Raw genomic sequence first — 56,689 nt, 5'->3', positions numbered from 1 at the left:
TGGCACGTACCCGCGGCACAATCAGCGAAGCCGCCACCGTAATGACCAGCACGGCCATAATCACCACCAGGGAGAGTCCGGTGGGCACCTCAGCCACGGGAACATCCTGACCGTCATTGATGAACGGCAGGTTGTTCTCATGCAGTCCGTGCAGGATCAGCTTCACACCGATGAACCCCAGGATCACCGCCAGGCCGTAGGAGAGATAGATCAACTTATCCAGCAGGCCATCGATCAGGAAGTACAGCTGACGCAGCCCCATCAGGGAGAAGGCAGTTGCGGTGAAGACGATGAACGGCTCCTGGGTCAGCCCATAGATGGCCGGAATGGAATCCACCGCGAAGAGCAGATCAGTCCCAGCGATGGCGACCATGACCAGAACCATGGGAGTGAGCATTCGCTTACCGTTGACCTGGGTGGTCAGCCTGTCGCCGTCGTAGTCCTCCGAGGTGCGCAGCCAACGGCGGGCCGCTCGGACAATGAAGTTCTCGGCCTCATGCTCGGCACCTCCGGCGGCCTCCTTCTTCAGCAGCTGCCCGGAGGTGATCAGCAGGATCAGCCCGAAGAGATAGAAGACATCGGACCAGGCATTGATCAGCCCAGCTCCGGCGAAGATGAACCCGGTGCGGGCGATCAGGGCGAAGATGATCCCGAAGAGCAGGACCTTCTGCTGATGCTCCCGGGGCACCTGGAAGCTTGAGATGATCACCAGGAAGACGAAGAGATTGTCCACGCTCAGGGCCTTCTCGGTGATGTAGCCGGCGTAGTACTCGGTGGCATGGGCAGTATCGCCGAAGATGAGGAACACCAGCCCGAAGGCCAACGCGATCCCCACATAGACCGCCGACCACACTGTGGCCTCACGCAGGGTCGGCTCATGGGCCTTGCGGACATGGAAGAAGAAGTCGAAGACCAGCAGGGCTGTGATCGCGGTCAGGGTAAGTATCCAGGCCAGCAGCGGGATCTCCATAGTTGGGAAGTGTACGCAGGGCCCCTGTGGAGGGGAAGACACAATGGGCATACTGGTGCCATGAGCCAGTCAGAGTACGTTGCCGTCCAGACCACTGTCGCCAGCCAGCAGGAGGCCGAAACACTGGCCTCCGCGATCCTCGAGGCGCGCCTGGCAGCCTGCATCCAGGTCTCCGAGGTGCGTAGCTACTACCGCTGGGACGGTGTCCAGAACGACGCCGAACAGTTGCTGACCTGTAAGACCACCTCAGCCTGTGTGCCCGGGCTCAAGGAACTTATCGATGATCAGCATCCCTATGAGGAGCCGGAGCTGATCGTCCTGCCCATCCTGGACGGCAGCTCCGGCTACCTCAACTGGGTCTCGACTGAGACCAGCTGAGCCTCAACTAGAGATGATCCCGGGGGAGGGAGGTCTCCCAGGTTTTGGCTGCGAAGCGCCGTTGACCCTCATAGGCATCCAGCTCCGCGTAGATATGAAAATCAGTGGGGGTGGAGGTCAGCACCGTCCGGGTGCGGATCTCGACCTCCCAATCCCCCCGGGAGAAACCCATCGTCCAATCGGTCTCCCCGCGGACTGAGTCATAGTCCCGGCCTACGAAGCTGTAGGTCTCGGTGGCACGACGAGTGACATTAAGGTCGATATCCGGCAGGTGGACCACACCGAGGTCCTTGACCACCTCCAATTGGCCGGAGAGGTCCACCAGACTCCGGGAGACCTTCCAGTCCAGATCCCCGGGGACCACCTGGTCCACGGTCAGGGCTTCGGTCCCCTCCGGCTCACCGAACTCCGGGGTCAGTGAGGGGGCCTCCTCAGTGGTCGGTCGCTCCGGCAGCAGCAGGGCCGACTCCTGGGGATGGATGGTCAACCGCACCGGTTCAGGGGAGGGCCAGGTCACCGGCCAGTAGGAGGTGGAGACCGAAAGCCGCAGCCGATGTCCTGCCGGGAAGGACTGGGCCATCCCATTGAGCTGGACCCGCACGGTGTACTTCTTGCCCGGTTCCAGCAGTTCCGGAGAGTCATGGCCCTGAAGATGATTCAGATTGGCCACCCCGTAGCTGACCCGAGTTGCGGCGTCGTCAGGGGCGACATCGGAGAGCCGGACCGCAACCTGGGCCACTGGTCTATCCACTTGAAAGGTCAGCTCCGCCACCGGGGCACCGAGCAGCTCCAGTGGTTCCTCCAGAGGGTCGGTGGTGAAGATCATGGCACCACCGTCCTCTTCGCGCTGGTCATAGGGCAGATCCGGCGGAGCGTTATAGGAGCACCACTTCCCACCGTAGAGGCCCACCGACAGCGGGGAAGAGATGCTCACCGGTGGACTGTTCTCCTGGCTTCCGGCCGGCAGGATCGAATGCCGCCCCAGCTGGTGGCGGACCTCCTTGATCCGTGGACTGGGCCAGGAGGGTTCACCCACCCAGCGGCCCGGGCGTTCGGAATAGGCAGTTGCCGGTTCGATGCTGTCCTGCATCCAGATCGAAAGCTCGGGTCCGTCCATGGCGCCGTTACCGGTCTTATCCTTCAGCCAGTAGTCCCACCAGGCGACAACCTCCTGCAGCCACCCAATGGCCGGACCCGGCTCACCCTGATGTGGGTATTTATGGCTCCAGGGGCCGATCAGTCCTCGGGTGGGAGTATTGAGGCCCTCAAGGAGGCGGAAGACCGAATTGGAGTATCCATCGGCCCAACCGCTGACCGCAAAGACCGGAACCTCGACGTCGTCGAAGTTCTCATTGATCGAACCGTGTTTCCAGTAGTCATCACGGCGCTGATGCTGCAGCCATTTCTCCAACCACAGCCCGGACCCTTCGATCCGCTCTCGCCACATATCCTGCCAGGCGTCCCCGACCACCTCAGGATCGGGTGGGCAAGAGGTATAGGCGAACATGGTTGAGGCCCAGGAGAGGTTATCGGTCAGCAGCAGCCCGCCCATGTAGTGGACGTCATCGGCGTAGCGGTCATCTGTGGAGGCCACGGTGACCACAGCACCCAGGGACTTCGGGCGGCGGGCAGCGACCTGCAGGCCGTTGAACCCGCCCCAGGAGATCCCCATGATTCCGGTACGGCCGCTGCACCAGGGCTGATCGGCCAACCACTGCAGAACCTCCTCGATATCCTGCAGCTCGCGTTCGAGGTACTCATCCTCCAGCACACCTTCGGAATCCCCGGAACCACGCAGATCCAGGCGTAGGCAGGCATAACCGTGGCCAGCCATATAGGGGTGGTGAACCGAATCCCGCTGCGCGGTGAGATCACGTTTCCGGTAAGGGATCGCCTCGACGATCCCCGGCACAGGCTGCTGCTCTGACCCGACAGGTTTCCACAGCCGGGCGGCGAGCCTGGTCCCATCCGAGACGGTGATCCAGAGGTTCTCGGTCTCTTCGACCTCGTAGGGCAGTGAGGTGACTGTCTGCAATGCGCCTCCTGAAGCGTTTCAGACGACGTCGGGGACTTTAGAGATCTTCGATCTCGAAGTTCAGCTCCTCGATGACCTTCTCATAGGTCTCGATCATCTCCTCCTCGCTCTGACCGGCGGTGAAGATCTCGGCCAGGGCGAAACTATAGGCATCCTCGGCCGGATCTCCGGAGAGTGGCCGGTCGGCTTCCTTATCGATTTGGATCGTGGTGCCGGGGTACTTCTGCTCGATGGCCCGGACCTCCTCGGCGGTGGGGACGCGCTTGATATAACCGTCCTCGAACCGGCGCAGGAACCAGGTGGCCGCAGTCCGGAACTCACCGTTCTGGGCTGGCATCTGTGGTTCGCGACCCAGGCCTAGGTCCACCATACAAGCGTGGTTGGAGGTCCCCTCATAGGTATGGGAGTCGATGACCCCGTAGACCTCCACCTCCCCCTGGTAGCTGAAGCCCTCCACGGTCAGCATGGACCCGGAGGCCTCCTCCTCCATCATGGCTGCACTGCCGCCGATCTCGGCGATCTCATCGGGAAGCTCGAGACGTTCGAGGACCTCATTGAAACCGCCGCCCATCCGGTCGACCACCTCGCGTTCCTCAGCGACGGCCTCCTGCAGTTCGGCGTCGTCGGTGACTCGGTAAGCACCCTCGGAGGAGGTGGATTTGATCGGTTTGATCCAGGCCGGGTAGTTCACCCCCTCGGGCAGGCGGGCCTCCTCATCATTGAGGTCGATCAGTCCGAAGCCTGGCACCTCCTCATCGGCCACCCGCTGCTGCTCCACCCGGCTCCAATACTTATGCTCCACGGTGACAATGCCTTTGAGATTGGCCGAGGGCAGACCATAGCGGTCGGCGAGGATAGGGACCATGGCGGTGACCGGGAAATCCCAATAGCCGACGATGGCGTCGATGGAACCGTCGAAGTCCTCCAGCCGGCGTTCTGCCTCCTCGAGCAGCTCATTGACCGCGATGGACCCACCCTGGAGCTCATCGAAGGTCAGCAGCTGGTGGAAGGTGTAGTTCTCTGCCCCGGGCAGCTTCTTCAGGGCCTGGTGGTTCAGTTCGTCGAGACCGAGGACAAAGATATTGGTACCCAATGCGACTCCTTGTGGCTAGGAACTTCAGTTGCGACTTCTGCCCCTCACCTAACACGGCCACTCTTGACGCAACCATCCTCTGACCTGGGGTTTTACTGACTTCAGGCTTATGAGAACCTTGGCCGAGACTTGTGTCTGACTGCATATTGGTATGGTTGTGAGTGACCTCACGGGCGCTCTGAGCACAGAGCTGAGATCGGACTGACGCTGTCCGGGCACCGTCTGAACCTGTCCGGGTCATGCCGGCGAAGGAAGAAGGAGCTCTTTCATGACGCATATCTCACCCCTGAACTACTCCACCCACAGCGCTGACTACCTCACCGATGAGGCGCACAGGATCAAAGTCCCGGTCACGCGGATCGCTCAGGATGACTCCCCCAATGGTGAGCCCAATGAACCGTTCACCGTCTACCGCACCACCGGGCCCGGCTCAGATCCGGTCCGCGGCCTGCCGGCACTGCGGGAAGAGTGGATCACCGCCCGCGAGGACGTGGAGACCTACCAGGCCAGGGGCCGGAAACTTGAGGATGACGGCCCCAAGGCACTGCGCCGCGGCTCCGCCAGTCAGGAGTGGCAGGGTGCACAGCGCTCACCACTGCGGGCCAAGTCCGGCCGACGGGTCACCCAGATGCACTACGCCCGCAAGGGAGAGACCACCCCGGAGATGCGATTCGTCGCCCTCCGCGAGGGCGTTGACGTCGAATTGGTTCGCTCCGAGGTGGCAGCGGGACGGGCGATCATCCCCAATAACATCAACCACCCGGAGTCCGAGCCGATGATCATCGGCAGGGCCTTCAGTGTGAAGGTCAATGCCAATATCGGAAACTCCGCGGTCACCTCCTCCATCGCAGAGGAGGTCTCCAAAATGCAGTGGGCCACCCAATGGGGAGCCGATACCGTGATGGACCTCTCCACCGGGGATGACATCCACACCACCCGCGAATGGATCATCCGGAACTCCCCGGTGCCGATCGGCACTGTCCCGATCTATCAGGCACTGGAGAAGGTCGGCGGTGACCACCAGGCCCTGACCTGGGAGATCTTCCGGGACACTGTGATCGAGCAGTGCGAGCAGGGGGTGGACTATATGACCATCCACGCCGGTGTGCTGCTGCGCTATGTCCCCCTGACCGCCGAACGGGTCACCGGGATCGTCTCCCGCGGCGGCTCCATTATGGCCGGCTGGTGCCTGGGTCATCACCGGGAGAGCTTCCTCTATGAGCACTTCGATGAGCTTTGCGAGATCTTCGCTCAGTACGATGTCGCCTTCTCCCTCGGCGACGGGCTGCGGCCGGGTTCACTGGCCGATGCCAATGATGAGGCACAGTTCGCCGAACTCGAGACCCTGGCAGAACTGACTCAACGAGCCTGGGAGTACGACGTCCAAGTCATGGTCGAAGGGCCCGGGCATATCCCGCTGCACCTGGTGCGGGAGAACGTGGAGAAGCAGCAGGAGCTCTGCCACGGTGCCCCCTTCTACACCCTGGGGCCCCTGGTCACGGATATCGCCCCCGGGTATGACCACATCACCAGTGCTATCGGCGCTACCGAAATCGCCCGCTACGGCACCGCCATGCTCTGCTATGTCACCCCCAAGGAGCATCTGGGGCTGCCCAACCGCGATGACGTCAAAACCGGGGTGATCACCTATAAGATCGCCGCCCATGCCGCCGATGTCGCCAAGGGCCACCCCGGGGCACGAGATCGCGATGACGCCCTGTCGAAGGCGCGGTTCGAATTCCGCTGGCGGGATCAGTTCGGTCTCTCCCTGGATCCGCAGACCGCCGAGGCGTTCCACGACGAGACCCTGCCGGCTGAGCCCGCCAAGACCGCTCATTTCTGCTCGATGTGTGGGCCCAAGTTCTGCTCCATGCGGATCTCCCAGGACATCCGCAATGAATTCGGCGATGTCGATGAGCAGGCGCGGATCGCCCAGGAGGGTATGGCTGCCAAATCCCGAGAGTTCCGGGAGGCCGGGGCCACGGTTTACCTGCCCGATCCGGCATTGCCTGCCCGCCGGTAGAAGATTCTTCAGACCAAAGCGCCCTGTCGGTTCAGCAATGAATCGACAGGGCGCTTTCTGGTGTTCACCAAGAATTCACAGAAATCATCCCGTAATAATTCCGCAGAAGTCTTTCATGTCCGAAAAACTCGTGATAGATTTCTTGTGTCAGCAACCGGATCGAGCCTTTGAGAGGAGGGGCAGTGAAAAATCTCAACACAATGAACGCGGTAGGAATGTTCGCCACTGGCGGCATTCATCCAATCGGCACCGCTATGCCCCGGACCCTCGGCGGATCCGCGCTCGCAATGCGACGAGCTTGACGGCTAAGCGGACCTGAAGTTCCGCAATTCATCACCAATTTCTGTAGCCATTCCGGCACGCGTCTGTAGATGGCGGAGTATTGCATCTACAGCGCGAATGCGTGTGTCATTAGCTTAAGTCTCTGGTTTTCCATCCATTGGTGTGTCATTCGCTGTGGATTTTATGCCCCTAAGAAGCCTTAATTATTCATGCCTTCAGACGAGTATTTCAAGGAACAGTCATGTCATCAATACCCCAGTTTTCGCGTTCCCAACGCATTGTTCTCTGGATAGGAGAGTCCCTGGTCAGCTGGGCTCAGTGGCAGGCAGCCCGCAGCGAAGCCCGCCGTGCAGCCGCACCTGAAAACCGCAAGCACCAGGATGAGCTCTGTCGCCGCGCAGAGAAACAGCGTGAGGAAGCCATCCTCAACTTCCTGTCCAGGCGATGAGCTCATCACCGCTGAGCAGACTGTCCGGATGCGGCCCGGCTGCCCAGATCATGTTCTGCTGCCCCTGGCTGAACCCCCGGGCGGCAGCAGCCAGGACCAGGTTGCCCTCGGAACCGCCGCCGAGCACGTCATCGGGTGCGGCCAACAGGGCGCCTGGTCCCAAGACGGAGACCATTGTGGAGGTCAATCTGCGGGCAAACCGCATGCCCGCGTCATCGCCGAAATTCACCACCAGCAGGCCCCGGGGGCTGACCCTGGCCAGACAGTTCTCGAAGAACTCTGCCGTGGTCAGATGCCCCGGGGCCTGGTCGGAGTTGAACAGATCCACCACCACGAGGTCATACGCCCGACCAGCCAACTGTTCAATCAGGGCTGCGGCGGCGTCGTCGACCACTGACTCCGGTTTAGGGTGCATCGGCAGATGCTGCAGAACAAACTGCACCAACTCCGGCTCATAGTCGACCACGGTCTGAGCCAGGCCGGGCTGCCAATGCTGAAGCCACCGGGGTAGGGTCAGGGCACCGGCACCCAGGTGCAGGGCATTGGAAGGGCATTCATCTCCAAAACCAGCTGTGATGATCGAACGCATTCTGCGGATGTAGTCATGCAGCAGGAAACTGGGGTCATCAACTTCAACATGAGACTGCTCGGCCCCACCGATGCTCAGCACCACCCCATTGCGAGTCAGGGCATCCGGAAACAGCTCAGCCAGCTGCCCAGACCGGGAAAGGCGCACCGATGCCTGCATCAGCTCACCCCAGAGGCGCTGCGGGGGCGGGACCTGCGGCGGGGTCCCGCCGCGGCGGCCATAAACTCCTCAGCTCGCCGCGTCGGTGCGGGGGTGAGCAGACTGACGCTGAGGAAGAGGACCACTGCTGTGGCAAGGCCCCAAACACCGGAACCCTGGCCGAGGAAGAGCGTTTCGGTGGCCTCCAGGACAAGCACCAAAGAACCAGCGGTGACCACTGAGCTGATCACTGCCCAGGATGTTCCGCGGCGCCAGAAGAACGCACCGATGATCGGCGGGACCATCACCAGAAGGCCCGCCGAGGCGGAGACCGAGAGAACGGCGATCAGGTCCAACTGCAGCTGGGCGAACCAAAAGGCCAATCCGGCCACCACCGGGATCACCGCCTTGCCTGCAGCAAGCTGGATGCGCTCACTGCGGCGGGTGCTGACCACATCGCGGGTGATCATCGAAGACAGGGTCAGCATGATCGAATCGATAGTCGAAACACAGGCCGCCAGGATCCCGATCATCACAATGATCGCCAGGGGAGTGGGCACCAGTCCCGAACCCAACAGTGTGGGAGTAGCGTTATCGGCTGCCTCGAGCTCCGGGAAATGGATCCGGGCCGCGAAGCCCCAGAACACCGAGACGAAGGTGTAGATGAACCCGAAGATCAGGAAACCGATCAGCATCCGCCGCAGATCCTTCATGGACCCCGGGGTGAACAGCCGCTGGGAGACCTGCGGATTCGAGATCGAGAAGAAGATCCACGGCAGGGACAGGGCGATGAAGGTCGAGAGCGTGAAGTAACCCTCCCCGGGAACACTGAGCGCACCGGGCTGATCCTCCAGGCTTGAGAAGAATCCGCTGAGACCGCCGAGCTGATGGATGACGATGACGACAACCAGGGTCGCCGAGAGCACCATCACCACCGATTGGAGGGCGTCGGTCCAGACCACCGAGCGCAGACCGGCCACCATGGCGAAGACAATCGCGGCGAAGCAGACCACGGCGGTGCCGGTGGTGAAACTGATCGCCCCATTGGTCATCCCCGAGACCAGATAGCCGGCACCTGCCAGCTGAACGGCCGCATAGGGCAGCAGGAAGACGAAACTGGCAATGGCGGTCACAGTGGCCGCGGCCCGGCTGGCATACCGATGCCCGATCATCTCCGAAGGGGTCACATAGCCGAACTTCCGGCCCACCCGCCAGAATCGGGGCCCGAAAATCAGCACCAGGGTGACCCCACAGAGATAGAGCAGCTCGAAGCCCAGGGCTCCGACACCACCGGCATAGGTCAGCCCCGCCAATCCGATCATCATGAACGCCGAATAGGTGGTGGCCGAATAGCTCATCGCCGAGAGGAACCCGCCCATCCTGCGGCCGCCGAGGAAGTAGTCCGACATATCCTCAGCTGCCCCGGAGCGGGAGAGCAGGGCCGCCGAGATGGCCACCAGGAAATACAGCCCGATGCCGATCCATACCCAGGTCGATTCCATCAGCGCAGATCCCCTTCGGCGGCATTCTCCTCGTCCTCATCACTCCAGGCGGAGGAGACCAGGACATTGACCGCGATGACGGCCACAGTCGCCACCGTCCAGAACAGGGCACTGCCGTACCAGGCGTCAACCTCGGCCAGCAGGGTATAGGGGACGAGGAACATCGCCAGCATGATCACCGGCACACTGGCCAGCAGCCAGCTGCGGGACGAGGTTCGCTGATGGGTTGGCGGCACCCATTAAGGCTACAGGTGCAGGCGGTTGGGGAGAGTCAGCGATGACGCCCCCGGGAATCTCTGTCCCGGGGGCGTCATCGTTAGTTGTATTCACTTGTGGTGCTGGGGTTACTCCTTGCCGGCAGCCTCCAGCTGTTGCTTGGCGGGGTACCGGATGGACTCCACCATCTCCTGGACCTCCTCGCTCGGAGGTCGGGTGAGATTCGAGATCACAATGGTGATGACGAAGTTCAACAGTGCACCGATCGGGCCGATACCCTCCGGGGAGATGCCCAGAATGTGGTCGTTGGCCGGTGTGCCGAAGAGCTCCAGGGTGTAGATCATGTAACCACCGCTGAAGATCAGACCGGTGAGCATGCCCGCGGCTGCACCGGTGGCATTGGCCTTCTTCCAGAATATTCCCAACATCAAAATCGGGAAGAAGGTCGAAGCCGCCAGGCCGAAGGCGAATGCCACCACCTGGGCCACGAATGCCGGCGGATTCAGCCCGGCCAGGATCGCGATCACCACGGCCACTGCCATGGCAATACGTCCCACATTCATCTGGCGTGCCTCGGAAGCCTTCTCCTTGGCGATCATCCGGAAGTAGATGTCGTGGGAGGCAGCCGAGGAGATCACCAGCAGCAGACCAGCGGCAGTGGAGAGGGCCGCGGCCATACCGCCGGCAGCCATCAGTCCCACAATCGGGGCCGGCAGACCACTGATCTCCGGGGAGGCCAGCACCAGGATGTCATTGGAGACCACGAGGTCAGCCTCGCCGGGAACATTCGAGACCGAGGTGATCTCACCGGTGGTGTTCAACTCCACGGAACCGGCTTCCTGCCAGGGGGCGATCCAGGCCGGGAGATCGTCCTCGGTGGAGCCCTGGGCGCCCTGCAGCAGGTTCAGCTTGGTGAAGGCCCCCACCGCCGGGGCGGTCAGGTACAGCAGGGAGATGAAGAACAGTGCCCAGAAGGCCGAGAAGCGGGCTCCGCGGACCGTCTTGGTGGTGTAGAACCGGATGATCACATGCGGCAGACCGGCTGTACCCAGCATCAGGGACAGGGTCACCAGGAAGACATCCAACTGACCACCGGCACGTCCGGCGAAGGCATCAGTGAACTCATGCAGACCGAAGTCGGTACGCAGTCCGTCGAGCTCCTCCAGAATGCGGCCGTAGGTCACCTGCGGGATCGGGAAATTGCCCAGGTGCTGAGAAACCGCCACGGCGGGAATGAGGTAGGCGGTGATCAGCACTACGTACTGGGCGACCTGGGTGTAGGTGATGCCCTTCATGCCGCCCAGGACCGCGTAGAAGAAGATCACCGCGGCGCAGGCGACCACGGCCCACTGCGGATCCAGTCCCAGGAAGCGGGCGAAGACCACACCACCACCGGTCATCTGACCGACAACATAGGTGAAGGAGATGACGATCGCACAGATGGCAGCGACCACACGAACAGTGTCGTTATACCGGTCGCCGACGAACTCCGGCACGGTGAACTTGCCCCATTTACGCAGATAGGGAGCAAGCAGCAGGGCCAGCAGCACATAGCCGCCGGTCCAACCCATGAGGTAGACCGAGCCGTCCGAGCCGAGGAAGGCGATCATGCCCGCCATACCGATGAAGGAGGCTGCGGACATCCAGTCGGCGGCCACCGCAGCGCCATTGGCGATAGTCGGCACGCCCTGGGAGGCGACGTAGAACTCCTTGGTCTCCTTCACCCGGGAGCGCCAGGCGATGAAGATATAGATCCCGAAGGTCAGGATCAGGAAGAAGTAGGTCCAGAACTCCAAGCCTGTCATTACTGGCGGCCTCCGTTCTTATCGCGTTCGGAGACCCCGAACTCATCGTCGATCCGGTCCATCCACAGGGCGTAGACCAGGATCAGGATCACGAAGGTGTAGATCGAACCCTGCTGGGCGAACCACAGCCCCAGCGGGAAGCCGAGGATGACGATGTTGTTCAGCGGCTCGATCAGCAGGATCCCGAACCCGAAGGAGACGGTGAACCAGATCGCCAGCAGCACAATCATCAGCCGCAGGTTCTTCTTCCAATAACGCTGCCGCCAGCCGTTGTCCTCTGGCGGGGCGTCCGAAGAAGAGTTCTCGTGTGCCACATCGGACATGCGAGACTCCTTTGCTCGTTGACGTGGGCAATGCACATTTGCGCCGGGAGGCACAAACGCCTGAGACAAGACAACCGCTCTGTGACCTGACTCACAAGCAGAACCTGATCAATGGGGTATACGGGTTGCCGAGCGGGGGGTATGCACCGATAAGTGGCATGGGTCACATTAATGGGCCACAGGTGGCCCGTAATCGACCGCTCGGGGTCCGATAACTGCCGTCCGGCAGTGCTCTCCCCGGCAGCCTGGACCCTGTGATGCGGCTCACTCTAGACTGCAGGGCATGAGCATCACCGAACGCGAGCGCACCCAGTCGGCTGGGGTCAACGACAAGGGCCTGCCCGGAGTCTTCGCGCGGCTGAAAGCCGGTAAGGCCCAAGGCTGGGGAATCTTCCACATGGGCAGCTGGCCGATGATGATCGGCGGCATGATGTTCATTGTCTCCGCCTTCTTGCCCTGGGTGACCCTGCCCTGGGTCGAGGAGCTCACCGGAGAGGCCTTCCACCTACGCGGTACTGACGGACCCGGCGTCCTCACCCTGGCAGTGGGCTGTTTGGCCTTCGCCGGTGCCTTCGTGCCCCGGCGCAAACTGGCCATCGGTCACGCAGCGGTCCCAGGCGTCGTCGTCGGTGTCATTGTGCTCATCCAGTGTTGGAACATCATTGCCCAGTCCGTTCAGCTCGATGCCTGGGGCGCCTTCCTGCCCGGTATGGGGCTTGTCCTGGCCGGCGGTGGCGCGGTTCTGCTGATCAAGGCCGGATGGAATATGTACCGGCGCTGGCCCGTGCAGCCGTAGTCTAGACGGCGTGAGCCTGCCCACACCTGCACCCGACGACGGCGAAGTACGGGACACCCCGGCCGAGGTCGACGCCGCCTTCCGGACCCTGCGCCGCATTTCGGTGACCTATTTCCTGGTCTTTCTGGCAGTGGTGGCAGCCTTCCCCGTGCTGTCGCTGACCCTGAACTGGTGGCTGGACTCCCGGCTGCTGGGAAATCTCAGCCCCGGGTTCCTGACCGTGGGTGTGGGGCTCTACGCGATCTTCGCGATCATCGGTATCGCCGCAGCCACTCTGAGCTCCTCGGTGGAACAGCGGATGCTCGGCACCCAGGATGAGCGGCAGCCATGACCTCAACTGCCATCGTCACCCTTGCCGCGGTGCTGGTAATCGTGCTCGGAGTCTCGGTGATCACCCGCCCCCGGCACTCCTCCACGGTGGACTTCTACCTCGCCGGCCAGCGGGTCGGGGTGGCCACCAACTCCTGGGCCATCTGCGGGGACTACCTCTCGGCGGCCTCCTTCCTGGGGGTAGCCGCAGCGGTCTATGTCTCCGGGCTCGACGGCGCCTGGTATGCAGTGGGCTTCGCCGCCGGATTCGTGCCGGTGCTGCTGCTGGTGGCAGCCCCGCTGCGCCGCTACGGCGAATTCTCCCTGGCCGATTTCCTGGGCCGACGGCTGCGCTCAGATTCAGTGCGACTGCACTCAGTGGGCGTGGTCCAACTGGTCATCCTCTGCTACCTCATCCCGCAGTCAGTCGGCGGCGGCATCACCTGGGACCTGCTGGTTGGTCACGGAATCCTGGGCTTGAGCCCCTACTCCACCGGAGTGCTGCTCTCCACGGCGGTGATCGCCGTCGTCGTCGCCTCCGGGGGTATGCGCGGGACCACCTGGAACCAGGCGGTGCAGTTCCTGCTGCTCTTCGGCGCCCTGCTGTGGCTGGCAGTGACAGTCAGCGCCGATGGGTTCCGCTATGGCGATGCGGTGGAGAACCTCAGCCAGGAGCCGCTGGCTAACCCCGAGTTCACCGATGGCGACTGGGAGCTGACCGAGGAGACCAACTCCATCCACCCCGATGAGCCGGCCACCTTCGGGGAACCCGGTGCCCGCTACGGCTGGTTGGGCCAGGTGGCGCTGGTGGTCACCCTGGGGCTGGGCACCGCTGGTCTGCCCCATGTGATGAACCGCTACTTCACCGCCCCCACCGGCCGGGCCGCCCGCACCACCACCGTCTGGGTTCTGGGGATGATCGGAATCTTCTACGGGCTGGCAGTCATGATGGGCACTGCCGCCCGCGAGATCATCCCCGGAGCGGTGGAGGAGCACCCCTGGCTGGAAGAGCTGACCGTTGACGGGGTGCTGCGGGTCCCCGAACACGCCCTGCCGGTACTGGGCCGGATCTACGGGGATGAGGCTGGTCTGGGGCTGATTGCCGCAGCGGCTCTGATCGCCGCGATGTCCACGGTGGCCGGACTCCTGCTGGCCTCCGCTGCGACCTGGGGCCATGACGTCTACGAACGTCACATCAACCCCCGGGCGACCCAGCGCCAGGCCGTATGGGTGGGCCGGGCATCCACCCTGGTGGCAGCCGGTATCGCCGCCGGGCTGGCCATCGCCCTGCGCCCCGATGCCTTCACCCCAGCGATGCCCTCACTGGTGGCCACAATGGTCACCTGGGCCTTCGCCATCGCAGGTTCGGCACTGACTCCAGTGGTGGTACTGGCCATCTGGTGGCGCCGGACCACCGCTGCCGGAGCCCTGGCCGGGCTGATCAGCGGTTCGGTTATCGCCATTGCGATGTTCCTGACCGCCAGTTTCATGGAGCCTGGAGCGCTGCGGGAACTCTTCGCCGCCCCCACCCTGGTGGCAGCCCCTATCGCCTTCGCCCTGACCATCCTGGTCTCCCTGCGGACAACCCCGCCCAAGGAGGCCGATTCCGACTGGGTCATCATGCATGGCACTGCCGCTGACCGGCACGCCGAACGGATGGCCGCACTGACCCTGCGGGAACGACGACGCCGAAAGGACGGGCCCAATGCGCGGTAGCCTCATCCTCGCCGCAGCAGTGCTGGGGATCTGGACCCTGGTCTACGTGATCACCCAGCTGCTGGTCACCCCCGCCCTGCCGGTGCTGCCGACCCTGGGCATCGGGGTGCTGCTGACCATCGGTGTGGTGCTGGGCTACCCCTCCGCACTGCGCGGCCCCCGCGGTGCCCGGGCCCCCAAACTCTTCCGCTCCCGGGAGGGGGAGAAGGAGGGCGCGGCCCGCCAAGACCTGCCTGATCAGGGGGTGCGGAACCTGGCGGTGCGGACCATCCCGCTGCGCTCGGGCCTGACCCAGGATGCAGCCCGCCGCACCTGCGAACTGCTGCGGCCCATGCTCTCCGGAGACGCAGTCTCCATCACCGATACTGAGGAGATCCTGGCCTATATCGGCCCCGGGGAGGACCACCATGTGGCCGGCGGGGCGATGCAGACGTCCGCAGCTCCACGGGCGGTGCGCAAGGGTAAGACCCAGGTGGTCCGCGACCGATCCGGAGTCGGCTGCCGCGAACCCGGCTGCGAGGTCACCTCTGCGGTAGTCTCCCCGCTGCGGATCGGCCAACGCGTCGTCGGCACCCTGGGTGTCTACCAGCAGCGCACTGCCATCCCACCGAAGGAACTGGTGGAGGATATGGCCAATATGCTCAGCCTCCACCTGGAGCTGGCCGAACTGGACCGGGAGAAGCAACTGGCCGCCAGCGCCCGGCTGGATGCCCTGCGCGCCCAGATCAACCCGCATTTCCTGTTCAATATCCTCAACACCATCGCCTCCAAGGCGCGCACCCGGCCCGAGGAGGCCCGAGAGCTGCTGCTGAGGCTCTCCGAATTCTTCCGCTATGCCGTCCGGCAGGAGGGGCATATGGCGGAGTTCGCCCAGGAGTACTACTTTGTGCGGACCTATCTCTCCCTGGAGCAGGCCCGATTCGGCGACCGGCTGCAGGTCCGCTATGACATCGACCCCCAGGTGCTGACCTCCCGGGTGCCGGTGCTGACTATCCAGCCGCTGGTGGAGAACGCGGTCAAACACGGGATCGCCCCGAAGATGGAGGGCGGCACCGTCCGGCTGCGGGCCCGGGTGGATCCGCTGACCCGCACCACCAGCATCCGAGTCTCTGATGACGGGGTCGGAATGGCCCCCGAGGTGCTGGACAACTCGGAGCTGAAGACCCCCGAGGCAGTCAGCGGGCCCGGCGGGCATGCCGGAGTGGGACTGAAGAACATCTCCGAACGCCTCGACTCCCTCTTCGGCGACCGCTACGACCTCTCCATCTCCACCCCGAAATCCGGCGGCACGGTCGTGGAGCTCAAAATCCCGCTGCGCTAATGGTGGAGTAAACGCCGCTACACTGTGATCTGTGTCGCCCCGTGCCCTGATTGTTGATGACGAAGCCCCCGCCCGCGAGGAGCTGCGCTATCTGCTCGAAGAGGCTACCGGGGGGACGGATGTCCAGGTGGTCGGCGAGGCCACCAATGGTGAGGAAGCCCTAGTGCTGCTGCGCTCGCTGGACTATGACCTCGTCTTCCTCGATATCCGGATGCCCGGGCTTACCGGGCTGCAGGTGGCCGAGCAGCTCCGCGAGCTCCCGAACCGGCCGAAGGTCATCTTCACTACCGCCTATCCAGATCATGCGGTGGAGGCCTTCGATCTCGCCGCTGCCGACTATCTCGTCAAACCCTTCGACGCCGAGCGGCTGGCCCGAGCGGTGGAACGAGCCCTGGGTGCCCAGGAGAACACAACCGCCGACGACGCCGAACCCGCGGGGGCCGCACGCAATGGTGAGCACAGGGCCCAGCCAGCAGCAGAACCGGACCCCTTAGTGCGCATCCCCGTCCAACGCGATGGCCGCACTGTGCTGATCGACGGGGATGCCATCGTCTACGCCGCGGCAGCACGGGGCTACTCCTCACTGAAACTGGCCGAGGACAAAGTCCTGGTCTCCTTCTCGCTCAATGAGCTCGAGCGGCGTCTCCAGGGACATTTCTTCCGCGTTCACCGCTCCTATCTGGTGAACCTGCGCTATGTGCGTGAACTGGTGCCCGATTTCCGGGGGCATCTGGTTCTGGTGATGAATGACCGTCAGCGCTCGCGGGTGGAAGTCTCCCGGCGCCATGCCAGTGGTCTGCGCAAGCGTCTCGGTGTATGAGGAAGGACCCGGAATGAACTTCAGGTCCTATGAGTTCAACACCAGTGGAAGCCGCAAAATTGGCCAAAGGAGAAACCGCAGATGACTGCAGTACCCACCATCACCCTCAACGACGGCACCAGCATTCCGCAGCTGGGCTTCGGAGTCTGGCAGGTTCCGGCAGAGCAGGCAGAGGAGGTGGTGACTCACGCACTGCAGGCCGGCTACCGGCATATCGACACTGCAGCTATCTACGGCAATGAGGACGGCGTGGGTGCAGCCATCGCCAAATCCGGCATTCCCCGCGACGAACTGTATGTGACCACCAAGCTCTGGGTCTCCGACTTCAAAGCAGGCAGTACCCACCAGGCTCTGGAGACCTCCCTGCAGAAGCTGGGTCTGGACGCCGTCGACCTCTACCTCATCCACTGGCCGTCCCCAGCCGATGAGAAGTACCTCGAAGCATGGAAGGCCCTTGAGGAGCTGCAGGCCAAGGGCCTGACCCGCTCCATCGGTGTCTCCAACTTCCTGCCCGAGCACCTGGACCGGGTTGCCGAGACCGGATCGGTGACCCCGGCGATCAACCAGGTGGAGATCCACCCCGCCCTGCAGCAGCGCGAGATCCAGGAAGCCAATAAGAAGTACGGCATCGCCACTCAGGCATGGAGCCCCCTGGCTCAGGGTGCGGTCTTCGGTGATGAGCCGATCGTTGCCGCAGCCGAGGCCCACGGGGTCACCCCGGCTCAGGTCATCATCCGTTGGCACCTGCAGCGCGGGCGCATCCTCTTCCCGAAGTCGGTGACCCCGGCCCGCATCGAGCAGAACTTCGACGTCTTCGGCTTCGAGCTCACCGACGCCGAGCTGGATGCCATCGACGCTTTGGACCGTGATGAGCGCACCGGCTTCCACCCTGCTGAGTTTAACCCGGCCTGATCGGAAGGGGCCTAGTTCCCCGCCGCTGAAACTGTTCGCTGGCCCGGTCGCGCTCCGGTCCCTTCTGAGACGCCGGAGGGCGACCGGGCCAGTGTGTTCTTACAGGCTCTAAATAATTCCGGAATATGCGTTCAGGGCGGGCTGGCCACCCAGATGCGCGTAGAGGACATTGGAGTTCTTATCGATGCGCCCACTGTTGACGAGATCGATCAGCCCGGCCATGGACTTGCCCTCGTAGACCGGGTCGATGATCATCCCTTCGGTCTGGGCGCTGAGCCGCATCGCATCCACTGTGGACTCCACCGGGATGCCATAGAGGTCCCCGGCCCAGCCCTCGAGGACATTGATCTCCTCGTCACGAAGTTCACGGCCGAGGTCGATCAGCTCAGCGGTGTTCCTTGCGATCCGGGCAACCTGCTCCCGGGTCTTCTCCAGGGTCGCGGAGGCATCAATCCCCAGGACCTGGCGGGGCTGGTCCTGGCCGGCGAATCCGGCGATCATGCCGGCATGGGTGGAACCGGTGACCGTGCAGACGATGATGGTGTCGAAGAAGACCCCGAGTTCCTGTTCCTGCTGCTGGACCTCATAGGCCCAGTTCGCGAAGCCCAGACCACCGAATTTATGCTCCGAGGCTCCGGCGGGGATCGGATAGGGCACACCGCCCTCTGCCTCCACCTCAGCCAGTGCTTCCTTCCAGCTGGATCGGATGCCGATATCGAAACCCTCGGGACTGAGGCTGACATCTGCGCCCATGAGTCGGGAGAGCAGAATATTGCCGACTTTATCGTTGACGGCATCGGGCCAATCCACCCACTTCTCCTGCACCAGCCGTGCCTTCAGCCCCAGTTTGGCGGCCACTGCCGCGACCTGGCGGGTGTGGTTGGACTGGTACCCGCCGATGCTGACCAGGGTGTCGGCCCCGGAGGCCAGGATGTCCGGGACGATGTACTCCAGCTTGCGGGTCTTATTGCCGCCGAAGGCCAGCCCCGAGTTCACATCCTCACGCTTGGCCCAGATCTGCGCCCCGCCCAGATGCTCGGTCAGCCGGTCCAGTCGGTGAATGGGGCTCGGGCCGAAGGTCAGGGGATAACGCTCGAAGTCGGATAGGGCCATGGGAACTCCTCTGTAGACAGCGGGGAGACTGGCGATCAGTCTGCTATATATTGCATATTGCTCCATGGGGTGATGTCAAAGGGTGACATAGGATGCATGGCATGCCAGTACCGAATACCGCCCCGCTGACCCGGCGATCACTGCTGCGCGATGACGTCTACCGTGCGGTGCGCGATGCCATCGTCCGCGGAGAATTGGCGCCGGGGGAGAAGCTGGTGGATTCCCAGCTGCAGGAATGGCTGGGTGTCTCTCGAACCCCGATCCGCGAGGCCCTGCTCCGACTGGAGCGAAGCGGTCTGGTCAGCGCTGTTCCCGGGCGCTCCACTATGGTCACCCCCTATGACACCGTGGCCGTAGGAGACTCCCGCGTGGTCGCAGCCGAACTGCACAGTCTCGCCGCTCGTCTGGCCGTACCGCAGCTGGAGGCAGCCGATTTCAACCGATTGACTGAAGCCAATGAGGCTCTGCGCAAGGGGGTCGAGGCCGGAGATGCCGAAGCATGTGTAACCGCCGACGACGCCTTCCACGGGATATTCATCCACCGCGGCGGAAACGCTGTCCTCACCGAACAGATCGACCAGGTCATGCCAGTGCTGCGCAGGGCGGAGTACCTGCATTTCGACTCGGCCAGGGCGCTGACCTCCATCAGCCACCATGAACAGATCATCGCAGCGGCCCAGGCCGGTGATGCAACCGGCTGCGCTGAGCTGACCCAGCAGAACTGGCTGGCCCTGAGCGAGGGTTAAACAGAAGCGGGGGCCGGCTCCCCTTCAGAGAACTCAAACGATTCTCTGGGGCCGACCCCCGCTGATTAGCCTCAGCGGCTAGTTCTGTATTCGGTTACTTCTTCTCCTCGTCCTCATCGGGATCCACAACAGGGATGGTCCCGGTGGCGACGGTCTCGTGGAAGTACTCCTCTGCCTCGTGCTCCCAACCGGTGTAGGAGGCAGAGTATTCAGGCGTCTCGAAGGAGGCATCGCCGTCGATCGGATCGCGGTAGGCGGCCTTCTTGTCCCAGCCGAGTACACCGGTCTCAGCGTTGACCTTGGTGGCATGAGCCGGGATGTCCTGAATAGCCAGCACCAGATCATCGTTGCCGTTGTCCTTACCAGAGGCAGAGCCCTTACCGGCAGTGATCGGCAGTCCGGCCAGAGTGGCCGAGGTGTTGCCGAACATACCGCGCAGCACCTTGGTCTGCTCGTTGAGCATCTGCAGCAACGTTCGCTGCACGGCCGGGCCCTCATCGGAGCCGGCCTCGGCGCGGGCGGTGTCCACCAGGGCTGCCTTGGAGGCATGGCGGCGGACCCGCACATAGCGTGGGGTGTTCTTGCCGTCATAGGCCAGCAGGCGCACCATGGCCACAACAGCCAGAGCGAAGACGATCGACAGCGGTGCCGCTGCGGAGATGGAGGCCACCTGCAGCACGCGTAGTGAGGCATCCGGTTCCGGAGCCGCTGCCAGCAGCACGATGGCGGTCACAGCGATCAGCAGAGTCCAGAACACACGGGTCAGACGCGGGGTCTCGGTGCGACCGCCATAGGCCAGCACGTCGGTGACCAGGGAGCCGGAGTCACCGGAGGTGATGAAGAAGATGGTGATCACCAGGATGCCGAACACGGCAGCCAGGGAGACCGCAATCTCAGCCACCGGCAGGTTCTGGAACAGCAGGTAGAGACCCTCGGCTTCGTCAAGGGTGCCCTCATCGTTCTGCATATTCGCTTCGTCCCGGAGGTAGTAGAAGATACCGGAGGAACCGAAGATGGAGAACCAGATCACCGAGATCATAGTCGGGGCCAGCAGCACGCCGAAGACGAACTCACGCACGGTGCGGCCGCGGGAGATCCGGGCGATGAACATGCCCACGAAGGGTGCCCAGCTCATCCACCAGCCCCAGTAGTAGATAGTCCAGTCACCGGAGAAGGTGGACTCGGCCTCAGGGTCGTGGTAGGCGGCGTTGGTCTCAAAGATCATCTGCGGGAAGGTCTGCAGGTACTCACCGAGGTTGCCCACCATGGACTGCAGCAGGAACAGGGTCGGTCCGGCCAGCAGCACGAACAGGGCCAGTCCGGCGGCCATGACCATATTGATGTTGGACAGCCACTTCAGGCCCTTATGAACACCGGTGATCACCGAGAAGGTGGCGATGGCCATAATGCCCACGATCAGCCAGGTCAGCAGGAATTCGTTATCCGCATTGGCCCAGCCCATGAAGTCCAGGCCGGTGGCGATCTGCTGGACACCGATGCCCAGTGAGGTCACCACACCGAAGACGGTACCGACGATGGCGACGATATCGATGACGTGGCCCACCCAGGACTGGATGAGCTTACGGCCGAAGATCGGCTCCAGCAGCCAACGGATGGACAGCGGCCGGCCGCGGCGGAAAGTCATATAGGCAAGGCCCAGGCCGACGATCACGTAGATCGCCCAGGCATGCAGACCCCAGTGGACCAGTGCCTGGCCGACGGCCTCGCCGGCATCACCGTCGGGATCAGCGAACTCCGGGGGGCCCATGAGGTTGAACAGCGGCTCGGAGACGCCCCAGAAGACCAGGCCGATACCCATACCTGCAGCAAAGAGCATGCAGAACCAGGAGCCCAGACCAAATTCCGGTGCCTCGTCGTCGCGGCCCAGGCGGATGTTTCCAGCCCGGGAGAAGCCTGCCCACAGGGCGAAGGCGATGAAGACTGCAGTCAGCAGTACGTACCACCAGCCGACACCTTCAACAATATTGGCGTTCAGCGTTTCAAATGCTTCCTCGCCCTCAGTAGCACCCCACCAGGTGGCGAAGATCAGGGCGCCGACGATCAGCAGCACCGCGGGAATGAAGACCGGTAGACTCAGCCCCTTCCACGCATCGGAGAGGGACCAGTCCCTCAATTTGCTCTCTGGCTGCGAAGCCATTGAGTACCCTCCTAATAGTCACAGTAATAACGTAAAAGTAGTCGTTTACTGTGCTCCACTGTAACCGTTGGGGCGATTACACCTTTATAACTCTTGTTGAAGATGACGAATCCGGGCTTGGCGTATCCAGGTTGAGTCGCTACCGTGGAACGCATGCCCACAGGCTTTCCTGAGCCTGCGCGCCGGATGAGGATGATGAGGGGCACTGCAGCACGAACCTGCGTTGCAGTAACGATGGCAGCTGGTCTGACCGTGACCACTGCGGCCGCCGCTTCCTCCTCTGTCGCGCAGCCCGCTCCCGCAGCTGAAGGGGTCACCGGAGTGGTGACCCCCGGCGTCTCCTACCCAGCGCCAGGTCAGCCTTCTGGTTCGGATGACGACGACGCCTCCGCCTCTGTGGTGGAGAAGGATGAGGGTGACCTCCGGGTCGCGACCCTGCACGCAGGTATCACCGCCGACCCCGACGCCGATGACCCCGTAGACCAGCTGATCTCCTCACTGAGCACCGGGAACCATATCCCGGCTCGTGCAGTGGCGCAGACCGCTCAGATCAACGATCCCGATGTGCTGGTTCTCACCGGGGTGAGTTATGACGAGGACGGTGCCGTAGCCGAACTGCTGCGCACCCGGTACCTCGCCAGCGGCCAGCACGGGGAGGCCAGCCTCGACTACCCCTATGTATATGCCGCAAGCACCAACTCCGGGCGTGACTCCGGGGCAGACCTCGACGGCGATGGTGTCATCGGAGGACCCGGTGACGCCGTGGGCTACGGGGAGTTCCCCGGCCAGTACGGCAATCTGATCTTCTCGAAGCACCCCATCGTTGAGGACGAGGTGCGCAGCTTCCAGAACTTCCTGTGGAGCGATCTGCCGGATAACTCCATGCCGGAGGACGAGCACTCCGAGCTCGAGGAGTCAGTGCTGCGCCTGCCGGAGACCAACCTCCTCGACGTTCCTGTTGAGGTCGACGGCGAAACCGTCCACGTTGTTACCACCTCCACTGCAGTGCAGCAGACCGATGACCTTGCCGTTGCCCGCAGCAATGATCTGCGCCGGGTCATCGGTGACTATGTCTCCGGCAATGCCTGGTACCTCTACGACGATGAGGGTGAGACCGGCCCGCTGGATGCAGGCACCCCCTTCGTCGTCGCCGGCTCTCCTGTGATTACCGGAGAGTCCCCCGAGGATCTCAGCCCGCTGCTGGAGGCTCCCGGAGTTCAGGACCCCGAGCCCGAGGCCATCACCGAGGTCAGCCTCGAGGAGCGCCCCGGCCCCTTGGAGGACACTGACGAGACTGCCACGCACTTCGTGGAGCAAGGCGGAGATCTGCGGACCTCCTATGTCCTGCCCTCCACAGGACTGGATGTCAGCGGCTCCGGCGTGTTTTGGCCAGGATCGGGTGAACTGGGCTATGAAGTGGTGGATCCCACCTCCTCCTACGCCCTCCTCGATCGGCTGGTCTGGGTCGATCTGACTCTGGACGACTGAGCTCATAGACTCAGCTATATGGCTTCAACGCAGATAGTGCCCTACCAGGGCTCTGGCTCGGACTACTTCCCCCAGCCGCGCCGAATCGGTTCCGCCCAGCGTGCCCAGCAGAAACAGCAGCGCCGGGCCGCGAAGAAAGCGGCCAAACCAGTCTTCCGCAGTGCTGCCACCGGTTATCTCACCGCGAAGTCGGTCAGTTTCATCTCGCGTCAGGCTTTCAACGAGGACGGCACTCTGACCCCATCGGCCGAGACCTGGCTGACCCGTGCTGTGACCGTTCAGCGCCCTGTTGTCCTGGCGAACCTGCGGCGGATGCGCAAATCCCATCCCACCTTCACAAACCGCCAGCTGGCCGCCCAGTTGGACAAGGAGTTCAAACGCTCCATGACCGGGGGAGGGGCACTGATCGGCGCAACCTCGGCTGTGCCTGGTGTCGGCACCGTCACCTCACTGGGGCTGTCCACCTTGGCCACCGGTAGCTTCCTGGAGCTGTGTGCCATCTACGCTCAGTCCATGGCGGAGCTTTCCGGAGTCAGCACAGAGGACCCCCAGAAGGCCAAACTGTTGGTCATGGGCGTGATGCTCGGCGATGAGGGCCGCCGGCTGCTCGCAGAGCTCTCGGCTCAGGCCGATGGGCGTGGGGCGGGCCCAGTGGGTTCCATCGTTCCGCTGAGCAACCTGGCCTCCTCTGCCGGAACAGCCACCACTATGGCCGGCATCGTCTCCACTCAGCTGAAGAAGCAGTTCGTCCGGCGTTTCTTCGTTCGACAGGGCACCTCCATGTTCGGCCGGGCTATTCCCTATGGCATCGGTGCGGTGATCGGCGGGATCGGCAACCGGGCGTTGGCCAATCAGATCGTCCGCAGCGCGCATAAGACCTTTGGTGAGCTGCCGGAGGAGACTCCAGAAGCCGTCGTCGAGGATTTCAAACGAGGTCTGCAGCGGGAGAAGCTGCGAGCCGACCGCAAGGAGCGTCGGGCGAAGAAGAAGGAACTGAAGGCCTCGGTGAAGGCCAAACGCGCCGCCAGAAAGCAGCTGCAGAGTTAGGTTTACGAAATGTTCACAGAGAGTTCCACCCATATTTCGCCCCGCTGTCGCCTGAAGTTGGCCTCCTGGCCCTAGCGTGAAACTGTGACGATCACACCAGCAGTGAATCAGCACCCCGGCGGCATCCGGTCACCCCGTCCTTTCGGACAGACCCCTACAGCCGCCCTCCACCGAATCCCCGAGGATCTCGAGTTCAACGTTCCAGAGACTGACCCCAATCAGAGGCGGGCAGCAGTCTTCGCCCACCGCGGAGCATCAGGACTCTTCCCGGAGCACACCCGGGCGGCCTATATGCGAGCCATCGAAGAGGGCTCCAATGGCCTGGAGATCGATATTCACCTCTCCAGCGACGGGGAACCGGTCTGTTTCCACGACCCGACGCTGGAACGTACCACTGATGGTGCTGGTGCCCTGGCCGATCTCAGCCTCGCCCAGCTGCGCCGGCTTGATGTCTCCAGTTGGAAGACTCCCAAGCTGCCCAGCCGATATGGCGGTCGCAGTCAACAGCTGATGACCCTGCAGGACACCTTAGAGCTGGTCACCAACGCCGGGCGGGACTTCCGGCTGGCTGTGGAGCTGAAACACCCCTCACCCTTTGGGCATAAGCTGGAGGATCGGGTGCTGAAGGTGCTGCTGGAGTTTGGCTGGGACCCGGAGACCTCTAGGATCCCCGCTGGCGAGCACAGCGTCGAAGTCAGCTTCATGAGCTTCTACCCGGGCTCTCTGATGCACCTGTCCGAACTGGTCTCCAGCGATAAGCTCTGCGCTCTCTTCAGCACGGTCACCGAGGAGGAGGTCCGGTCGAGGCTCTCCCACCTTCGGTTCTCCGCAGCGGTTAAGCCGGTTGTGGCAGCGATTATGCGCGGTACCGTCCGGGATTCGGAGTCGCTGGTCTGGAACAGCAAAGTGGGGCTGGCCGGACCCGGTGTGGAGTACGTCCTGCAGCATAAGGCTGAGGCCAAGGCTTGGATCGCCCGTGGGGCGATCATGCGGGTCTGGACCGTCGACAAGATCGCCCACGCTGATCAGCTGCTCGACCTCGGGGTCCAGGAACTGACCACAAATTGGCCGGCCCGAATCATCCGCCAGGTCACCCCGGAACCTGCTGGTTCCGAGCGGCAGATGGCCGCTTCGCTCTCCATCTGAGTTCTCCGCCACGGCCGAAGTTCCGCGCCTCTCGCCCCGATGGGCTTTGGCTGGGTACTATGTGGACTACTCTGAACCCCCTCCAGGAGGTCTGCGATGCCCCAGCAGGACACGGAAACCCCCGGCCCGGCCACCCCTTCGAAATACGGTGTGATCGTCGGCGTCGACGGCTCGGAGCAGTCACTGAGGGCTGCCCACTGGGCTGCCGCTGAAGCCTATCGACGCGAACTGCCGCTGAGTGTGGTCACCGCCTATTCGATTCCGGCCTTTGCTGCATCTTCCATGGACGGCGGCTACGCCATGATGGATGACTCATCCCTGCGTGCCGGTGCCGACCGGGTGATTGATGAGGCTAAGGAGTTCTTGCGTGACTACCCGGGTGAAGTCTCCTACTACGTGGAATCGGGTGATCCCACAGCAGTGCTCCTGGAGTACTCCGAGGCCGCCGAGATGCTGGTGGTCGGCTCCCGCGGCCGCGGCGGCTTCTTCGGGCGGCTGCTGGGATCGGTCTCCTCGGCTCTTCCTGCCCACGCGAAGTGCCCCACTGTCCTGGTTCCGCTGAAGTTCTCCACTAAGGAGGAGAACGCGGTCACCACCGCCACGGGCGCAATACCGATTGTGGCTGCCACGGATCAGCCCGGGGCACCCGCCCCGGGGTCGCTGATCGAAGAGGGCGCCCATCCGATCCGGACCAAGGACAAGCGGCCCGTGGTCGCCGGTGTCGATGGATCCGACTACGGCCGGGTGGCTGCCCTGGTTGCCGCTCAGGAGGCCTCTGAGCGGGAGACGACCCTTCGACTGGTCTGCGCCCTGCCACCCCTTGGATCGACGCTGGTGTGGATTCCTACACATATTGATGACACCGATGCGGTCAAGGAACTGCAGGAGAAGCTTGAGGCCGGGAAGCTGTGGCTCAATGACCATTACCCGGAGCTGAACATCGATGCAGAGGTCATTGATGGCACCGCAGTGGATGTCCTGGTCGAGGAGACCCGCGGTGCGCAGCTGACAGTGCTCGGCACGCGTGGCCGCGGTGGCTTCGCCGGCATGCTCCTGGGCTCGACCTCTCAGGGGGTGCTCCAGCATGCTGAGGGCCCCTTGATGGTTGTCCCCGAGGAGGACGACGAGCGAATCGAGAACCGCGCAGACTTCGGTCCGGTTCTCTGAGCGTCGCTGCGAACATTCCCATGTGTTCGCCAGTCGGACGCTTCGAGCGGACTCCCAGAAATCTGTACGGGGATTTGCCGTTCATGGTCATGACCTAAGAGTTCTCAGTGAATCCTTCTGAACAGGTCCAAATCGCTTGATAGCGAGTGAACCGCCTTCGTAGCGTGAGCCTTGTGCTACTGCTCACAGCAGCAGAAGCACAGGAAATGAAGGAATGCATAACGAAGGAGGAGAGGCAGGTGACCTCTCGGAGGACACGTACACTCTCAGGACTCGCTGGCTTGGCTCTGCTTGGCGGCATCACACTCGGCGGAGTCCCTGCCGCGAATGCATCGCACCATCCGGGACCGGAGGGTGGGGGACCTGCTCTGACTTTGTGCCACAACATGAAGTGGCAGTACCAAGTGGCGAACTGCCCTTGGCACAGTATGAATTGGGTTCCGAAGTACGCTGATATGTACTACCCAGACGACTGGCGCGATCCCCCTGCAGCGAGGGAGAAGTACTGAGCCCCTTTTGTGAAACAGCCTCTGTCGTTAGGGCCCAACGACAGAGGCGTTTTGTTGTCCTCAGGGCGGCGACCAATCCCTTGTCTCGGGCCCATCAAATCATCCAAGTGAGGGGATCGGCTCTGTTGCCGGATTGCCTGGCGTTGACGGGATGCAGCTGAGTCCTGTAATCCGTGCCCTGACCTGTGAAATTTTACCGACTTGATGTGATGGGTTCACCGCGTCTCAACCTGCAATTCACGTCTCCGGGGGAGACTCAGGCTGGGCCAAGTACATACCAAAATGCCTGATCAGCCCAGAATCAAACTCGTGCAAACCCCTCTTGGAGACGTCTGTGGAATACGGAAATGATGAGCACCCAGCAACCAGCCGCAAATGGCGTGCAGTATGCGGCGCCACACTAGGAGGGCCCTTGCCCTCACAGCCTGCGGCGGTGGAGCTGGATCTGAAGCAGTAGATGAGGACGGAGAAGTGGCCGAGGGTCTCTCCGGTGAGCTCAACTTCGTAGCAACCTTCCCAGAGGAAGCGGTTACACCAGCCATCGAGGCGTGGAACGAAGTAAACCCAGATGTGACCGTCAATTATGAAGAGCTGCCCTTGAACGACCTCAATGAGGTCATCCGTACTCGCATCGGCTCGGGAGACGCTACGCCGGATGTCTACGCGGCGGATCAACCTCGCATAGCCGCGCTGGTCGAAGATGAGCTGCTGCTGGACATCAGTGAAGACTTCGACGACGCAGAAGAACTCTTCGACCCCTCCACAGTCGAAGTCTCTACTGTGGAAGACAATCTCTACGCCGCCCGGTCAATACCTCCATGGTCGTCCTGTACTACAACGAGGAGCTCCTAGAGGCCGCAGGCGTGGAGCCGCCCTCCAAGAGCCCCGACGATCGCTGGACTTGGGAAGAACTGCGCGAGGCCGCGGAGGCGACACAGGACGCCGGTGCCACCTATGGTTTCCAGATCTTCCGAGTCAGTCAGATTTTCCAGATGCAGCCCCTGGCGGAATCACTGGGCGGTGGCAGCGGTATGAACACTGAGACTGACCCCCATGAGCCTGATCTGACAAATGATGGCTGGGTGGAGTCCATGGAGTTCTTCCAAGAGTTGCACGAGGACGGGATCTCGCCCCGTGGTGTCGCCGTCGTCGTCATCAGTTTTCTGGTGCCATTCGACGCGGTGGCGGTTCCGCTGGCCACTCAGTTCCGTGAGTTCGGCCTGGCCAACAGTTATACGGGGCTGGTGCTGCCCGGCGTGGGGCATGGCTTGGTGACTACTGTCTACGGAGATACGACTACCCGGGCGAAGGTGGCTGCCCGTGTCCTGGAAATGCTAGGGGAAGCCGATGTCCCGGTGGCGGCAGGGGAGGCATCGCCGCTCTCGGGCAGCGAGGTGTTCTGGGCTGGGCACGAGGGTCAGGGCTACGGGGATCTCAGTGAAATTGGGCTTCCGGGGAGTCGAGACAGCGCACTCGAGCTGATTGGCCACAGTCTGGACCGTTTCGGCAGTGATTTGGTGATTGCCGCGATCGGTCCATTGACCAACGTCCGCCTGGCGTAGGAACCGCGAGCCCAGGGCGGGGGTTCGGTTCCACGGTGCGTGCTGGCAATGGCCGGCCAGTTCGGCAACGGACTGCCGGACACCAATGTTCGCGCTGATGCGGAGGCGGCACGGCGCCTCGCCGCATGCGGGATTCCGGTGGTCTATGTGGGTATAGAACTCTGCCGGGAGGTTCCCTTCACAACTGAGGATCTCGCAGTTGCGGCGCCGCCGGCGTCTGGGGATGTGGCCGCAATGATCCGTGACCGCACACAGGGCTGGTGGGATCATTTGGGGCGTCCTGGATCGAATCCCTGTGACCCCCTGACCCTCCTTGCCCTCATGGCACCACAGCACTTCAGGTTTCAGCCGGTGGAAGTGAGGTTCGACGACGACGTCGACGCCCCTGGAACGACCCATTGGCGTCCAATGGGATCTTCGGAGCCCCCGGTGAGAGCCTGGAGAGCATCTCATGTTGATGTGTCTGCAGCTCGGGAGGGTATACGAGAGCGCCTTCGCAGAGCCGTGCTCGGCCGGCCGCAATAATTTGGAATGAAACGCGAAAACCCCCGGGGATTCCGGGGGCTTTCTGCTTCAAGCGTTCGGTTCGTGGCTCCGACCGGCGTCGATCCGGTGACCTTTCGATTTTCAGTCGAACGCTCTACCAACTGAGCTACAGAGCCTGGTTCAACCAAACGCTCAAGCGACCCTGACGAGACTTGAACTCGCGACCTCCGCCGTGACAGGGCGGCGCGCTAACCAACTGCGCCACAGGGCCAGTATTCTTTTGTTGTGCCTATCGGCACGAGGAAAAACTTTAGCAGATCCTCTCTGCTCTTCGCCAATCGGCTCAGAGCCGCACCCCCAACGGGATTCGAACCCGTGCCGCCGCCGTGAAAGGGCGGTGTCCTAGGCCGCTAGACGATGGGGGCCAGTTGCCCCGTAGGGAACCTATAAGAGTGTAGTGGATAGACTGCGTTCTATGCCAGTCGAGATGAGTGATGAGGATTTCGACGCCGCCGTCGAAGGTGCCCTGCAGCGGATCCCGCCCGCCCTGGCAGCCAAGATCGATAATGTGGCGGTCTTCGTAGAGGACCGCTATGAACCTGAGCCCTGGGAGGATCCCGACACAGTTCTGCTGGGTCTCTATGAAGGCATACCTCTGACCGAGCGCGGTGGGGAGCCCTGGGCAATGCCGGACCGCATCACTCTCTATAAGCGGGCGATCCTCGATATCTGTGAATCGCCGGATGAGGTCATCGATCAGGTGACCATCACCGTGGTGCATGAAGTTGCCCATTTTTTCGGGATCGACGACGCCACACTGCACCGGCTCGGCTGGGCCTGAACCTGCGCATATCACAAACCTGTGACAGGCCAGCGGATATCCAACCTTCAACCTACTTGAAGGTTTAAAGATGCCATTTTGTGACCTTGCTTCCGCATGATTCCGGGGTTTTTGGTTTCACAGGTTCATCACAGAAACGACACGGACTATTGCCTCCGTGACCTTTCCGCAATTATCGTGAACGCCAGCAGCACCACGAAGGGTTCAATCAGGACGCGTTTCCCATCTCTGCCGCTTATCTGGAGCACAGCTCCGACACAGGTAAGCGACCGTGTCCGATCCGAACCCCGAGGGGTTGGCCTCACCGCAAGGGCCGAGCCATGAGCGTTGCACCAATGAGGAAAAGTGAGGAACTACCGTGAAAAACCGTCGCAATTTCGCGGTGGCAGCGATTACCGCCGCCGTCGTGACCACAGCGTTAGTCGGGACCACTCTGCCCGACCTGGTCGCCGACCGCGCCGCGGACTCTTCGGCGGCCGAGCAGAGCGAGGACCAGAACCTCTCCGAGTCCCTTGTGACCACTGAGCTGCCCGAAGCACCTAGCGCGGACCAGGTTTCCGAGGCCAAGAAGTCCAAGGAAGCCACCGACCAGCTGATCATCGACATCGTCGGTCGGATCGACCAGGCTGTGGACCGCGCAGACGAGCTCGAATCTGAGCTGCTGCGCCAGCAGGCTCTGGCCACCGCACAGCTTGAGGAAGCCGCTGAGGCAGCTGAGGAGGCCGAACAGGCCGCAATCGAGGCCGAGGCCGCTCTGGCTATGGAAGCCGGCGAGGAATACCAGGACGGCGATACCGATGCAGCTGACGTGTTGCTCGGCGATGAAGACGCCCTGGCCGATGATGCCACCGACCAGCAGCTGTCCGATCAGGCCGAGCAGGAAGCCGTGGACGCCCAGCAGGCCCAGCGCGAGGCCGAGGCCGCCGCAGCTGCTGCCGAGGAGAACAGCCAGGAGGCTGCAGAGACCTTGGCGCTGACCGGAACCGCCGAAGGCGAGACCAATATCAGCGTTGAGGAGCTCGACGCCGTCCTGCGCGACCTCCTTGAGGACCTTCAGGAGCTGGAGGAATTCGACGGCAGCCTCGATGACTTCCTGATCTTCATGCTCGGTGAGAACGACCGCGTCGACGGCGGCAGCGGCTACTTCACCGAGGACGGCGAACTCGACGGCGACGCAGTGCGTGAGCGTATCCGCCAGCTGCGTGCCACCGGTCCCGACTCTGCGGTATCCGTGGCCAGCACTGAGACCACCGAGGATTCTTCGGGCGATGAGGAAGGGGAAGCCGAATCGTCCGAAGAGTCCGAGGTTAGCGAAGAAACCCCCAGCTACGACTCCCTGAGCGAAGAGCAGAAAGCACTGCTCCGCGATGGTGCTGAACTGGAGGGCTTCAACGGCCTGCGCGACTACTACAACGTCGTGCTCGCCAATGACGGCCTGACCAGCGGCAACGCAGTCGACTGGGATGCCCTGGCCGGCCACATCACTTACCTGGAGACCCAGGGCGAAGAGGAAGAAGCCGAAGAGGAAGAGGCTGAGGAAGAGTCAACCCCGGCTCGGTCCCCGAGCCTGACTGCGACCTCCGAGGCTTCCGAGACTGAGGAAGAGGAAGAGGAGACCAGCGAGGAGTCCTCCTCCGCATCGGCTGCCAGCTATGACTCCCTGAACTCGGGGCAGCGCTCCCTGCTGGGCGAGGCCGCTGAGCTGGATGAGAACTTCGACGGCGGCGCCCGGGACTACTACCAGCTGCTGCTGGACAACAGCACCTTCACCACCAGCGGCGGTTCGGTCAACTGGACCATCGTCGAGGGTCACGTCAGCTACCTGGAGAACCTCGCCGCAGAGGCGGAGGCCGAGGCAGAAGCTGAGGCTGAGGCTGAGTCCACTCCCAGCCCCACCCAGACCTCCACTCCGACGCCGACAGCGACTCCCACGGAGTCCTCGACGCCGACCCAGACCTCGACACCGACTCCGACCTCCACCCCCAGCCCGACTCAGACTCAGAGCGTCCCGCACTGGGATGACCTCAGCAGTGAGCTGCAGAGTCTGCTGGTGGAGGGCTCGAACCTGGACTCCCGCTTCGGCGGTGGATCCGGTGGTGACTACTGGCGGTGGATCCCCTCCAACCGGCCGAACCTGCTGAACAATGACGGCAGCGTCTCCACCTCCAAGCTGGCCACCCACGTCAGCTCCCTGCGCAGCAGTTCCGGCGGCGGAGGCGGCGGCTCCACAGCCTCCTCCACCCCGAGCCAGACATCGACTCCGAGCCCCACCCAGAGCCAGACTCAGGGCAGCGGCAGCCAGCCCGCGGGTAACTCCGGCAGCGGCTCCGGCGCGGCACAGATCGCCATCAACTGGGCGACCAACACTGCCAGCCGCTCGGATGTCTACTATCAGCTGGGCGGCAACGGCCCCAACGCCTGGGACTGCTCCAGCTTCGTGCAGGCCGCATACCGCCAGGCCGGCGTGAACCTGGGCCGGACCACCTACGACCAGATCACTCAGGGTCGTCAGGTCTCCTGGGGTGAGCGTCGCCCCGGTGACCTCATCTTCTGGGGTGACTACCACCTGGCGATCTACCTCGGGAACGGCCAGATCGTCGACGCCGGATCGCCCAGCTCAGGCGTGAGCGTGCGCAGCGTCTTCGGCAACCCGACCAGCGTCCGCCGAGTGGTGGGCTAAAGACTACAACTCCATCATCATCACAAAAGACGACCCCCGGCTGGAGATCAGCCGGGGGTCGTCGCTTGTTAATAGTTGGGGTCAGTCCAGTTCAATAACCACCGGCGCGTGGTCGCTGGCGCCCTTCCCACGGCGCTCGTCCTTATCCACATACCCGGTGCTGACCCGCTGAGCCAGGGCCGGGGAGGCCAACAGGAAATCGATCCGCATACCCTGACGCTTCTGGAACCGCAGGCTGGTGTAGTCCCAGTAGGTGTAGATACCGGGGCCCGGGGCGTGCGGACGAACCACGTCGGTGTAGCCGGCGTCGATGAACTCGTTGAAGGCAGCCCGCTCGGGTTCGGTCACATGAGTCATCTCGTTCTTCTCGAAGAACTCGATATCCCAGACGTCGTCGTCCTGCGGGGCAATATTCCAGTCCCCGGCCAGCACAATCTGGGCCTGCGGATCCTCGCTGAGCCAGGTCTCGGCATGCTCGCGCAGCTGCCGGAGCCAGGCGAGCTTATAGGTCATATGCTCGTCCTCGCGGGAGCGACCATTGGGCACATAGAGGCTCCAGATCCGGACATCGCCGCAGGTCGCAGCGATGGCGCGGGCCTCCTGAACTGGATCTTTACCGTTCTTGCCGAATGGTGGCTGGTTGGTGAAGGTGCGCTCAACATCCTTCAGCCCCACGCGGGAGGCGATAGCCACACCATTCCACTGGTTGAACCCGAAATGCGCCACATCATAGCCATTGTGCTCAAAGACCTCCCAGGGGAAGTTCTCGTCCTTGCACTTGGTCTCCTGGATGGCCAGGACATCGGCCTCGGTCTTCTCCAGCCAGGCCTCGACCCGGTCTGCCCGGGCACGCATCGAATTGACGTTCCACGTTGCGATCTTCACGCAGGCCACATTACCAACGCGGCCCGGCCCGGTCCGGTCTAGCCCAGCCCAGTTTGGCTGATCCGAACGCGGTGAACCCAAGTGGAGTTGGCCAAGTGGAGTTTCAGCCCTGGCGCCACCAGTCATCGAGCAGGGTGACCGGGATAGTGCGCTTATGCCGGGTGCTCAGGTAGCGCTGCTCAAGCTGGGCCGCGGCGTCGTCGTCGACTTCACGACCCTCCAGATAGTCATCGATCTGGTCATAGGTGATGCCCAGCTCCACCTCGTCGAGCTGACCCGGGTTCTCATCGAGGAGGTCTGCGGTGGGTGCCTTGGACCAGATGTGCTCAGAGGCTCCTAGGTGCTTCAGAATCTGGCGGATCTGCCGTTTGTTCAGGGTGAAGTTCGGCAGAATATCGGCCCCGCCGTCGCCGTATTTGGTGAAGAACCCGGTGATGGATTCGGCGCCGTGGTCCGTGCCGACCACCAGTGCATTCTTCTCCCCGGCAACGGCGTACTGCGCGGTCATCCGCAGGCGGGCCTTCACATTTCCGCGGTGGTAGTCAGCCAGCCGCCCGCCGAAGCCTTCCTGATAGGCGACATCCACACCGGTGACAGCCTTCTCAATATTGAATGTGAAGGTGTGATCAGGCTCGATGAAAGTCAGCGCGGTCTGCGCATCATCCTCATCGTGCTGGATCCCATGGGGCAGCCGCATGGCGTAGAACCGGGCATCGACCCCCTCTTCGCGCAGCTTTTCGGTCGCCTTCTGACTGAGGTAGCCGGCCAATGTGGAGTCGACACCGCCGGAGATGCCCAGCACGAAACCTTTTGCACCGGCCGCTTTGGCGTAGTCGACCAGGAAATCTACCCGTCGGGAGACCTCCTCATCGGGATTGATCTGGGGCTTTACGCCCATCTCTTCCACAATTGCCTTCTGAAGCTCACGCATAGGCACAGTCTAATCAGGCCTGTGTAACGGTCGGGTGAAAGGTTGCTGGGGATAGGCTGACTACTATGACTTCCTACGCCGCCGAGCTGCTGAAAAACAACGACGACGCCGCCACCCGCCTCCGCGATCTCATCGATCAGCATGCGGTGGTCCGGCGCAAAGTGACTCTCTCCTCCGGGAAAGAGGCCGACTACTACGTGGACCTGCGCCGGGTGACCCTGCACCATGAGGCCGGCCCCCTGGTCGGTGAAGTGATGCTGAAGATGCTCGACGCCGCCGGCATCAGCTTTGATGCCGCCGGTGGGCTGACCATGGGGGCTGATCCCGTGGGCACTGCGATCATGCATGCCGCGGCCGGCCAGAACCGGGCCATCGACTCCTTCGTGGTGCGTAAGGCCGCCAAGTCTTATGGCATGGGCCGGCAGGTCGAAGGCCCCGATATCAAGGGCCGCAAAGTTGTGGTCCTGGAGGACACCTCCACCACCGGCGGTTCAGCCCTGCAGGCAGTGGAGGGCGTGCGTGCGGCCGGGGGCGAAGTCCAGGCCGTGGCCGTCATCGTCGACCGGGACACCGGGGCCAAGGAACGGATCGAAGAGGAAGCAGGAGTGCCCTGCTTCTACGCCTACTCCAAGGACGACCTCGGGCTGAGCTGAGGTTGTGAAGCGGCGGGGTTCCCCTCCGGTGCGAACCCTCCTCCTTCACTCGCCGATCCGCCTTCGGCGGAGTCGGCTCCTCACAAGGGATCCCCCGGGTTCGCACCTCCGACCCACCGCTTCTCAGATGGGCGCGCAGGCCTCAGCGACTTCTGACGTGATGCCGGCGAGAGAAGAGGTCTAGTAATAAACGGCGGAGGGGCACCCACCGCGTTGACTAACGCAAGGACTGGCCTATGCGTTCGACGGCCTCGGTGAGGATGGACTGGCTGGTGGCGAAGTTCAGCCGGGCATGGGCCTCGCCGCCGGAGCCGAAGGGATGCCCCGGGGTCAGTGCCACACCTGCCTTCTTCAACAGGTGCTTGGCCGGACCCAGCACCGGGGTCTCCACCCCGGGGGTCGGCTCATCATCGGTGAAACCGTAGGCAGAGAAGTCCAACCAGGCCAGATAGGTGGCCTCAGGGGCGGTGTACTTCACCTCCGGGGCATGCTTGGCCAACAGCTCACCCAGCAGCTTCCGATTGGCATCCAAACCTGTCAGCAGGGACTCTAACCATGGCTGACCGGAGGTAAACGCAGCGGTCTGGGCCACCACACCGAGATGGGTAGGCCCATGCGGGACCTCGGGAGGCAGATTCTCCAACTCATCGACCGCCTCCTCACCGGCGACCATCAGCCCGGCCTTCAGCCCGGCGAGGTTCCACGCCTTGGATGCGGCATGGATGGCGTAACCGCGCGGATCCACACTCAGATACGGAGTGAACCGCGCCTCGGAGTAGACCAGCGGGGCATGGATCTCATCGGCGACCACCCGGATGCCGTAGTCAGCGGCCAGTCCGGCCAGCTTCTCCAACTCCTCCCGGGTATGTGCCACTCCGGTGGGATTATGCGGATTCGCCAGAAGATAGGCCGCCTGGCCACCGGTGGTGCGCAGGTTGAAGGACTCCTCCAGCATCTCGAAGTCCAAGCGTCCGTCTGGGCCCAGCGGGGCCTCGACTACCCGGCGTCCGGCGCTGACCGGATATTTGAAGAAGGGCGGGTAGACCGGGGAGGAGACGATGACGGTATCGGCGATCTCGCCGACCAGTTTCAGCGCCTCGACCGCTCCAGACATCACATCGCGGACCGGACGTACCTGACTGGGGCTGACGGTCCAACCCCAATGCTGTTTGGCGAAATCGCAGAAGGCCCTGATGTAGGGACCGGAGGAGGGGTAACCGGTATCGCCGAGTTCGATGGCCTCATGCAGGGCCGCGGCAACCGGCTCGGCCAGCGGGGTGTCCATCTCCGCCACCCAAAGCGGCAGGGCCTCGTCACCGAAGGCCCGCCATTTGGCGGACTTCCGGGCACGGAGCTGGTCAAGACTGAGGACTTCGAGAGGATTCTTCGGCTGACCCATACACCGACTTTATCGAAGAGCTGTCTGCAGCGTCATTGGGTAGGCTCACAGTCCATGACAGACAACCAGTCCGAAGCCGAGCGGGAAGTGGGCCTGGGGCCTTGGGAAGGGCCCTGGCCGCAGGGCGATCACTATGACCCCGACCTGCTGGCTGAAGGCGACCGGCGTAACGTCATCGACGAATACCGGTACTGGAAGCATTCAGCGATCGTCGCTGACCTCGATGCCAAACGACACGGATTCCATGTGGCCATCGAGAATTGGCAGCACGATTTCAATATCGGCACCGTGGTCCGGACAGCCAATGCATTCCTGGCCAAAGAGGTCCACATCATCGGGAAGAAACGATGGAACCGTCGCGGGGCCATGGTCACCGATAAATACCAGCATGTGCGACACCATCCCACCGTGGAGGACTTCACCGCCTGGGCCAAAGAGGCCGGACTCCCGGTGCTCGGCGTCGATCTCTTTCCAGACTCAGTGCCCCTGGAGGCCTACCAGCTGCCCCAGAACTGTGTGTTGGTCTTCGGTCAGGAAGGGCCCGGGCTCAGCGAGCAGATCCGGCAGGCGGCCGAGGCGACATTGTCTATCGCCCAGTTCGGCTCCACCCGTTCGATCAATGCCGGGGTGGCAGCTGGGATCGCCATGCATGCCTGGATCCGCCAGCATGCCCAGATCTGAACCGGCAGCTGACCAGTATCGATCCCCGTCCGGCAATCACACCCGGCACAGTGCAGTAGGTTATTGCTATGGCTGACGTGGAGACCTCCTCGTTCACCCGAGGTGAGCACACTGTTGTATTCGACCATTACCGCAACCCCGGGCCCGGACCCGTCTATGTGCTGCTGCACGGTATCGGCATGGGCCGTGCCATCTACCAGGACCTCGCCGAGGAACTGGCCAAAAGTGGAGAGGTCTACGCCCTGGACCTGCCCGGATTCGGCGACTCCCCGGCACCGGGTGAGGCCCTGACCATTGAGCAGTTCGGTGACATCGTCGCCGACTGGGTCACCTCCCTGGATGTGGAGAACCCCGTATTGGTCGGTCACTCCATGGGCGCCCAGGTCGCCGCCGAGGCCCTGGCCCGCCACCCCGAGATCAGCAACCAGGGCGTGTTCATCGCCCCGGCGGTCAACCGCTCCGAACGCACTATCGGCAAACAGATGCTGCGACTGCTTCAGGACTTCACCGGAGAGAGCCCCAAAGTCTTCATCATGGGGGTCTACGGATACGCCAAAGCCGGGATGCGCTGGTTCCTCAAGAACGCCAAATATCTGTTGGAACACCGGCTGGAGGAGACCTGCCCCAAGATCACCGCGGAGGTGCTGGTCATCGGCGGGGAGAAGGACCGGGTCTGTCCCAGGTACTGGATCGAAGAGGTCACCGAGCTGCTGCCCAATGGTCGGATGGAGGAGATCGCCGACCGCGGACATGAAGCGGTGATCAGCACACCGCATCCGATTGCCGCCCTCATCGCCGACTTCGCCAAAGGTGCCTGAGACGTGAAGATCGGTGTCTTCGACTCCGGCCGCGGCGGCCAGGCAGTCGCCGACCGGCTTGCCGAACTGCTGCCGCAGGCCCAGGTGGTCACTGCCCATGACCACAAGAACGTCCCCTATGGCAGCCGGACCCCGGAAGAGGTCCACCGGCTGACCGACCGAGCCATCCAGCCGCTGCTGAAAGATTGCGACGTCGTCGTGCTGGCTTGTAACACCGCCACTGCAGCAGCCATTGAGCAGCTGCGGGCCGATTACCCCCAGATGCCGTTTGTGGGACTGGAACCCATGGTCAAACCGGCCAGCTCCCTGACCCGCTCCGGGCGCATCGTGGTCTGCGCAACGCCTGCGACCCTGGCCAGCCCGAGGTACCAGCGGCTGAAACAGACCTGGGCGGGGGAACTGACAGTGATCGAACCCGACTGCAGCAGCTGGGCGGCCACAATCGAACAGGGCCGCTCCGCAGACCTGGCCCTCAGCGCGGTGGTGGAGTCCGTAGAGACACAGGGGGCCGACGTCGTCGTACTCGCCTGCACTCACTATCACTGGATCAAAGACGCCATTCAGGCGGCCACCGGGGATCATGTTCAGGTCCTGGAACCCTCCGATGCGATCGCCTCCCAGATCCAGCGGGTGCTCGCCGCCGCCGGGGAGTAATCAGCCAGGATCCGCTTAGGGCACATCCGGTAGCCGTAGAGGGATCATCACCAGAATATCGGTATGGACATGACAGAGCGCTGGACTGCGGTGGGCGCAGGTCTGATGGCCGCCAGTCTGGTGGCTTGTACCGGTGATGAGGATTTACCAGAGCGCGCCCGGCAGGCGGCAGATGCGGTGGATGAATCACTCTTCGAAGAGCTTGACAATGAGATCGAACTCGGCGATGACGAGATCAAAGGAAAACTCGATGAACTCCACTGGTTTGAGCTTGTCCTCGATCCCGATGCGGATACCGAGGCTGCCGGTGAGAACCTGGAGGCGCTGCTAAACGACTATGGCATTATGCCCACCGTCCATCTGCCCAATGGGGGAGAAGTAGGACCGGGATCCCGGGTGACCATCGGCGGGGAATGGCGAGATATCATCGACGCCGAACAATACGCTGACCTCCTGGAACTGGGGCTTGCAACAGAAGGTGATGTCATTGCCTGGAAGGGTTCCCGCGCATCAGAGACTGAGCTTGGGATCACCGTTCAACGCGATGATCTCCAGGAGGGAATCGCCGCGGTAGAAGCCTGGCAGGAGTTGGAGAAACCCGACTGGAGTCCCTTGGGTGAGGATCGGTTGGAGACCTACAGTCCAGCCGGTGATACCGGCCTGGTGCCGATCACCTTCCGGCTTGCCCCAGGAGGGGAGGGGGGGCGGCGAACACCCCGCCCAGGAAGACCTCCCTGATAGTGAACGCGAAGTCACAGCTGAACATCAGGAGTCGGCCCTGCAATGGGCAGCACTGGTCAATGAGCATTTCGATGAGCTGCCGACAGTAGAGGTCTACCTGTATAACCGGGGTCATGCGGTTATGGCAGATTGAGGCAATTTATGAATGAGCAGACCCATGAGCGGGTACGGGAGATCATTGCAGCAGTCCCGGCAGGCACTGTGGCGACCTACGGAGATATCGCCGCGCTCGCGGGCCTATCCAATCCCCGGCAGGTTGGCTGGGTCCTGCGCGAAGATGGGTTCGACCTCCCCTGGCATCGAATCATTCGCGCCGACGGCGTCCCTGCCTCTCATCTGCGGGATGAACAGCTGGCCAGACTGCGTGCCGAAGGGGTCCTGGCAACCGGACAGAAGGTCGATCTGCGTCGCTATCGCTGGGAGGCCTGAGCGGACAAGGCCCGAGAGTCTTTAGACTGCTGACTGTGAGTCAGATGCAGGGGGAGTCCACCAACGTAACAAGACGGCAGCGGCGCAGGCCCCCGAGGCTCTCCGCAGGCCGGGCCCGATCACCTCGATGCAGATGAGAGCGCAGTGGCCAGCGACTGGCTGATAGTCGACCTCGAGGCCCAGCTGACCGAATCCGAACCGGGGCACCTCGTCCATGCCGAACTGCATCTGGGCGAGCACGTATACCGGGCCAGTGAGCGAATCGAATCCCTGCTGGATCAGCCATTGCGCACCGGTGTGCCCCTGGCAGGGTCCCTGGCCTTCGAAGTTCCGGAGGGGAAGATCTCCGATATGGGAGACCCCGCCGCACTGCAGCTGGGCCTGAACCGGCAGCCAGACCTCGACACGGTCATCGAAGTCGGCTTGATCGTTGCCGCCTTTGTGCTGCGCTCAGTCCTGGGGCGGCTGAAGACCAGTTACCCCAGAGCCACAGCACCGGCAGTGGTCTACCTCGAGACCCTATGGATCTTCCTGGCCATTCTGGCCATTGAGCAGTACGCCTCCACAGTCAGCAACTGGGCCCAACAGAGGCAGGCCATGGTCTGGTTGGACACAGCCCAGGGCTGGTTGGTTGAGCACCTCTATCCGGTGGCCTGGCTCTGGGCCGTGGTCACCGAGTTCATCGGACATCTCGGAGCTGTGCTGCTGCCACCGAGCTCCAGACGGAAGACGCCGTCGACGTCCTCGGGGACCACAAAAGCCATCTCCACCGCAGTATCACTGCACCACCGGGAGAACTGGCTGTTCCAACCCACCTCATCATTGGCCGGTTCGAAGACGCGTGAAGTGCTGATCTCATGAAGCCGCTGGACCGGACAGGTGAAGGTCACGGAGTCAGTTTCGATGGCCACCGTCAGCGGAGCCAAGAGGCCCAGGGCGCAGAGCGACACCAGATTGCGGCGAAACCACCGGCCCTTCATCACTGTCACCCGGTCATCCTATGACACGGCAGACCGGGGCGCTGAACCCGGCCTCAGCCCTTCAGCCGGCGCATGGTCTGATGCGAGAGGATCCGACTGACCGCCGGCAGTTGAGAAAGTGTCCCAATGACCAGGGACTCATAGTGCTCCCCATCGGCGACCTGCACCCGGAGGAAATAGTCGGGCTGGCCGAACATCCGGCGCAGCTCAGTGACCTCCGGAACGGCCACGGCAGCCTTCTCGAAATCCTCAATGGTCACACTGTTGTTGACCGCGATATCGATGGCGGCGATCACCTCAAAGTCCCGCCCCACCACCTTGGGACTGACCGAGGCGTGATAACCGGCGATGACGCCCGCAGCCTCCAACCGCTGGACTCGCCTCAGGCAGGGAGCCGGGGTCAGGCCCACCCGGCGGGCCAGTTCGGTATTGCTGAGCCGGGCATCCTCCTCCAGTTCAGCAATAATCGCGCGATCAAGATCGTCGATCTTCAGATCATTGCTCATAATCCCGCCTTTCACCATATGGTTCGGCAATCACAGCGCGTCGATTTTTCCATAATATTGCGTTGTGACTACACGTTCTGATCAGGGGCGGCGGCTGGAGCTGACCCCGGCGGCCAAAATGGGGCTCTCGGTTACCATTGCCGTTTCCCTCTTCGGGCTCTCCTTCGGGGCGCTGGCGGTGGCGGCAGGTTTTAGTTTCTGGCAGACCATTGCGCTCAGTGCCCTGATGTTCACCGGGGGATCGCAGTTCGCCTTCATCGGGGTCATCGCCGCCGGCGGATCCCCAGCTGCGGCCTTCAGCAGCGCGACCCTGCTGGGTGTGCGCAATACGATCTACGCGGTCCAGATCAAGGCCATGCTCAACCCGGCCGGGGCCAAGCGGCTGGTGGCGGCCCATGTGACCATCGATGAATCCATGGCGGTCTCCACTGCACAGGAGGATCCCGCCGAACAGCGCCGCGGCTTCTGGGTCACCGGAATCGGGATCTGGACCGGCTGGACCGCAGTGACTGCATTGGGTGCCTGGCTCGGAGAGTTCATCGCTGAACCCGAGGCCTTCGGACTCGACGGCGCTGTGGTCGCAGCGTTCCTGGGCCTGCTCTGGCCCCGGCTGAAATCCGTCGAACCCTGGGCGCTGGCAGTTGTGGCTGCTCTGGTGACCACCCTGACTATCCCCGTAGTCCCCTCCGGGCTGCCAGTGCTGATCGCTGCAGTGGTGGCCATCGGCTGGGGCCTGATCACCGCAGGCCGAGGAGGTGAGCGCCGATGAGTCTCTGGGTATGGATTCTGCTGGGGGCGGCAGCCGCCTATGGACTGAAGATCCTGGGATATCTGGTGCCGGCCTCCTGGTTGAAACATCCGTTGGTCGGCCGGATTTCCGGTCTGCTGACCATCGGGCTGTTGGCCTCCCTAGTCATGCTCAATACGGTTTCGGTCGATCAGGGAATCGCCCTGGATGCACGCGTGGGTGCGCTGGTGGCAGCGGCTGTGGCGCTGTTGCTGCGGGCGCCTTTCCTTCTGGTGGTGATCATCGGAGCTGCAGCAGCCGCGGGGCTCCGCCTGCTCGGCTTCCCCTGAGGCGGGCCTTCCTGGATATGGTGTCTTCTGCGACCGATTGAGGGAGAGAAAAATTCCTTCGGAATTTTTCTACACAACGTAGAAAAACCGGGTATAATGGAGCTGACGAGGACGGTTCCACTAGATATAGGGGGTCGCCGTCGTCGTCGGATCTCCCCAGACCCCCGGGATGAGGGACATGATGAACAACGACGTTCAGACCCAGACCGGCTCCATTCCCTTCAACTCCGCTGACCGAAACTTGGGCGTTCTTGTGGGCTATGACGGCTCAGAGCACGCCCAGCTGGCGCTGTTCTACGCAGCCCGAGCCGCTCAGCGCCGCAATACAGTCCTAACCGTAGTCACTGCCTTCGCGATACCCGCCATGGTGCACACTGCCATGATCGGGGTGCCCGATATTCCTGAGGAACAGCTCAAACGCCAGGTGGCCGAATCCTCCCTGGAAGAGGCCCGCGAGCTCCTCACCGGCTATCCCGGTGAGGTGATCTACCGGGCCGAACAGGGGGATGCCTCCGGAGTGCTGGTGGACCTCTCCGCCTCCGCCGAACTGGTGGTGGTCGGCGCCCGCGGCCGCGGCGGATTCCTAGGCCGGATCCTCGGCTCAGTGGCCACCGCCCTACCCTCACACGCCAAATGCCCCACAGTTGTCGTACCCCGTGAGTATCAGAGCGAGATCAGCGGCGAGGGAGCCGAGCGCTTCGACCCGGTGGCCTCTGATGCCCCGGTGGTGGTCGGCGTCGAGGGGTCAAGCTTCAGCCGGGTCGCTGCCCTGCATGCCGCCCGCGCTGCCGCTGACCGCGGGGTCGCCCTGCGGATGGTGATGGCTCTGCCCCCGCTGGACGGAGCCCTGATGTGGTACCCGGAGCTGGCTCCGCGGGAGGACCGGGTGGCCGAACGCCGCAAGGCATCCCTGGCCAAAGCTCTCGAGGCCGAGGTTACCTGGCTCACCGGCCATTACCCAGGCCTTGAGGTCATCCCCAGTGTCGAGGAGGGTGACCCCGTCACGGTCCTGCACCAGGCCACCAAAACCGCCCAGCTGACCGTGGTGGGAACCCACGGCCGCAACAGCCTGGTCAGCGCTTTGATCGGATCAGTGGCACGCGGTGCGCTCATCCGGGCAGAAGGGCCGGTGATGATCGTTCCCCGGCTGGAGGACGCCCGGTTGCAGAACCAGCCGCATTTCACCGGCTGAGCATTCTCTGGGCAGGCGGCACCCCTGGTGATCGGTATCGCATGGCTCGGTAGGATGGACCGTGCACCGATGATATTGCCCATCAGAGCCGACGCTTAAGGAGACTTCCGTGGCCATTGCAACTCCGGATAAGTACAACGAGATGATCGACGCCGCCAAGTCCGGCGGCTACGCCTTCCCCGCAGTGAACGTCACGAGTTCCCAGACGCTGAATGCGGCAATCAAGGGCTTCGCTGATGCGCAATCCGATGGCATCATCCAGGTCTCCACCGGCGGTGCCGCCTACTGGTCCGGCCCCTTCATCAAGGACATGGTCACCGGCGCCAAGGCCTTCGCAGCCTTCGCCAAAGAGGTGGTCAAGAACTACGGGGTCAATATCGCCCTGCACACCGACCACTGCCCCAAGGACAAGCTGGACGATTTCGTCCTGCCCCTGCTGGCAGCCTCCGAGGAGGAGGTCAAAGCCGGCCGGGACCCCATCTTCAACTCCCATATGTGGGACGGCTCAGCCGAGACCCTGGAGGAGAACCTCCGGATCGCCGCTGAGCTGCTGCCCCGCTCCGCTGCCGCCAAGCAGATCCTCGAGGTCGAGATCGGCACTGTCGGCGGTGAGGAAGACGGTGTGGAGAACGAGATCAACGAGAAGCTCTACACCACTGTCGAGGACGCCATCGCCACCATTGAGGCCCTGGGCCTGGGCGAGAAGGGCCGCTACATCACCGCCCTGACCTTCGGAAACGTCCACGGGGTCTATAAGCCGGGCAATGTGAAGCTGCGCCCCGAGATTCTCGATGACATTCAGAAGCAGACCGGTGAGAAATACGGCAAGGACCGTCCCTTCGACCTGGTCTTCCACGGTGGCTCCGGATCCACCCAGCAGGAGGTCAACGACGCGGTCAGCTACGGGGTGATCAAGATGAACATCGACACGGACACCCAGTACGCCTACACCCGCCCGGTGGCCGATCACATGTTCAAGAACTACGACGGCGTGCTCAAGATCGACGGCGAGGTCGGCAATAAGAAGACCTACGACCCCCGAGTCTGGGGTAAGGCAGCCGAGGAGAATATGGCAGCCCGGGTGGTCGAGGCCGCCCAGTGGCTGGGCTCTGCCGGTAAGAGCATCAAGTAATCGGGAAGTCCGTGGAGCCCAAACTCCTCATCCTGGACTTCGACGGCACCCTCTGCCTCGGCGATGACCCCGTTCTGGCCTATGCCGCACAGGTAGATGAAGAGCTGACCACCCGTGGGCTCAACGGCCCCGGGGGTCGGCCGGTGCGCGATCTGGTGGCCGATGCCTTCGCCGCCGACACCCTACTGGTCGAAGAGATCAACTACGACGACGACGGCGTCCCCCTCGCGGTGAAACAGGAAGCGAGGATGGGCGCTGCTGGTGCTCACCCCACCTCCTGGCCGCTGCAGGACGGCTACCAGTTGGTGCAGCTCTTGGGAGTCCAAGCCGGACTCAGCGGACAGACCTGCGATGAGGCTTTCCGGGCTGCCCGGCGGACCCTTCTGGGCGCTGGTCTGGAGAACACAGACCTGCATGCACCGGCGGAGGCGCCGGAACTGCTGAGCCGGCTGCGCCAGGAAGGCGTCGTCGTCGTTCTTGCCACCAACTCCCCGGCCGAAGGATTCGACACCTGGCTGCAGACTCTGGGGCTGGAGGCTGCGTTTGATGCGGTGATCAACTCCGCGCAGAAACCCTTCGGCATGCCGGCCACTGTGGAGCAGGCCCGGCAGACTGCCGCCGAGCTCCGGGGTGGGGCGCAGGTGGCTGCCGGCAGCATTCTCTCGGTGGGAGATATCTGGGCCAATGATCTGGACTATGTGGCCGAACAGGGTGGGGTCACGGTGCTGATCGACCGTTTCACCACCGGTTTGGGGGAGCCCAGTCACCGGGTGCAGAGCTTCACTGAGGCGGCCGATCTCATCGGCCAATGGGGTCAAAAGTAAACATCAGGTGACAGCTTCGCGAACCGGGGGCTCTCAGGTTGTGGCAAGGTTCAGCCCCACTTAGAGTGAAGTTTAGACTCGCAGGCCCCTGGCCTGTGGGCGCCGAATGGGGACTGGTTACCGGGAACCGGGAGGCACGCACCTGCATCTTGACTGAACTCGAAGGAAGTTCCACATATGCGTATGAACACCAAGTCGGCTTTTGCGCTGGCCAGTGTCCTGACCCTGACCCTCGCGGCCTGTGCCGGTGATGAGGAGGACCTCGACGCCAACGGCGATGAGGATGAAGAGACCACCGACACCGATGACACCGACACCAACGGTGACGATAACGGCGACGCAGAGGCTGCCGGTGAAATCACCTCGGTAGACTCCATCACCATCGGCCTGGTGCCGGCCACCGAATCCGCCACTGAGGCTGAGGAGGAGAACGCCGACGCACTCGCTGAGGAGCTCTCCGAAGCACTGGGCGGCTTCCCGGTCGACATCTTCTTCGCTGACAGCTACCTCGGTGTCATCAGCGGTATGCAGACCGGCGATGTGCAGCTGGTCATGTCCGGCCCGGTCGGCATGATCCAGGCCGAGGACGAGGCAGACGGTACTCCCATCCTGCAGTCCATCCGCTACGGCTCTGACAATTATGTCACCCAGTGGTTCACCAACGATCCCGACACCTACTGCCTCGACGACGTCGTCCAGGATGAAGAAGGCTACTCCTTCTGCAACGGCATCTACGACGAAGAGTCCGGTGAGTTCGCCGAGTACGGCCCCATGGGTGAGGACGCCCTCGAGCTGATCGAAGACGGCACCTCCGTGGCCTACGTCGAGGAAGGTTCCGCCTCCGGCTTCTATTTCCCGCAGACCCAGCTCAACGACCTCGGTGTTGAGGTTGACGCGCAGTTCGCCGGCGGACATGACCAGGCTGTCACCGCTGTCTACAACGGTGACTTCCCGATCGGCACCTCCTTCGACGACGCTCGCCAGAACATCGAGGACGAGAACCCCGATGTCGGTGAAGAGCTCGTGGTCTTCGCCTGGGCCGGCCCGATCCCGAACGACGGCATCGTGGCTTCCAACCAGTTCGACGATGAGGAACTGCAGGTCCTCACTGACGCATGGCTGAGCTTCGCGGAGTCCGGTGACCTGGATGAGGGCGATCCGCTCTACGATGTCTACGAGATCAACGGTCTGGCACCGGCCGATGAGGAGGCCCTCGACGTGGCACGTCAGGTCTACCTCGACTTCGGTGACGAGTGATCGACTGCTGAGCGATAATGGATGCGGCTCCGGGCTGACCGGCCCGGGGCCGCATCCCGCCTAAGGACTCCCATTTCATGATTACTTTCGAGAACGTCGATGTGGTCTACCCCAATGGCTTCAAGGGTCTGGACAACATCAACCTGGAGATCGCCCAAGGTGAATTCGTGGCCATCATCGGTCTCTCCGGGGCCGGTAAGTCCACACTGATCCGGGCGGTTAACGGCCTGGTCCCCTATACCAATGGTGCTCTCACCGTCGGTGAGACCACGGTGAACCCCAAGAACAAGTCCAAACTGCGGAAGCTGCGCTCCAAGGTCGGCATGATCTTCCAGCAGTTCAACAACGTTGGACGCATCAGTGTTCTCAATAATGTGCTCATCGGCCGGTCCGCTGTGACCCCGACCTGGCGCTCCCTCATCGGGTGGTACGGAGCCGAGGACAAAGAGGTGGCCTTCCAATCCCTGGAACGAGTCGGCATTGTCGACAAGGCCTATAACCGAGCCTCAGCACTCTCCGGCGGCCAGCAGCAGCGTGTAGCCATTGCCCGAGTGCTTGCTCAGGACCCCGAGGTGATCCTGGCCGATGAGCCGGTGGCATCCCTGGACCCGCCGACGGCACGCCGAGTCCTCGGCGACCTCCGGAAGATCCAGAAGGAACTCGGCATCACCTGCATTGTGAATATGCACCATCTGGACCTCGCTCGCGACTATGCAGACCGAATTATCGGAATGCGTGCTGGCCGCGTGGTCTTCGACGGCCCCACCGAGGAAGCCACCGACGCCGTCATCGAGGATGTGTACCAGCGCTCTCTGAATGAGGAGGACGTCGCCACCTCCCAGAACCCCTCGGAAGAACCCGCTGAGAAGGAAACAGTGTGAGTTCAGAGGTCGCCGAACGACGGGCGACTGTCGGAGTCAAAAGGCCGACAGGAACGCCCGGGACCACCCAGCAGAGACCTGAACGTCCCAAACCCCCGCTGAGCTCCTATCTTGGACTCATCCTGGTGGCAGCTGCTGCCTTCGCATATTTCTGGTGGACCCGCGAGGACACCTCAGTCCTTTTTCTCCCCCTGGGATTCACCACCCTCTGGGCCCCGCAGTGGCCACTGATCGGGTTCCTGGTCATGCTCGGGGTCCTAGTCTTCTGCTGGTTCACCCGAACCGGCCCCATGGCTGCCTTCGGGGCATTGACCGTGGTCATCATGAGCTACTGGGCGGGCTCCAATATCTACTTCATTGACCGAGTCAGTGAAGTCCTCGACCGTTTGACCAGCGGTAACACCCGGGAACAGCTGGCAGGCTATTTCAACCCGGACTGGAACTACCTCTTCTTCAGCAATGTCACCGGCACCAGCCGTCCAATCTGGGGCGAATGGCTGATCACCCTCTGCATGGCCGTGGTGGCAACTATCATCGGCTGCTTCATCGGGCTCCTGCTGGCCATGGCAGCATCCCCAGTCTCCAGCCCGAACAAGGCAACCAGCCAGGGCATCAAGGCGCTGAACTCCGTTATCCGCTCTATTCCGGATGTTGCCTGGGCACTGCTGTTCGCCGCCTTCATCGGCAGCACCGCCTATGGCTACGGGGCCTTGGCCGCAGTACTGGCGCTGATCATGTTCAATATCGGCATCGTCGCCAAGCTATTGGGTGAATCCATCGACGCAGTGAACCCCGGACCCATCGAAGCCTCCGATGCCGCCGGTGCCAATCTTCTCCAGCGTGACCGTGTGGCAGTGCTGCCTGCGGTGATGCCCAGTTTCATCTCCTACAGCCTCTACGTCTTCGAGCTGAACATCCGCGCCTCCGCAGCCCTCGGTGTGGTCGGTGTGGCCGGTATCGGTGGAGAACTCAGCCGCCAGATCGGTCGTATGTCCCAGGGGTATGAACAGGTCGGAGCCATCTTGGCGGCGCTGATCGCAGTAGTGCTGCTTGTCGATCTGCTCTCCATGTGGGTCAGGAGGAAGCTGCTGTGAGCTACGGATACAAAATTGCCGCCGCACTGGTCGGTGCGGTCCTGCTGGCGGCAGGTTCATTCCTACTGACCGATGCTCCGGCAGCGGAGTCCTCCTGGGTCTTCCGCCTGGCTATGCAGGGTACCGCCCTGGGAGCAGCCATCGTCGCAGCCGGTATCGCCATTTACGGCCTCGCCTATCTCGGCACGAGCCGAAAACGCGCTGAGGAGCGGGAACGGCTCTCCACCAGTCGGGGCAGCAAGGGATACTCGCCCGACCGGCTGGATATGCGCCCGGTGAAACCCTCGAAGTTCTTCTACAACATGGCCCTGATCTTCGTGGGTGTGGTGTTCATCGGCTCCGCCGCTGGCACCGGTATCCCCAGCGGTCAGGGCATGTCCCTGGACCAGTTCCAAGAGATGCCGGGGCGCATCTGGAGCTACCTAGTGGGAATGTCCCAAGGTGTCTTCCAGGTCCCGGGCGAGGACGCCCGAGGTGACTGGTCCACAGCATTCGAGGCCATGCTGGAGTCGGTGGCCATCGCATGGATCGGGACCATCATCGGGGCCGTGCTCTCACTGCCCTGCGGCATCCTGGCAGCACGGAACCTGAGCCCCTTGGCGCTCTACATTCCAATGCGCTTCATCCTTTCGGTGATCCGCGCAGTTCCAGAGATCGTCTTCGCCGTCGCGCTGTTCATCCCCCTGCTGGGTGTGGGCCCGGCGGCCATGGGAGGTGCCATGGCCGGTGCCTTCGCACTGGGTATCAGCTCCATCGGTACGCTCTCCAAGCTGATCTCTGAGGCTATTGAGGGAGTTGATCCCGGTCCGGTGGAGGCCGCACGAGCCTCGGGCGCCACGCAGGTGCAGGTGATCCGTTGGGCGGTGCTGCCGCAGGCGATGCCTGAGGTGCTGGCTATCTGGCTTTACCGCTTCGAGGTCAATATCCGTGCCTCCGCCATCCTGGGTGCACTGGGCGCCGGCGGTATCGGTCGCCTCATTGCCCCACCCAATGGTCTCTTCGGACGCTCGCCCTATGACTGGGAAGCCATCGGCATCACTTTCGTGGTGATCATCGCCATCACCATGGTCGTTGACCAGATCTCGGGCTTCGTCCGTCATCGGGTCATCCACGGCAAGCGAGTCCGCCAGAAGAAGCAGAAGAAACCCGGCGATGACGCGCCCACTGATGGACCCAAAGCAGCCGCGGTGCCCGTCTAGTTCCTGCCCTGCGCTTATGCACAGTTAGGATGACTTGCATGAGTATGGTTGGCCGAAACCTGATGGAGCCCGATCCCACACTGCTGCCCGCTGAACCGGAGGTTACTGAATCTCTGGCCGCCGGCGAGGAGCCGGTGGATCTGGCCGCTAAACACCCCACGTCATCCCTGGTCTGGGCGCTCCTTGCTGAGGAGGCTCTGGACTCCGGTTACACCGTGGAGGGTTACGCCTACGCCCGGGTCGGCTACCACCGCGGACTCGACGCCCTGCGCCAGAACGGCTGGAAGGGCGCTGGCCCAGTGCCCTGGTCCCATGAGCCCAACCGCGGGTTCCTGCGCGCACTGGCAGCCCTGGGACAGGCCGCAGCCGCCATCGGAGAGACCGGCGAAGTTCAGCGGATCACCACCTTCCTGGCCGACTGTGACGCATCCGCCCCAGAGCAGATCCGCACACTGCGGGGCTGATGGCCAAGCTCTACTTCCGCTACGGGGCAATGAACTCCGGCAAATCCACCGGACTGCTCCAAGCTGCCTTCAACTACGAGGAACGCGATCAACGGGTGCTGCTGGCCAAACCCGCAGTGGACACCAAGGGCAATGATGAGATCGTCTCCCGGCTCGGTGTCACCCGCCGGGCTGATTTCGTGATCCCGCCGCAGGCTGAACTGCGGGATCTGTACCACCGCCACGCCACCGCAGATCCGGCCGGCACCCTGTTGGAGGATCTCGAAACTCATGACGACGCCGAGGCTGCTTCCACCAGAGTCAAGCCGGTGGCCTGCCTCCTGGTGGATGAGGCCCAGTTTCTGACCCCGGAGCAGGTTGATGACCTCCTGCGGATTGCTGTCCTCGATGGTGTCCCGGTGCTGGCCTACGGGATCCGCACTGACTTCCGCACCAAGGCCTTCCCGGGATCGGCTCGGCTGATGGATCTCGCCCACTCCCTGGAGGAGCTGAAGACCATCTGCCGCTGTGGGCGCAAAGCGGTGTTCAACACCCGCAGGCAGGGTGATGCGATCATCTTTGACGGCGACCAGGTCGCCATCGACGGCGCAGATGTCTGGTACGAATCTCTCTGCGCGGCCTGCTACCTCGAGGCCAGCGGCGGGCGCCTCGGTTAGTCAGCCACCCAGGCCACCGGGTTGCGCAGACCCTCCCCGGCGACGTCGTCGTGATGTTCCGGCAGTGAGAGGTCACTGCTGATGATCCCGTACTTCTGAGCGAAGGCATCGACCTCCTCCAAGCTCAGCGGATCGGGCAGCTCCCGGTGCTCACCAGCTGACTTCATTGCCTCCTGATACCGGAAAGCCGCCCCGGTGTCCACGGGGTAGGCCTCGCGGTCCACACCGATGACCTCGCCGCGGCCCCGGGCATACCAATCCCGGTACAGCTCGGCGATGACAGCCGAGGCGTCCTGGGGCTCATTCTGAAACAGTCGACGCCGGCCCCAGCCCTGCTGACCCGCCAGACGCTCAATACCCTCCCCCAGGGCGAGGTCAAAGCCCCATTCCCCATCGGGAGTCCGGCCAGTGGCCTCCGGGGCCGTCCACTGCTGGTACTCCGAGCCCTCGGCGGCCAAGAATTCACGCACCCGCTGGCTGCCGGAGACATACTTCTGCTCGGGCAGCCCGCCGAGGCAGCCGAACTGAAAGAAGCTGCGGCCATCACTGGCGCCGGTGCCGGTGTGGGTGCTTCGCCAGGTCCGGGTGTTCTCCAGAGTGATGACGGTTCCGCCCTCAGCGAGGTGGTCCCGTAGGAACTCCTCGTAGACCGGGCCCAGGGCCTTCCGCTTGAGCCGGAAGAAGGCAGCACCGGAGACCGCCCCGATCACCACCGCCGGGTACTTGGTGGGGGAGCCGTCGTCGTTCTCTCTGTACTCATCAACGACCCACTGATCGATGGCATCCACATCGATCTCGGAGATCTTCTTCTGCGGTAGTGCCTCACTGCGCCCAGCGATCTGGAAAGCCTTCTTCCGTGCGCCTTCCGGTGGGGCTGTGGCCAATTTCGCCAGGGTCGGGGAACTGGGGCCGGTTCCCATGGCGGGATGGCCGCCGCCCTGCCGGAACCCGGCGACCTGGAGGGCCGCCGGATTCCGGCTCAGCCGAAGCGGGCAAGCGTTGGTAGACTCACTGAGGCTTAACACTCGCTTGGAAGGACTTCTCCTATGCCAGCCATTGTCATCGTCGGTGCCCAGTGGGGCGACGAGGGGAAGGGCAAGGCCACCGATCTGCTCGGCTCCCGGGTCGACTATGTGGTCAAGCCCAACGGCGGCAATAACGCCGGACATACAGTCGTTGTCGGCGGGGAGAAATTCGAGCTGAAATTGCTGCCGGCCGGGATCCTCTCGCCCAATGCGACCCCGGTGATCGGCAACGGCGTGGTGGTCAACCTCGAGGCGCTCTTCGAGGAGATCGACGGCCTGGAGGCCCGCGGGGCGGATACCTCCCGGCTGCGGATCAGCGCCAACGCTCACCTGGTGGCGCCCTACCACCAGACCATGGATAAGGTCACCGAACGGTTCCTGGGCAAGCGTGCCATCGGCACCACCGGGCGCGGCATCGGGCCCACCTATATGGATAAGGTTGGCCGGCTGGGAATTCGGGTGCAGGACATCTTCGATGAGTCCATCCTGCGCCAGAAGATCGAAGGCGCCCTGCGGCAGAAGAACGAACTGCTGGTCAAGCTCTACAACCGCCGGCACATCACAGTCGATGAGATCGCCGAGTACTTCCTGGCCTATGTGGACCGGCTGCGGCCGATGGTCGTGGACTCCACGATCCTGCTCAATGACGCCCTGGACCGCGGGGATGTGGTGCTCATGGAGGGTGGCCAGGCCACCTACCTCGACGTCGACCACGGCACCTACCCCTTTGTGACCTCCTCGAACCCCACCGCAGGCGGTGCCTCGGTGGGCTCGGGTATCGGTCCGACGCGGATCAACCGGTCGATCGGCATCATCAAGGCCTACACCACGCGTGTGGGTGCCGGCCCGTTCCCCACTGAGCTTGAGGACAAATGGGGTGAGTACCTGCAGAAGACCGGCGGTGAGTTCGGGGTCAACACCGGCCGTCCGCGCCGCTGTGGCTGGTATGACGCCCTGATGGCCCGCTACGCCACCCGCGTCAATGGGTTCACCGACTACTTCCTGACCAAGCTGGATGTGCTCACCGGTATCGAGGAGATCCCGGTGTGCACCGGTTATGAGATCGACGGCGAGCTCTACCGTGAGATGCCGATGACTCAGACCGAGTTCCACCATGCAGTGCCGGTTTACGACACCTTCCCCGGCTGGGAAGAGGACATCACCGGCTGCCGGAGCCTGGAGGATCTGCCCCCGAATGCCCGGGACTACGTGTTGGCCCTCGAGGAGCTCTCCGGCACCCGGTTCTCCGCCATCGGTGTCGGCCCCGGCCGCGACCAAGTCATCCAGGTCCGCGACCTCATCAACTGATGGTGGGAGGCCGAAGCGGCCCCTCACCATCAGCAGGCTGCACTCGGCGGCCTACATGAACCAATTCGAGACCCAGTCGCCGAAGAAGCCGAAGAGCACACCCCAGGCAATGATCGAGACGGTCATCCAAGCGATTACATTGCCGAGCTTCACGCCCATGCCGCAAGTTACCGCCGAATGAACCGGACCACGGTGATCAGCACCTTGGTGACCGTTATCCCCGTGGGACTGTTGCTGGTAGCTGTACGAGCCCAGCACTGGTGGGAGGCCGTGGTCGTCGGTGGGGGCCTATTGATCGCCGCAGCGGTGTCGCTCTGGCGGAGAAGCTGATCGACTCTGATCCTGACCGTGCCAGCGAGGAGCTCCGCGAAGTTCACGAACTGGTCGGCAGTACCATCACTGAGACCAAGGAGCTGGCCTATGCCCAGCGTCGGCTGAACCTCACCTCGGAGCTGGAGAACGCCAAGAATCTCTTTGAGGCCGGGGGTATTGCCGTCGAGGTGCAGCGGGAGACAGAGGGGCAGGCCGAGGCCAGCCCCCATAACGAACTGTTGGGACAGGTGCTGCGCGAGGCGACGACCAATATCCTGCGGCATGCCCAGTCCACCAGAGTGCGAATCCGACTTTCCGAGCAATGGATCAGTATCACCAATGATGGCGCTGACTCCCACGCTCAGGGAAAGCCACAGCTACGGGGTCTGGAGAACCTTCGGCAGCGCGTCACCGACAGCGGAGGGAGGCTGAGGGTCGAAAGTGATCAGGGGAGGTTTCTCACCGAGGCCAGCTTCGCCCCTGATGGGGGAGCGGTGCGATGATCTCTATTGTGCTGGCCGATGATGAGGCTCTGCTCCGCAAGGCACTGTCTGCCCTGCTGCCCCTCGAGGGCGAGATCACTGTGCTGGCGGAGGCGCAGGACGGTCGCGAAGCCCTGGAGGCGGTACGGCACCACCAGCCTGATGTGCTGGTCATCGACCTCGAAATGCCGGGCACCGATGGATTGGAAGCCCTCGGCCAGTTGCAGAAGGAAAACCCGGACCAGGTCGTGCTCATGCTGACCAGGCATGCCAGGCCCGGGGTGCTGCGCAGGGCGTTGAAACTGGGAGTGCGCGGATTCGTCAGCAAATCTGCCGAGCCCACACATATTGCGGAGGTCATCCAAGCACTTCACGAGGGTAGGCGGTGGATAGATCCGGATGTCTCCGCACTTGCCGTCGTCGACGACTGCCCGCTGACCGAACGCGAGATCGATGTCCTGCGGGAGACCTCGCAGGGGTACTCAGTTGCTGATATTTCGGCGAGGATTCATTCCAAGGGAGTGGCCGATGGCTGGTCGCGGCAAAAGGTGGAACCATAACCTGCACTATCACCGGCTTGTCCTTAACGGTGTTCCCCCGCAAGCTCTCTCCGCGCTCGACGTCGGGTGTGGAAACGGCCTTCTCGCAGAAGAGCTGCGTCAGAGTATCCCTGAAGTGATCGGCATCGATAGTGATGAGGGTGTCCTGGACAAGGCTCGTGAGCTCACTGACCAGGTGAACTGGGTTAAAGCCGATGTCATGACATATCCCTTTGGCCGCGAGTTCGATGTCGTCGCCTCTGTAGCCACCGTGCATCACATCCCCAACCTGGAAGCGGCACTATCGCGTTTGGCAGCACTGACCCGCCCCGGAGGTGTATTGATCATCGTAGGGATGGCACAGGGGAACGGGATAAAAGACGCCCTCTTCAGTCTCGCCGGGGCGATGCAGCATCGGCGGCTGGCGCGGAAGTACGGAGTGTGGGACCACTCAGCTCCGACAGTCTGGCCCCCACCACATGATTACAGGACCGTGCGACGTACTGCTGAGGCCGTACTGCCTCATGTGAAATGGAAAAAGCTGTTGCTGTGGCGGTACGCCCTCATCTGGCGTCGTCCTCACCACTGAGGCAGGCCGCCGCTGGAAGTTCGACCTGGACTGGACCAGACAGCAGTGGGGGGCGCCTCACTGGTTGGTGAAGCGCCCCCACTGAGGAATAGTGCCTAGGCCGGCGTCAGTCGCGCTGGTGGCCGACCTCCTGCATATCCTCCAGCTCGCGGCCCTTGGTCTCCGGAACCCAGCGGAGCACGAAGATCAGGGACAGGAACGCTGAGAACGCATAGAAGCCGTAGGCGAAGACCAGCGACAGGCCAGCCATCTCCGGGAACAGCATCGAGATCAGGAAGTTTGCCGCCCAGTTCGCCGCAGCTGTGACGCCCAGAGCCACCGCACGCACCCGGTTGGGGAACATCTCGCCCAGCAGCACCCACATGAAGGGGCCCCAGGTCGCGGCGAAGAAGATGACGAAGACATTGGCAGAGACCAGCGCAATATAGGACCAGGGATCCGGCAGGGTCACAACCTCCTCGCCGGCCCGCTCAATCACAGTGGCCTGTGAGAATGCAATGGTCATCATGCCCAGGCCCACAGCCATACCGGCCGAGCCCACAGCCAGCGGAATCCGGCGACCCACCTTATCCACAATGATGATGCCGATGACCGTACCCAGAATATTCACTGCAGTAGTGATCACCTGGATCAGGAAGGCCTGCTCCTCGGCCAAGCCCACCGCCATCCACAGAGTATTGGAGTAGTAGAAGATCACGTTGATGCCCACGAACTGCTGGAACACCGCAAGGCCCAGACCCACCCACAGGATCGGCATAATCTTGCCGCTGACCACAAGGTCGCGCAGCTTCTGGCGGGCCTCCACATTGATGGTCTGACGGATCTCGCGGATCTTCTCCGAGATCGCACTGTCCTGGGTCAGGCCCACCACAGAGCGCAGCACCGAGGCGGCCTGCTCATCGCGGCCACGCGAGACCAGATACCGCGGGGACTCCGGAATAGACAGAGCCAGCAGGCCGTAGATCAGAGCCGGCAGGGCCTCCATGATGAACATCCAGCGCCAGGCATCCACACCCAGCCACAGGGGAGAACCGGCAGAACCGGCGAGGTTGGCGATGAAAGCGTTCGACAGTGCCGCGGAGAAGATACCCACCACAATGGCCATCTGCCACAGCGAGCCCATTCGGCCGCGCATATTTGCAGGGGAGACCTCAGCAATATAGGCCGGGGCGATCACCGATGCCATACCCACACCGATACCGCCGAGCACACGCCAGACCGTGAGGTCGATAACCCCCACAGCCAGACCCGAACCGATGGCGGAGGCGAAGAAGAACGACGCCGCAACCAACATCGCCCGCTGGCGCCCGATCCGGTCGGAGATGCTGCCGCCCAACCAGGCGCCGATCATGCAGCCCAGAA

55 protein-coding genes, 3 tRNA genes, 1 pseudogene and 1 riboswitch (2 of these 60 running past the window's edge) are annotated in these 56,689 nt (G+C 62.9%); of the genes and pseudogenes, 40 read left to right on the top strand and 19 right to left on the bottom strand.

Annotation, left to right across the window (positions count from 1 at the left end):
* On the bottom strand, positions 1-970 hold the 5' portion of the coding sequence (locus HGQ17_RS05455; RefSeq protein ID WP_168886956.1) for a TerC family protein. The gene continues 50 nt to the left of window position 1, outside the view; the window shows 970 of its 1,020 coding nt (coding positions 1-970); it begins with the start codon at positions 968-970; the stop codon falls past the left edge of the window.
* A 60-nt stretch (positions 971-1,030) separates the two neighbouring features.
* Between HGQ17_RS05455 and cutA the strand changes: the two genes are divergently transcribed.
* Entirely contained in the window at positions 1,031-1,348 is a 318-nt protein-coding gene (gene cutA / locus HGQ17_RS05450; RefSeq protein ID WP_168886955.1) for a divalent-cation tolerance protein CutA, read from the top strand.
* 7 nt (positions 1,349-1,355) lie between these two features.
* Here cutA and HGQ17_RS05445 read toward each other — a convergent pair whose 3' ends face one another.
* Positions 1,356-3,383: a CocE/NonD family hydrolase gene (locus HGQ17_RS05445; RefSeq protein WP_168886954.1), complete on the bottom strand. Its 2,028-nt coding sequence runs from the start codon at positions 3,381-3,383 to the stop codon at positions 1,356-1,358.
* 37 nt (positions 3,384-3,420) lie between these two features.
* Positions 3,421-4,476 (bottom strand): ATP-grasp domain-containing protein, encoded by a 1,056-nt coding sequence (locus HGQ17_RS05440; protein WP_168886953.1) that lies wholly within the window; start codon positions 4,474-4,476, stop codon positions 3,421-3,423.
* A gap of 159 nt (positions 4,477-4,635) precedes the next feature.
* Positions 4,636-4,747: riboswitch (TPP riboswitch) on the top strand.
* On the opposite strand from HGQ17_RS05440, the gene thiC reads away from it, so the two are divergent.
* Together thiC and HGQ17_RS05430 are read left to right on the top strand one after the other, a co-directional pair.
* Positions 4,745-6,499: a phosphomethylpyrimidine synthase ThiC gene (gene thiC / locus HGQ17_RS05435; RefSeq protein ID WP_168886952.1), complete on the top strand. Its 1,755-nt coding sequence runs from the start codon at positions 4,745-4,747 to the stop codon at positions 6,497-6,499. It overlaps the preceding riboswitch by 3 nt.
* A gap of 523 nt (positions 6,500-7,022) precedes the next feature.
* Positions 7,023-7,229, top strand: coding sequence for a hypothetical protein (locus HGQ17_RS05430; RefSeq protein ID WP_168886951.1), 207 nt, complete (start codon positions 7,023-7,025; stop codon positions 7,227-7,229).
* Here HGQ17_RS05430 and HGQ17_RS05425 read toward each other — a convergent pair.
* The 5 genes from HGQ17_RS05425 to HGQ17_RS05405 form a co-directional block, all read right to left on the bottom strand.
* The gene (locus HGQ17_RS05425) at positions 7,207-7,977 is read right to left on the bottom strand and encodes a spermidine synthase (protein ID WP_168886950.1); all 771 of its coding nucleotides are present in this window, start codon (positions 7,975-7,977) and stop codon (positions 7,207-7,209) included. The two genes, HGQ17_RS05430 and HGQ17_RS05425, sit on opposite strands and share 23 nt — an antisense overlap.
* The gene (locus HGQ17_RS05420; RefSeq protein WP_168886949.1) at positions 7,977-9,458 is read right to left on the bottom strand and encodes a sodium:solute symporter family protein; all 1,482 of its coding nucleotides are present in this window, start codon (positions 9,456-9,458) and stop codon (positions 7,977-7,979) included. Before HGQ17_RS05420 ends, HGQ17_RS05425 begins: the two co-directional genes overlap by 1 nt.
* A complete protein-coding gene (locus tag HGQ17_RS05415; protein WP_168886774.1) occupies positions 9,458-9,694 on the bottom strand; it encodes a hypothetical protein in 237 nt (78 codons plus the stop codon). The genes HGQ17_RS05420 and HGQ17_RS05415 overlap by 1 nt, the downstream gene beginning before the upstream one ends.
* Before the next feature lie 108 nt (positions 9,695-9,802).
* A complete protein-coding gene (locus HGQ17_RS05410; protein WP_168886948.1) occupies positions 9,803-11,479 on the bottom strand; it encodes a sodium:solute symporter family protein in 1,677 nt (558 codons plus the stop codon).
* Positions 11,479-11,802, bottom strand: a complete 324-nt coding sequence (locus HGQ17_RS05405) for a DUF4212 domain-containing protein (protein ID WP_168886947.1) — start codon at positions 11,800-11,802, stop codon at positions 11,479-11,481. Before HGQ17_RS05405 ends, HGQ17_RS05410 begins: the two co-directional genes overlap by 1 nt.
* A gap of 283 nt (positions 11,803-12,085) precedes the next feature.
* Between HGQ17_RS05405 and HGQ17_RS05400 the strand changes: the two genes are divergently transcribed.
* From HGQ17_RS05400 to HGQ17_RS05375, 6 genes are all read left to right on the top strand, one after another.
* Positions 12,086-12,598, top strand: coding sequence for a hypothetical protein (locus HGQ17_RS05400; RefSeq protein WP_168886946.1), 513 nt, complete (start codon positions 12,086-12,088; stop codon positions 12,596-12,598).
* Between the two features lie 10 nt (positions 12,599-12,608).
* Positions 12,609-12,929, top strand: coding sequence for a hypothetical protein (locus HGQ17_RS05395; protein ID WP_168886945.1), 321 nt, complete (start codon positions 12,609-12,611; stop codon positions 12,927-12,929).
* Positions 12,926-14,623 (top strand): sodium/solute symporter, encoded by a 1,698-nt coding sequence (locus HGQ17_RS05390; protein ID WP_168886944.1) that lies wholly within the window; start codon positions 12,926-12,928, stop codon positions 14,621-14,623. Before HGQ17_RS05395 ends, HGQ17_RS05390 begins: the two co-directional genes overlap by 4 nt.
* The gene (locus HGQ17_RS05385; RefSeq protein WP_168886943.1) at positions 14,613-15,944 is read left to right on the top strand and encodes a histidine kinase; all 1,332 of its coding nucleotides are present in this window, start codon (positions 14,613-14,615) and stop codon (positions 15,942-15,944) included. Before HGQ17_RS05390 ends, HGQ17_RS05385 begins: the two co-directional genes overlap by 11 nt.
* Before the next feature lie 31 nt (positions 15,945-15,975).
* Positions 15,976-16,764 (top strand): LytR/AlgR family response regulator transcription factor, encoded by a 789-nt coding sequence (locus tag HGQ17_RS05380; protein WP_168886942.1) that lies wholly within the window; start codon positions 15,976-15,978, stop codon positions 16,762-16,764.
* An 81-nt stretch (positions 16,765-16,845) separates the two neighbouring features.
* Positions 16,846-17,676 (top strand): aldo/keto reductase, encoded by an 831-nt coding sequence (locus HGQ17_RS05375; protein ID WP_168886941.1) that lies wholly within the window; start codon positions 16,846-16,848, stop codon positions 17,674-17,676.
* Between the two features lie 108 nt (positions 17,677-17,784).
* Here HGQ17_RS05375 and HGQ17_RS05370 read toward each other — a convergent pair whose 3' ends face one another.
* A complete protein-coding gene (locus HGQ17_RS05370; protein ID WP_168886940.1) occupies positions 17,785-18,789 on the bottom strand; it encodes a 1-aminocyclopropane-1-carboxylate deaminase in 1,005 nt (334 codons plus the stop codon).
* Between the two features lie 101 nt (positions 18,790-18,890).
* On the opposite strand from HGQ17_RS05370, the gene HGQ17_RS05365 reads away from it, so the two are divergent.
* A complete protein-coding gene (locus HGQ17_RS05365; RefSeq protein WP_168886939.1) occupies positions 18,891-19,535 on the top strand; it encodes a GntR family transcriptional regulator in 645 nt (214 codons plus the stop codon).
* A 94-nt stretch (positions 19,536-19,629) separates the two neighbouring features.
* On the opposite strand, the gene HGQ17_RS05360 is transcribed toward HGQ17_RS05365, so the two are convergent.
* Positions 19,630-21,693: a BCCT family transporter gene (locus tag HGQ17_RS05360; protein WP_211090450.1), complete on the bottom strand. Its 2,064-nt coding sequence runs from the start codon at positions 21,691-21,693 to the stop codon at positions 19,630-19,632.
* 234 nt (positions 21,694-21,927) lie between these two features.
* On the opposite strand from HGQ17_RS05360, the gene HGQ17_RS05355 reads away from it, so the two are divergent.
* The 6 genes and pseudogenes from HGQ17_RS05355 (at position 21,928) to HGQ17_RS15215 (ending at position 29,137) form a co-directional block, all read left to right on the top strand.
* Positions 21,928-23,181, top strand: coding sequence for an endonuclease/exonuclease/phosphatase family protein (locus HGQ17_RS05355; RefSeq protein WP_168886938.1), 1,254 nt, complete (start codon positions 21,928-21,930; stop codon positions 23,179-23,181).
* 18 nt (positions 23,182-23,199) lie between these two features.
* Positions 23,200-24,228, top strand: coding sequence for a hypothetical protein (locus tag HGQ17_RS05350; RefSeq protein ID WP_168886937.1), 1,029 nt, complete (start codon positions 23,200-23,202; stop codon positions 24,226-24,228).
* A gap of 84 nt (positions 24,229-24,312) precedes the next feature.
* Complete coding sequence (locus HGQ17_RS05345; RefSeq protein ID WP_324615196.1) at positions 24,313-25,374, top strand: glycerophosphodiester phosphodiesterase; 1,062 nt, start codon at positions 24,313-24,315, stop codon at positions 25,372-25,374.
* A gap of 96 nt (positions 25,375-25,470) precedes the next feature.
* Positions 25,471-26,541 (top strand): universal stress protein, encoded by a 1,071-nt coding sequence (locus tag HGQ17_RS05340; protein WP_168886936.1) that lies wholly within the window; start codon positions 25,471-25,473, stop codon positions 26,539-26,541.
* Between the two features lie 896 nt (positions 26,542-27,437).
* On the top strand, positions 27,438-27,902 hold the full coding sequence (locus HGQ17_RS15485) for an ABC transporter substrate-binding protein (RefSeq protein WP_168886935.1): 465 nt from the start codon (positions 27,438-27,440) through the stop codon (positions 27,900-27,902).
* A pseudogene (locus HGQ17_RS15215) lies at positions 27,869-29,137 on the top strand (nucleoside hydrolase). The gene HGQ17_RS15485 and the pseudogene HGQ17_RS15215 overlap by 34 nt, the downstream one beginning before the upstream one ends.
* Positions 29,138-29,201: 64 nt before the next feature.
* Here HGQ17_RS15215 and HGQ17_RS05325 read toward each other — a convergent pair.
* From HGQ17_RS05325 to HGQ17_RS05315, 3 genes are all read right to left on the bottom strand, one after another.
* Positions 29,202-29,274: transfer RNA gene (locus tag HGQ17_RS05325), tRNA-Phe, on the bottom strand.
* Positions 29,275-29,295: 21 nt separating this feature from the next.
* Positions 29,296-29,369, bottom strand: a tRNA-Asp gene (locus tag HGQ17_RS05320).
* 81 nt (positions 29,370-29,450) lie between these two features.
* Positions 29,451-29,523: transfer RNA gene (locus HGQ17_RS05315), tRNA-Glu, on the bottom strand.
* 50 nt (positions 29,524-29,573) lie between these two features.
* Between HGQ17_RS05315 and HGQ17_RS05310 the strand changes: the two genes are divergently transcribed.
* Positions 29,574-29,939 (top strand): metallopeptidase family protein, encoded by a 366-nt coding sequence (locus HGQ17_RS05310; RefSeq protein WP_168886933.1) that lies wholly within the window; start codon positions 29,574-29,576, stop codon positions 29,937-29,939.
* Between the two features lie 358 nt (positions 29,940-30,297).
* Positions 30,298-32,619, top strand: a complete 2,322-nt coding sequence (locus HGQ17_RS05305; protein ID WP_168886932.1) for a C40 family peptidase — start codon at positions 30,298-30,300, stop codon at positions 32,617-32,619.
* 81 nt (positions 32,620-32,700) lie between these two features.
* Here HGQ17_RS05305 and HGQ17_RS05300 read toward each other — a convergent pair whose 3' ends face one another.
* A complete protein-coding gene (locus tag HGQ17_RS05300; protein WP_168886931.1) occupies positions 32,701-33,504 on the bottom strand; it encodes an exodeoxyribonuclease III in 804 nt (267 codons plus the stop codon).
* A 103-nt stretch (positions 33,505-33,607) separates the two neighbouring features.
* Positions 33,608-34,435, bottom strand: coding sequence for an ammonia-dependent NAD(+) synthetase (gene nadE, locus HGQ17_RS05295; protein ID WP_168886930.1), 828 nt, complete (start codon positions 34,433-34,435; stop codon positions 33,608-33,610).
* 65 nt (positions 34,436-34,500) lie between these two features.
* Between nadE and pyrE the strand changes: the two genes are divergently transcribed.
* Entirely contained in the window at positions 34,501-35,088 is a 588-nt protein-coding gene (gene pyrE / locus HGQ17_RS05290; protein WP_168886929.1) for an orotate phosphoribosyltransferase, read from the top strand.
* Positions 35,089-35,305: 217 nt separating this feature from the next.
* Here pyrE and HGQ17_RS05285 read toward each other — a convergent pair whose 3' ends face one another.
* Positions 35,306-36,487 (bottom strand): MalY/PatB family protein, encoded by a 1,182-nt coding sequence (locus HGQ17_RS05285; protein WP_168886928.1) that lies wholly within the window; start codon positions 36,485-36,487, stop codon positions 35,306-35,308.
* 54 nt (positions 36,488-36,541) lie between these two features.
* On the opposite strand from HGQ17_RS05285, the gene HGQ17_RS05280 reads away from it, so the two are divergent.
* The 6 genes from HGQ17_RS05280 (at position 36,542) to HGQ17_RS05255 (ending at position 40,671) form a co-directional block, all read left to right on the top strand.
* Positions 36,542-37,168, top strand: a complete 627-nt coding sequence (locus HGQ17_RS05280) for a TrmH family RNA methyltransferase (RefSeq protein WP_168886927.1) — start codon at positions 36,542-36,544, stop codon at positions 37,166-37,168.
* Positions 37,169-37,236: 68 nt separating this feature from the next.
* A complete protein-coding gene (locus tag HGQ17_RS05275; RefSeq protein ID WP_168886926.1) occupies positions 37,237-37,986 on the top strand; it encodes an alpha/beta fold hydrolase in 750 nt (249 codons plus the stop codon).
* Positions 37,987-37,989: 3 nt separating this feature from the next.
* Positions 37,990-38,640 carry an aspartate/glutamate racemase family protein gene (locus HGQ17_RS05270; protein WP_168886925.1) on the top strand — a complete coding sequence of 217 codons (651 nt, stop codon included), beginning with the start codon at positions 37,990-37,992 and terminating at the stop codon, positions 38,638-38,640.
* Positions 38,641-38,703: 63 nt separating this feature from the next.
* The gene (locus HGQ17_RS05265) at positions 38,704-39,378 is read left to right on the top strand and encodes a hypothetical protein (protein ID WP_168886924.1); all 675 of its coding nucleotides are present in this window, start codon (positions 38,704-38,706) and stop codon (positions 39,376-39,378) included.
* 144 nt (positions 39,379-39,522) lie between these two features.
* Positions 39,523-39,810, top strand: coding sequence for an MGMT family protein (locus HGQ17_RS05260; RefSeq protein WP_168886923.1), 288 nt, complete (start codon positions 39,523-39,525; stop codon positions 39,808-39,810).
* A gap of 144 nt (positions 39,811-39,954) precedes the next feature.
* Entirely contained in the window at positions 39,955-40,671 is a 717-nt protein-coding gene (locus tag HGQ17_RS05255; protein WP_168886922.1) for a hypothetical protein, read from the top strand.
* 172 nt (positions 40,672-40,843) lie between these two features.
* Here HGQ17_RS05255 and HGQ17_RS05250 read toward each other — a convergent pair whose 3' ends face one another.
* Positions 40,844-41,296 (bottom strand): Lrp/AsnC family transcriptional regulator, encoded by a 453-nt coding sequence (locus HGQ17_RS05250; protein WP_168886921.1) that lies wholly within the window; start codon positions 41,294-41,296, stop codon positions 40,844-40,846.
* Positions 41,297-41,360: 64 nt separating this feature from the next.
* Between HGQ17_RS05250 and HGQ17_RS05245 the strand changes: the two genes are divergently transcribed.
* The 11 genes from HGQ17_RS05245 (at position 41,361) to HGQ17_RS05195 (ending at position 51,072) form a co-directional block, all read left to right on the top strand.
* On the top strand, positions 41,361-42,065 hold the full coding sequence (locus HGQ17_RS05245) for an AzlC family ABC transporter permease (protein ID WP_324615194.1): 705 nt from the start codon (positions 41,361-41,363) through the stop codon (positions 42,063-42,065).
* On the top strand, positions 42,062-42,373 hold the full coding sequence (locus HGQ17_RS05240; RefSeq protein ID WP_168886920.1) for an AzlD domain-containing protein: 312 nt from the start codon (positions 42,062-42,064) through the stop codon (positions 42,371-42,373). Before HGQ17_RS05245 ends, HGQ17_RS05240 begins: the two co-directional genes overlap by 4 nt.
* A gap of 181 nt (positions 42,374-42,554) precedes the next feature.
* Positions 42,555-43,565 (top strand): universal stress protein, encoded by a 1,011-nt coding sequence (locus tag HGQ17_RS05235; protein ID WP_168886919.1) that lies wholly within the window; start codon positions 42,555-42,557, stop codon positions 43,563-43,565.
* Positions 43,566-43,674: 109 nt separating this feature from the next.
* The gene (fbaA, locus tag HGQ17_RS05230; protein ID WP_168886918.1) at positions 43,675-44,697 is read left to right on the top strand and encodes a class II fructose-bisphosphate aldolase; all 1,023 of its coding nucleotides are present in this window, start codon (positions 43,675-43,677) and stop codon (positions 44,695-44,697) included.
* Positions 44,698-44,708: 11 nt separating this feature from the next.
* Positions 44,709-45,521 carry an HAD family hydrolase gene (locus HGQ17_RS05225; protein WP_168886917.1) on the top strand — a complete coding sequence of 271 codons (813 nt, stop codon included), beginning with the start codon at positions 44,709-44,711 and terminating at the stop codon, positions 45,519-45,521.
* Between the two features lie 177 nt (positions 45,522-45,698).
* Positions 45,699-46,778 (top strand): phosphate/phosphite/phosphonate ABC transporter substrate-binding protein, encoded by a 1,080-nt coding sequence (locus HGQ17_RS05220; RefSeq protein WP_168886916.1) that lies wholly within the window; start codon positions 45,699-45,701, stop codon positions 46,776-46,778.
* 77 nt (positions 46,779-46,855) lie between these two features.
* On the top strand, positions 46,856-47,659 hold the full coding sequence (gene phnC / locus HGQ17_RS05215; protein WP_168886915.1) for a phosphonate ABC transporter ATP-binding protein: 804 nt from the start codon (positions 46,856-46,858) through the stop codon (positions 47,657-47,659).
* Positions 47,656-48,753 (top strand): PhnE/PtxC family ABC transporter permease, encoded by a 1,098-nt coding sequence (locus tag HGQ17_RS15685; RefSeq protein WP_168886914.1) that lies wholly within the window; start codon positions 47,656-47,658, stop codon positions 48,751-48,753. Before phnC ends, HGQ17_RS15685 begins: the two co-directional genes overlap by 4 nt.
* Entirely contained in the window at positions 48,750-49,952 is a 1,203-nt protein-coding gene (locus HGQ17_RS05205) for a PhnE/PtxC family ABC transporter permease (RefSeq protein WP_324615193.1), read from the top strand. The genes HGQ17_RS15685 and HGQ17_RS05205 overlap by 4 nt, the downstream gene beginning before the upstream one ends.
* Before the next feature lie 38 nt (positions 49,953-49,990).
* Positions 49,991-50,416 (top strand): DUF3151 domain-containing protein, encoded by a 426-nt coding sequence (locus HGQ17_RS05200; RefSeq protein WP_168886913.1) that lies wholly within the window; start codon positions 49,991-49,993, stop codon positions 50,414-50,416.
* Positions 50,416-51,072 carry a thymidine kinase gene (locus HGQ17_RS05195; RefSeq protein WP_168886912.1) on the top strand — a complete coding sequence of 219 codons (657 nt, stop codon included), beginning with the start codon at positions 50,416-50,418 and terminating at the stop codon, positions 51,070-51,072. The genes HGQ17_RS05200 and HGQ17_RS05195 overlap by 1 nt, the downstream gene beginning before the upstream one ends.
* Here the strand turns inward: HGQ17_RS05195 and HGQ17_RS05190 are convergent.
* Positions 51,069-51,992 carry a hypothetical protein gene (locus tag HGQ17_RS05190; RefSeq protein ID WP_168886911.1) on the bottom strand — a complete coding sequence of 308 codons (924 nt, stop codon included), beginning with the start codon at positions 51,990-51,992 and terminating at the stop codon, positions 51,069-51,071. The two genes, HGQ17_RS05195 and HGQ17_RS05190, sit on opposite strands and share 4 nt — an antisense overlap.
* A 126-nt stretch (positions 51,993-52,118) precedes the next feature.
* Here HGQ17_RS05190 and HGQ17_RS05185 point away from each other — a divergent pair, with 126 nt between their 5' ends.
* From HGQ17_RS05185 to HGQ17_RS05170, 4 genes are all read left to right on the top strand, one after another.
* Complete coding sequence (locus tag HGQ17_RS05185) at positions 52,119-53,405, top strand: adenylosuccinate synthase (protein WP_168886910.1); 1,287 nt, start codon at positions 52,119-52,121, stop codon at positions 53,403-53,405.
* A 260-nt stretch (positions 53,406-53,665) separates the two neighbouring features.
* Positions 53,666-54,220, top strand: coding sequence for a sensor histidine kinase (locus HGQ17_RS05180; RefSeq protein WP_168886909.1), 555 nt, complete (start codon positions 53,666-53,668; stop codon positions 54,218-54,220).
* Positions 54,217-54,759 (top strand): response regulator transcription factor, encoded by a 543-nt coding sequence (locus HGQ17_RS05175; RefSeq protein WP_168886908.1) that lies wholly within the window; start codon positions 54,217-54,219, stop codon positions 54,757-54,759. Before HGQ17_RS05180 ends, HGQ17_RS05175 begins: the two co-directional genes overlap by 4 nt.
* Entirely contained in the window at positions 54,728-55,327 is a 600-nt protein-coding gene (locus tag HGQ17_RS05170; RefSeq protein WP_168886907.1) for a class I SAM-dependent methyltransferase, read from the top strand. The genes HGQ17_RS05175 and HGQ17_RS05170 overlap by 32 nt, the downstream gene beginning before the upstream one ends.
* Positions 55,328-55,433: 106 nt before the next feature.
* On the opposite strand, the gene HGQ17_RS05165 is transcribed toward HGQ17_RS05170, so the two are convergent.
* Positions 55,434-56,689: the 3' portion of a sugar porter family MFS transporter gene (locus HGQ17_RS05165; RefSeq protein ID WP_168886906.1), read on the bottom strand. Its footprint extends 187 nt past the window's final position; 1,256 of the gene's 1,443 nt are visible here — the last part of the coding sequence; its start codon lies beyond the right edge, outside the window; it ends in the stop codon at positions 55,434-55,436.

It is taken from the genome of Nesterenkonia sedimenti (genome assembly GCF_012641515.1).
GTDB lineage: Bacteria > Actinomycetota > Actinomycetes > Actinomycetales > Micrococcaceae > Nesterenkonia > Nesterenkonia sedimenti.
The sequence above is the reverse complement of the archived record's forward strand: the minus strand, read 5'-3'. Positions and strand labels throughout refer to the sequence as shown.

Excerpts from the sequence above, each read along its gene's own strand:
- cutA (WP_168886955.1), top strand. The coding sequence starts at position 1,031 with ATGAGCCAGTCAGAGTACGTTGCCGTCCAGACCACTGTCGCCAGCCAG.
- thiC (WP_168886952.1), top strand. The coding sequence starts at position 4,745 with ATGACGCATATCTCACCCCTGAACTACTCCACCCACAGCGCTGACTAC.
- HGQ17_RS05430 (WP_168886951.1), top strand. The coding sequence starts at position 7,023 with ATGTCATCAATACCCCAGTTTTCGCGTTCCCAACGCATTGTTCTCTGG.
- HGQ17_RS05425 (WP_168886950.1), bottom strand. The coding sequence starts at position 7,977 with ATGCAGGCATCGGTGCGCCTTTCCCGGTCTGGGCAGCTGGCTGAGCTG.
- HGQ17_RS05420 (WP_168886949.1), bottom strand. The coding sequence starts at position 9,458 with ATGGAATCGACCTGGGTATGGATCGGCATCGGGCTGTATTTCCTGGTG.
- HGQ17_RS05410 (WP_168886948.1), bottom strand. The coding sequence starts at position 11,479 with ATGACAGGCTTGGAGTTCTGGACCTACTTCTTCCTGATCCTGACCTTC.
- HGQ17_RS05405 (WP_168886947.1), bottom strand. The coding sequence starts at position 11,802 with ATGTCCGATGTGGCACACGAGAACTCTTCTTCGGACGCCCCGCCAGAG.
- HGQ17_RS05400 (WP_168886946.1), top strand. The coding sequence starts at position 12,086 with ATGAGCATCACCGAACGCGAGCGCACCCAGTCGGCTGGGGTCAACGAC.
- HGQ17_RS05390 (WP_168886944.1), top strand. The coding sequence starts at position 12,926 with ATGACCTCAACTGCCATCGTCACCCTTGCCGCGGTGCTGGTAATCGTG.
- HGQ17_RS05385 (WP_168886943.1), top strand. The coding sequence starts at position 14,613 with ATGCGCGGTAGCCTCATCCTCGCCGCAGCAGTGCTGGGGATCTGGACC.
- HGQ17_RS05375 (WP_168886941.1), top strand. The coding sequence starts at position 16,846 with ATGACTGCAGTACCCACCATCACCCTCAACGACGGCACCAGCATTCCG.
- HGQ17_RS05370 (WP_168886940.1), bottom strand. The coding sequence starts at position 18,789 with ATGGCCCTATCCGACTTCGAGCGTTATCCCCTGACCTTCGGCCCGAGC.
- HGQ17_RS05365 (WP_168886939.1), top strand. The coding sequence starts at position 18,891 with ATGCCAGTACCGAATACCGCCCCGCTGACCCGGCGATCACTGCTGCGC.
- HGQ17_RS05360 (WP_211090450.1), bottom strand. The coding sequence starts at position 21,693 with ATGGCTTCGCAGCCAGAGAGCAAATTGAGGGACTGGTCCCTCTCCGAT.
- HGQ17_RS05355 (WP_168886938.1), top strand. The coding sequence starts at position 21,928 with ATGGCAGCTGGTCTGACCGTGACCACTGCGGCCGCCGCTTCCTCCTCT.
- HGQ17_RS05350 (WP_168886937.1), top strand. The coding sequence starts at position 23,200 with ATGGCTTCAACGCAGATAGTGCCCTACCAGGGCTCTGGCTCGGACTAC.
- HGQ17_RS05340 (WP_168886936.1), top strand. The coding sequence starts at position 25,471 with ATGCCCCAGCAGGACACGGAAACCCCCGGCCCGGCCACCCCTTCGAAA.
- HGQ17_RS15485 (WP_168886935.1), top strand. The coding sequence starts at position 27,438 with ATGCGGCGCCACACTAGGAGGGCCCTTGCCCTCACAGCCTGCGGCGGT.
- HGQ17_RS05310 (WP_168886933.1), top strand. The coding sequence starts at position 29,574 with ATGCCAGTCGAGATGAGTGATGAGGATTTCGACGCCGCCGTCGAAGGT.
- nadE (WP_168886930.1), bottom strand. The coding sequence starts at position 34,435 with ATGCGTGAGCTTCAGAAGGCAATTGTGGAAGAGATGGGCGTAAAGCCC.
- pyrE (WP_168886929.1), top strand. The coding sequence starts at position 34,501 with ATGACTTCCTACGCCGCCGAGCTGCTGAAAAACAACGACGACGCCGCC.
- HGQ17_RS05285 (WP_168886928.1), bottom strand. The coding sequence starts at position 36,487 with ATGGGTCAGCCGAAGAATCCTCTCGAAGTCCTCAGTCTTGACCAGCTC.
- HGQ17_RS05280 (WP_168886927.1), top strand. The coding sequence starts at position 36,542 with ATGACAGACAACCAGTCCGAAGCCGAGCGGGAAGTGGGCCTGGGGCCT.
- HGQ17_RS05275 (WP_168886926.1), top strand. The coding sequence starts at position 37,237 with ATGGCTGACGTGGAGACCTCCTCGTTCACCCGAGGTGAGCACACTGTT.
- HGQ17_RS05265 (WP_168886924.1), top strand. The coding sequence starts at position 38,704 with ATGGACATGACAGAGCGCTGGACTGCGGTGGGCGCAGGTCTGATGGCC.
- HGQ17_RS05260 (WP_168886923.1), top strand. The coding sequence starts at position 39,523 with ATGAATGAGCAGACCCATGAGCGGGTACGGGAGATCATTGCAGCAGTC.
- HGQ17_RS05250 (WP_168886921.1), bottom strand. The coding sequence starts at position 41,296 with ATGAGCAATGATCTGAAGATCGACGATCTTGATCGCGCGATTATTGCT.
- HGQ17_RS05240 (WP_168886920.1), top strand. The coding sequence starts at position 42,062 with ATGAGTCTCTGGGTATGGATTCTGCTGGGGGCGGCAGCCGCCTATGGA.
- HGQ17_RS05235 (WP_168886919.1), top strand. The coding sequence starts at position 42,555 with ATGAACAACGACGTTCAGACCCAGACCGGCTCCATTCCCTTCAACTCC.
- HGQ17_RS05220 (WP_168886916.1), top strand. The coding sequence starts at position 45,699 with ATGCGTATGAACACCAAGTCGGCTTTTGCGCTGGCCAGTGTCCTGACC.
- phnC (WP_168886915.1), top strand. The coding sequence starts at position 46,856 with ATGATTACTTTCGAGAACGTCGATGTGGTCTACCCCAATGGCTTCAAG.
- HGQ17_RS05200 (WP_168886913.1), top strand. The coding sequence starts at position 49,991 with ATGAGTATGGTTGGCCGAAACCTGATGGAGCCCGATCCCACACTGCTG.
- HGQ17_RS05195 (WP_168886912.1), top strand. The coding sequence starts at position 50,416 with ATGGCCAAGCTCTACTTCCGCTACGGGGCAATGAACTCCGGCAAATCC.
- HGQ17_RS05190 (WP_168886911.1), bottom strand. The coding sequence starts at position 51,992 with ATGGGAACCGGCCCCAGTTCCCCGACCCTGGCGAAATTGGCCACAGCC.
- HGQ17_RS05185 (WP_168886910.1), top strand. The coding sequence starts at position 52,119 with ATGCCAGCCATTGTCATCGTCGGTGCCCAGTGGGGCGACGAGGGGAAG.
- HGQ17_RS05175 (WP_168886908.1), top strand. The coding sequence starts at position 54,217 with ATGATCTCTATTGTGCTGGCCGATGATGAGGCTCTGCTCCGCAAGGCA.
- HGQ17_RS05170 (WP_168886907.1), top strand. The coding sequence starts at position 54,728 with ATGGCTGGTCGCGGCAAAAGGTGGAACCATAACCTGCACTATCACCGG.